This window comes from Bacillus sp. V3B, from assembly GCF_024494465.1.
Lineage (GTDB): Bacteria > Bacillota > Bacilli > Bacillales > Cytobacillaceae > Bacillus_BD.
On the sequence record NZ_JAETXM010000010.1, the window covers coordinates 1 to 54,857 of the forward strand.

At 36.7% G+C, this 54,857-nt stretch carries 76 protein-coding genes, 1 tRNA gene, 6 pseudogenes and 1 riboswitch (1 of these 84 running past the window's edge); of the genes and pseudogenes, 26 read left to right on the forward strand and 57 right to left on the reverse strand.

The features are described from left to right. Positions 1–379 precede the first annotated feature (379 nt). The 3 genes from JMM81_RS12305 to JMM81_RS12315 all read left to right on the forward strand — a co-directional run bounded on the left by JMM81_RS12305 (position 380) and on the right by JMM81_RS12315 (position 3,423). The gene (locus JMM81_RS12305) at positions 380–1,489 is read left to right on the forward strand and encodes a YibE/F family protein (protein ID WP_375162381.1); all 1,110 of its coding nucleotides are present in this window, start codon (positions 380–382) and stop codon (positions 1,487–1,489) included. Further along, positions 1,486–2,262 (forward strand): YibE/F family protein, encoded by a 777-nt coding sequence (locus tag JMM81_RS12310; RefSeq protein WP_256241881.1) that lies wholly within the window; start codon positions 1,486–1,488, stop codon positions 2,260–2,262. The genes JMM81_RS12305 and JMM81_RS12310 overlap by 4 nt, the downstream gene beginning before the upstream one ends. Positions 2,263–2,829: 567 nt before the next feature. Next, positions 2,830–3,423, forward strand: a complete 594-nt coding sequence (locus JMM81_RS12315) for a hypothetical protein (RefSeq protein ID WP_256241882.1) — start codon at positions 2,830–2,832, stop codon at positions 3,421–3,423. 233 nt (positions 3,424–3,656) lie between these two features. On the opposite strand, the gene JMM81_RS12320 is transcribed toward JMM81_RS12315, so the two are convergent. The 4 genes from JMM81_RS12320 to JMM81_RS12335 form a co-directional block, all read right to left on the reverse strand. Further along, positions 3,657–4,160: a VOC family protein gene (locus tag JMM81_RS12320; RefSeq protein WP_256241883.1), complete on the reverse strand. Its 504-nt coding sequence runs from the start codon at positions 4,158–4,160 to the stop codon at positions 3,657–3,659. A gap of 33 nt (positions 4,161–4,193) precedes the next feature. Continuing rightward, positions 4,194–4,346, reverse strand: a complete 153-nt coding sequence (locus tag JMM81_RS12325) for a P-loop NTPase family protein (protein ID WP_256241884.1) — start codon at positions 4,344–4,346, stop codon at positions 4,194–4,196. Positions 4,347–4,827: 481 nt separating this feature from the next. Then, on the reverse strand, positions 4,828–6,303 hold the full coding sequence (locus JMM81_RS12330) for a protein adenylyltransferase SelO (RefSeq protein ID WP_256242020.1): 1,476 nt from the start codon (positions 6,301–6,303) through the stop codon (positions 4,828–4,830). Positions 6,304–6,513: 210 nt separating this feature from the next. Next, positions 6,514–8,901 (reverse strand): polyprenyl synthetase family protein, encoded by a 2,388-nt coding sequence (locus JMM81_RS12335; RefSeq protein WP_256241885.1) that lies wholly within the window; start codon positions 8,899–8,901, stop codon positions 6,514–6,516. 346 nt (positions 8,902–9,247) lie between these two features. Between JMM81_RS12335 and JMM81_RS22920 the strand changes: the two genes are divergently transcribed. Next, positions 9,248–9,451 (forward strand): hypothetical protein, encoded by a 204-nt coding sequence (locus JMM81_RS22920; RefSeq protein ID WP_309143494.1) that lies wholly within the window; start codon positions 9,248–9,250, stop codon positions 9,449–9,451. A gap of 100 nt (positions 9,452–9,551) precedes the next feature. On the opposite strand, the gene selA is transcribed toward JMM81_RS22920, so the two are convergent. After that, positions 9,552–10,961, reverse strand: coding sequence for an L-seryl-tRNA(Sec) selenium transferase (selA, locus tag JMM81_RS12345; protein WP_256241886.1), 1,410 nt, complete (start codon positions 10,959–10,961; stop codon positions 9,552–9,554). Positions 10,962–11,067: 106 nt separating this feature from the next. On the opposite strand from selA, the gene JMM81_RS12350 reads away from it, so the two are divergent. Next, on the forward strand, positions 11,068–11,451 hold the full coding sequence (locus tag JMM81_RS12350; protein ID WP_256241887.1) for an Hsp20/alpha crystallin family protein: 384 nt from the start codon (positions 11,068–11,070) through the stop codon (positions 11,449–11,451). 89 nt (positions 11,452–11,540) lie between these two features. On the opposite strand, the pseudogene JMM81_RS12355 reads toward JMM81_RS12350, so the two are convergent. Continuing rightward, positions 11,541–11,750, reverse strand: a pseudogene (locus JMM81_RS12355) (Rdx family protein); the annotation flags it as partial. 181 nt (positions 11,751–11,931) lie between these two features. Here JMM81_RS12355 and selD point away from each other — a divergent pair. Together selD and JMM81_RS12365 are read left to right on the forward strand one after the other, a co-directional pair. Further along, complete coding sequence (gene selD / locus JMM81_RS12360) at positions 11,932–12,981, forward strand: selenide, water dikinase SelD (protein WP_256241888.1); 1,050 nt, start codon at positions 11,932–11,934, stop codon at positions 12,979–12,981. Between the two features lie 145 nt (positions 12,982–13,126). After that, positions 13,127–13,200: transfer RNA gene (locus JMM81_RS12365), tRNA-Arg, on the forward strand. A 100-nt stretch (positions 13,201–13,300) separates the two neighbouring features. On the opposite strand, the gene JMM81_RS12370 is transcribed toward JMM81_RS12365, so the two are convergent. Genes JMM81_RS12370 through JMM81_RS12385 form a run of 4 tightly spaced genes read right to left on the reverse strand, consistent with a single transcriptional unit; the run spans position 13,301 to position 15,787 of the window. Further along, positions 13,301–13,561, reverse strand: coding sequence for a hypothetical protein (locus JMM81_RS12370; protein WP_256241889.1), 261 nt, complete (start codon positions 13,559–13,561; stop codon positions 13,301–13,303). After that, positions 13,561–13,950: a hypothetical protein gene (locus JMM81_RS12375; protein ID WP_256241890.1), complete on the reverse strand. Its 390-nt coding sequence runs from the start codon at positions 13,948–13,950 to the stop codon at positions 13,561–13,563. The genes JMM81_RS12370 and JMM81_RS12375 overlap by 1 nt, the downstream gene beginning before the upstream one ends. A gap of 12 nt (positions 13,951–13,962) precedes the next feature. Then, positions 13,963–14,553 (reverse strand): replication-relaxation family protein, encoded by a 591-nt coding sequence (locus tag JMM81_RS12380; RefSeq protein WP_256241891.1) that lies wholly within the window; start codon positions 14,551–14,553, stop codon positions 13,963–13,965. Continuing rightward, entirely contained in the window at positions 14,480–15,787 is a 1,308-nt protein-coding gene (locus tag JMM81_RS12385; RefSeq protein ID WP_256241892.1) for an FtsK/SpoIIIE domain-containing protein, read from the reverse strand. The genes JMM81_RS12380 and JMM81_RS12385 overlap by 74 nt, the downstream gene beginning before the upstream one ends. A 265-nt stretch (positions 15,788–16,052) precedes the next feature. Here JMM81_RS12385 and JMM81_RS12390 point away from each other — a divergent pair, with 265 nt between their 5' ends. Both JMM81_RS12390 and JMM81_RS12395 read left to right on the forward strand, forming a co-directional pair. Continuing rightward, a complete protein-coding gene (locus tag JMM81_RS12390) occupies positions 16,053–16,268 on the forward strand; it encodes a helix-turn-helix transcriptional regulator (RefSeq protein WP_256241893.1) in 216 nt (71 codons plus the stop codon). After that, positions 16,265–16,729, forward strand: coding sequence for a hypothetical protein (locus tag JMM81_RS12395; protein ID WP_256241894.1), 465 nt, complete (start codon positions 16,265–16,267; stop codon positions 16,727–16,729). Before JMM81_RS12390 ends, JMM81_RS12395 begins: the two co-directional genes overlap by 4 nt. Positions 16,730–16,767: 38 nt before the next feature. Here the strand turns inward: JMM81_RS12395 and JMM81_RS12400 are convergent, their stop codons facing one another. From JMM81_RS12400 to JMM81_RS12415, 4 genes are all read right to left on the reverse strand, one after another. Further along, positions 16,768–17,115: a LysM peptidoglycan-binding domain-containing protein gene (locus JMM81_RS12400; RefSeq protein WP_256241895.1), complete on the reverse strand. Its 348-nt coding sequence runs from the start codon at positions 17,113–17,115 to the stop codon at positions 16,768–16,770. A 245-nt stretch (positions 17,116–17,360) separates the two neighbouring features. Continuing rightward, positions 17,361–17,708 (reverse strand): GH25 family lysozyme, encoded by a 348-nt coding sequence (locus tag JMM81_RS12405; protein ID WP_256241896.1) that lies wholly within the window; start codon positions 17,706–17,708, stop codon positions 17,361–17,363. 1 nt (position 17,709) lies between these two features. Further along, entirely contained in the window at positions 17,710–17,943 is a 234-nt protein-coding gene (locus JMM81_RS12410; protein WP_256241897.1) for a holin, read from the reverse strand. A 4-nt stretch (positions 17,944–17,947) separates the two neighbouring features. Beyond that, on the reverse strand, positions 17,948–18,235 hold the full coding sequence (locus JMM81_RS12415) for a hypothetical protein (protein WP_256241898.1): 288 nt from the start codon (positions 18,233–18,235) through the stop codon (positions 17,948–17,950). Positions 18,236–18,431: 196 nt separating this feature from the next. On the opposite strand from JMM81_RS12415, the gene JMM81_RS12420 reads away from it, so the two are divergent. Beyond that, positions 18,432–18,575 carry a hypothetical protein gene (locus JMM81_RS12420; protein WP_256241899.1) on the forward strand — a complete coding sequence of 48 codons (144 nt, stop codon included), beginning with the start codon at positions 18,432–18,434 and terminating at the stop codon, positions 18,573–18,575. 397 nt (positions 18,576–18,972) lie between these two features. Here the strand turns inward: JMM81_RS12420 and JMM81_RS12425 are convergent, their stop codons facing one another. The 17 genes and pseudogenes from JMM81_RS12425 to JMM81_RS12505 all read right to left on the reverse strand — a co-directional run bounded on the left by JMM81_RS12425 (position 18,973) and on the right by JMM81_RS12505 (position 30,242). Then, the gene (locus JMM81_RS12425) at positions 18,973–19,140 is read right to left on the reverse strand and encodes a hypothetical protein (protein ID WP_256241900.1); all 168 of its coding nucleotides are present in this window, start codon (positions 19,138–19,140) and stop codon (positions 18,973–18,975) included. A 111-nt stretch (positions 19,141–19,251) separates the two neighbouring features. Beyond that, a complete protein-coding gene (locus tag JMM81_RS12430; RefSeq protein ID WP_256241901.1) occupies positions 19,252–20,706 on the reverse strand; it encodes a hypothetical protein in 1,455 nt (484 codons plus the stop codon). 161 nt (positions 20,707–20,867) lie between these two features. Beyond that, positions 20,868–21,020, reverse strand: a complete 153-nt coding sequence (locus tag JMM81_RS12435) for a hypothetical protein (RefSeq protein WP_256241902.1) — start codon at positions 21,018–21,020, stop codon at positions 20,868–20,870. A 35-nt stretch (positions 21,021–21,055) separates the two neighbouring features. Continuing rightward, positions 21,056–21,184, reverse strand: coding sequence for an XkdX family protein (locus tag JMM81_RS22925; RefSeq protein WP_256241903.1), 129 nt, complete (start codon positions 21,182–21,184; stop codon positions 21,056–21,058). Next, positions 21,185–21,475: a hypothetical protein gene (locus JMM81_RS12445; RefSeq protein ID WP_256241904.1), complete on the reverse strand. Its 291-nt coding sequence runs from the start codon at positions 21,473–21,475 to the stop codon at positions 21,185–21,187. 11 nt (positions 21,476–21,486) lie between these two features. After that, complete coding sequence (locus JMM81_RS12450; protein WP_256241905.1) at positions 21,487–21,624, reverse strand: hypothetical protein; 138 nt, start codon at positions 21,622–21,624, stop codon at positions 21,487–21,489. 182 nt (positions 21,625–21,806) lie between these two features. Next, positions 21,807–23,324, reverse strand: a pseudogene (locus JMM81_RS12455) (phage tail protein); the annotation flags it as partial. A gap of 22 nt (positions 23,325–23,346) precedes the next feature. Beyond that, positions 23,347–23,667, reverse strand: a complete 321-nt coding sequence (locus JMM81_RS12460) for a hypothetical protein (RefSeq protein ID WP_256241906.1) — start codon at positions 23,665–23,667, stop codon at positions 23,347–23,349. An 18-nt stretch (positions 23,668–23,685) separates the two neighbouring features. Continuing rightward, entirely contained in the window at positions 23,686–24,120 is a 435-nt protein-coding gene (locus JMM81_RS12465) for a Gp49 family protein (protein ID WP_256241907.1), read from the reverse strand. A gap of 11 nt (positions 24,121–24,131) precedes the next feature. Then, entirely contained in the window at positions 24,132–24,560 is a 429-nt protein-coding gene (locus JMM81_RS12470; RefSeq protein WP_256241908.1) for a phage minor head protein, read from the reverse strand. Continuing rightward, the gene (locus JMM81_RS12475; protein WP_256241909.1) at positions 24,535–25,155 is read right to left on the reverse strand and encodes a phage head morphogenesis protein; all 621 of its coding nucleotides are present in this window, start codon (positions 25,153–25,155) and stop codon (positions 24,535–24,537) included. The genes JMM81_RS12470 and JMM81_RS12475 overlap by 26 nt, the downstream gene beginning before the upstream one ends. Positions 25,156–25,280: 125 nt before the next feature. Further along, a pseudogene (locus tag JMM81_RS12480) lies at positions 25,281–26,680 on the reverse strand (phage portal protein); the annotation flags it as partial. Positions 26,681–26,688: 8 nt separating this feature from the next. Further along, a complete protein-coding gene (locus tag JMM81_RS12485; protein WP_256241910.1) occupies positions 26,689–27,951 on the reverse strand; it encodes a PBSX family phage terminase large subunit in 1,263 nt (420 codons plus the stop codon). Continuing rightward, complete coding sequence (gene terS, locus JMM81_RS12490) at positions 27,948–28,688, reverse strand: phage terminase small subunit (protein WP_256241911.1); 741 nt, start codon at positions 28,686–28,688, stop codon at positions 27,948–27,950. Before terS ends, JMM81_RS12485 begins: the two co-directional genes overlap by 4 nt. A 73-nt stretch (positions 28,689–28,761) precedes the next feature. Next, positions 28,762–29,403, reverse strand: coding sequence for a hypothetical protein (locus tag JMM81_RS12495; RefSeq protein WP_256241912.1), 642 nt, complete (start codon positions 29,401–29,403; stop codon positions 28,762–28,764). A gap of 126 nt (positions 29,404–29,529) precedes the next feature. After that, entirely contained in the window at positions 29,530–29,988 is a 459-nt protein-coding gene (locus tag JMM81_RS12500) for a helix-turn-helix domain-containing protein (protein ID WP_256241913.1), read from the reverse strand. Further along, the gene (locus JMM81_RS12505; RefSeq protein ID WP_256241914.1) at positions 29,985–30,242 is read right to left on the reverse strand and encodes a hypothetical protein; all 258 of its coding nucleotides are present in this window, start codon (positions 30,240–30,242) and stop codon (positions 29,985–29,987) included. The genes JMM81_RS12500 and JMM81_RS12505 overlap by 4 nt, the downstream gene beginning before the upstream one ends. A 287-nt stretch (positions 30,243–30,529) precedes the next feature. Between JMM81_RS12505 and JMM81_RS12510 the strand changes: the two genes are divergently transcribed. After that, a complete protein-coding gene (locus JMM81_RS12510; protein WP_256241915.1) occupies positions 30,530–31,144 on the forward strand; it encodes a hypothetical protein in 615 nt (204 codons plus the stop codon). A 115-nt stretch (positions 31,145–31,259) separates the two neighbouring features. Here JMM81_RS12510 and JMM81_RS12515 read toward each other — a convergent pair whose 3' ends face one another. From JMM81_RS12515 to JMM81_RS12525, 3 genes are read right to left on the reverse strand one after another with little or no spacing between them, the layout of a single operon-like run. Then, positions 31,260–31,982, reverse strand: a complete 723-nt coding sequence (locus tag JMM81_RS12515; protein ID WP_256241916.1) for a 6TM ABC transporter family protein — start codon at positions 31,980–31,982, stop codon at positions 31,260–31,262. Positions 31,983–32,003: 21 nt separating this feature from the next. Next, positions 32,004–32,384, reverse strand: coding sequence for a hypothetical protein (locus tag JMM81_RS12520; protein WP_256241917.1), 381 nt, complete (start codon positions 32,382–32,384; stop codon positions 32,004–32,006). Then, a complete protein-coding gene (locus JMM81_RS12525; protein WP_256241918.1) occupies positions 32,381–32,581 on the reverse strand; it encodes an XtrA/YqaO family protein in 201 nt (66 codons plus the stop codon). Before JMM81_RS12525 ends, JMM81_RS12520 begins: the two co-directional genes overlap by 4 nt. Before the next feature lie 198 nt (positions 32,582–32,779). On the opposite strand from JMM81_RS12525, the gene JMM81_RS12530 reads away from it, so the two are divergent. Next, positions 32,780–33,907 carry a beta family protein gene (locus JMM81_RS12530; RefSeq protein ID WP_256241920.1) on the forward strand — a complete coding sequence of 376 codons (1,128 nt, stop codon included), beginning with the start codon at positions 32,780–32,782 and terminating at the stop codon, positions 33,905–33,907. Here the strand turns inward: JMM81_RS12530 and JMM81_RS12535 are convergent. The 3 genes from JMM81_RS12535 to JMM81_RS12545 form a co-directional block, all read right to left on the reverse strand. Next, positions 33,828–34,433 (reverse strand): sce7726 family protein, encoded by a 606-nt coding sequence (locus JMM81_RS12535; RefSeq protein ID WP_256241921.1) that lies wholly within the window; start codon positions 34,431–34,433, stop codon positions 33,828–33,830. The genes JMM81_RS12530 and JMM81_RS12535 overlap by 80 nt on opposite strands. Before the next feature lie 88 nt (positions 34,434–34,521). Continuing rightward, complete coding sequence (locus JMM81_RS12540) at positions 34,522–34,701, reverse strand: XtrA/YqaO family protein (RefSeq protein WP_256241922.1); 180 nt, start codon at positions 34,699–34,701, stop codon at positions 34,522–34,524. Between the two features lie 67 nt (positions 34,702–34,768). Further along, complete coding sequence (locus JMM81_RS12545; RefSeq protein WP_256241923.1) at positions 34,769–34,924, reverse strand: hypothetical protein; 156 nt, start codon at positions 34,922–34,924, stop codon at positions 34,769–34,771. Positions 34,925–35,158: 234 nt separating this feature from the next. On the opposite strand from JMM81_RS12545, the gene JMM81_RS12550 reads away from it, so the two are divergent. Beyond that, on the forward strand, positions 35,159–35,344 hold the full coding sequence (locus JMM81_RS12550; RefSeq protein ID WP_203556627.1) for an aspartyl-phosphate phosphatase Spo0E family protein: 186 nt from the start codon (positions 35,159–35,161) through the stop codon (positions 35,342–35,344). A 162-nt stretch (positions 35,345–35,506) separates the two neighbouring features. Next, positions 35,507–35,592: riboswitch (cyclic di-GMP riboswitch) on the forward strand. A gap of 268 nt (positions 35,593–35,860) precedes the next feature. Here JMM81_RS12550 and JMM81_RS12555 read toward each other — a convergent pair. Both JMM81_RS12555 and JMM81_RS12560 read right to left on the reverse strand, forming a co-directional pair. Beyond that, positions 35,861–36,127, reverse strand: coding sequence for a hypothetical protein (locus JMM81_RS12555; protein WP_256241924.1), 267 nt, complete (start codon positions 36,125–36,127; stop codon positions 35,861–35,863). Between the two features lie 82 nt (positions 36,128–36,209). Next, positions 36,210–36,383 (reverse strand): hypothetical protein, encoded by a 174-nt coding sequence (locus JMM81_RS12560; protein ID WP_256241925.1) that lies wholly within the window; start codon positions 36,381–36,383, stop codon positions 36,210–36,212. Between the two features lie 90 nt (positions 36,384–36,473). Between JMM81_RS12560 and JMM81_RS12565 the strand changes: the two genes are divergently transcribed. Then, on the forward strand, positions 36,474–37,250 hold the full coding sequence (locus tag JMM81_RS12565; RefSeq protein WP_256241926.1) for an HNH endonuclease: 777 nt from the start codon (positions 36,474–36,476) through the stop codon (positions 37,248–37,250). On the opposite strand, the gene JMM81_RS12570 is transcribed toward JMM81_RS12565, so the two are convergent. The 14 genes from JMM81_RS12570 to JMM81_RS12635 all read right to left on the reverse strand — a co-directional run bounded on the left by JMM81_RS12570 (position 37,220) and on the right by JMM81_RS12635 (position 44,635). Further along, positions 37,220–37,657, reverse strand: coding sequence for a RusA family crossover junction endodeoxyribonuclease (locus tag JMM81_RS12570; RefSeq protein ID WP_256241927.1), 438 nt, complete (start codon positions 37,655–37,657; stop codon positions 37,220–37,222). The two genes, JMM81_RS12565 and JMM81_RS12570, sit on opposite strands and share 31 nt — an antisense overlap. A gap of 153 nt (positions 37,658–37,810) precedes the next feature. Continuing rightward, positions 37,811–38,509, reverse strand: a complete 699-nt coding sequence (locus tag JMM81_RS12575) for a dUTP diphosphatase (RefSeq protein WP_256241928.1) — start codon at positions 38,507–38,509, stop codon at positions 37,811–37,813. 96 nt (positions 38,510–38,605) lie between these two features. Beyond that, entirely contained in the window at positions 38,606–38,971 is a 366-nt protein-coding gene (locus JMM81_RS12580; RefSeq protein ID WP_256241929.1) for a hypothetical protein, read from the reverse strand. Between the two features lie 4 nt (positions 38,972–38,975). Continuing rightward, positions 38,976–39,182 carry a hypothetical protein gene (locus tag JMM81_RS12585; RefSeq protein ID WP_256241930.1) on the reverse strand — a complete coding sequence of 69 codons (207 nt, stop codon included), beginning with the start codon at positions 39,180–39,182 and terminating at the stop codon, positions 38,976–38,978. Positions 39,183–39,184: 2 nt separating this feature from the next. Further along, the gene (locus JMM81_RS12590) at positions 39,185–39,361 is read right to left on the reverse strand and encodes a hypothetical protein (RefSeq protein ID WP_256241931.1); all 177 of its coding nucleotides are present in this window, start codon (positions 39,359–39,361) and stop codon (positions 39,185–39,187) included. A gap of 1 nt (position 39,362) precedes the next feature. Then, positions 39,363–40,253: an ATP-binding protein gene (locus tag JMM81_RS12595; protein WP_256242021.1), complete on the reverse strand. Its 891-nt coding sequence runs from the start codon at positions 40,251–40,253 to the stop codon at positions 39,363–39,365. Beyond that, positions 40,162–41,076 carry a helix-turn-helix domain-containing protein gene (locus tag JMM81_RS12600; protein ID WP_256241932.1) on the reverse strand — a complete coding sequence of 305 codons (915 nt, stop codon included), beginning with the start codon at positions 41,074–41,076 and terminating at the stop codon, positions 40,162–40,164. Before JMM81_RS12600 ends, JMM81_RS12595 begins: the two co-directional genes overlap by 92 nt. Positions 41,077–41,084: 8 nt before the next feature. Further along, positions 41,085–41,249, reverse strand: coding sequence for a hypothetical protein (locus tag JMM81_RS12605; RefSeq protein ID WP_256241933.1), 165 nt, complete (start codon positions 41,247–41,249; stop codon positions 41,085–41,087). Beyond that, complete coding sequence (locus JMM81_RS12610; protein WP_256241934.1) at positions 41,246–42,073, reverse strand: recombinase RecT; 828 nt, start codon at positions 42,071–42,073, stop codon at positions 41,246–41,248. The genes JMM81_RS12605 and JMM81_RS12610 overlap by 4 nt, the downstream gene beginning before the upstream one ends. Before the next feature lie 3 nt (positions 42,074–42,076). Next, positions 42,077–42,994: a YqaJ viral recombinase family nuclease gene (locus JMM81_RS12615; RefSeq protein WP_256241935.1), complete on the reverse strand. Its 918-nt coding sequence runs from the start codon at positions 42,992–42,994 to the stop codon at positions 42,077–42,079. A gap of 116 nt (positions 42,995–43,110) precedes the next feature. Next, a complete protein-coding gene (locus tag JMM81_RS12620) occupies positions 43,111–43,320 on the reverse strand; it encodes a YqaI family protein (RefSeq protein WP_256241936.1) in 210 nt (69 codons plus the stop codon). Between the two features lie 312 nt (positions 43,321–43,632). After that, on the reverse strand, positions 43,633–44,145 hold the full coding sequence (locus JMM81_RS12625; RefSeq protein WP_256241937.1) for a helix-turn-helix domain-containing protein: 513 nt from the start codon (positions 44,143–44,145) through the stop codon (positions 43,633–43,635). 73 nt (positions 44,146–44,218) lie between these two features. Beyond that, positions 44,219–44,407, reverse strand: a complete 189-nt coding sequence (locus JMM81_RS12630; protein WP_256241938.1) for a helix-turn-helix domain-containing protein — start codon at positions 44,405–44,407, stop codon at positions 44,219–44,221. 54 nt (positions 44,408–44,461) lie between these two features. Then, a complete protein-coding gene (locus JMM81_RS12635) occupies positions 44,462–44,635 on the reverse strand; it encodes a hypothetical protein (protein ID WP_256241939.1) in 174 nt (57 codons plus the stop codon). Between the two features lie 69 nt (positions 44,636–44,704). Between JMM81_RS12635 and JMM81_RS12640 the strand changes: the two genes are divergently transcribed. Further along, the gene (locus JMM81_RS12640) at positions 44,705–44,941 is read left to right on the forward strand and encodes a hypothetical protein (RefSeq protein ID WP_256241940.1); all 237 of its coding nucleotides are present in this window, start codon (positions 44,705–44,707) and stop codon (positions 44,939–44,941) included. Here JMM81_RS12640 and JMM81_RS12645 read toward each other — a convergent pair. Then, the gene (locus JMM81_RS12645; RefSeq protein ID WP_256241941.1) at positions 44,919–45,104 is read right to left on the reverse strand and encodes a hypothetical protein; all 186 of its coding nucleotides are present in this window, start codon (positions 45,102–45,104) and stop codon (positions 44,919–44,921) included. The two genes, JMM81_RS12640 and JMM81_RS12645, sit on opposite strands and share 23 nt — an antisense overlap. Positions 45,105–45,152: 48 nt before the next feature. Then, entirely contained in the window at positions 45,153–45,377 is a 225-nt protein-coding gene (locus JMM81_RS12650; protein WP_256241942.1) for a helix-turn-helix transcriptional regulator, read from the reverse strand. 88 nt (positions 45,378–45,465) lie between these two features. On the opposite strand from JMM81_RS12650, the gene JMM81_RS12655 reads away from it, so the two are divergent. From JMM81_RS12655 to trmL, 10 genes are all read left to right on the forward strand, one after another. Then, positions 45,466–45,897 carry a helix-turn-helix domain-containing protein gene (locus JMM81_RS12655; protein WP_256241943.1) on the forward strand — a complete coding sequence of 144 codons (432 nt, stop codon included), beginning with the start codon at positions 45,466–45,468 and terminating at the stop codon, positions 45,895–45,897. Positions 45,898–45,912: 15 nt separating this feature from the next. Further along, positions 45,913–46,341 (forward strand): ImmA/IrrE family metallo-endopeptidase, encoded by a 429-nt coding sequence (locus tag JMM81_RS12660; protein ID WP_256241944.1) that lies wholly within the window; start codon positions 45,913–45,915, stop codon positions 46,339–46,341. A 123-nt stretch (positions 46,342–46,464) separates the two neighbouring features. Then, positions 46,465–47,109, forward strand: a complete 645-nt coding sequence (locus JMM81_RS12665) for a DUF3862 domain-containing protein (RefSeq protein WP_256241945.1) — start codon at positions 46,465–46,467, stop codon at positions 47,107–47,109. 15 nt (positions 47,110–47,124) lie between these two features. Further along, complete coding sequence (locus tag JMM81_RS12670) at positions 47,125–47,505, forward strand: PH domain-containing protein (RefSeq protein WP_256241946.1); 381 nt, start codon at positions 47,125–47,127, stop codon at positions 47,503–47,505. Between the two features lie 69 nt (positions 47,506–47,574). Next, entirely contained in the window at positions 47,575–47,883 is a 309-nt protein-coding gene (locus tag JMM81_RS12675) for a hypothetical protein (RefSeq protein ID WP_256241947.1), read from the forward strand. Positions 47,884–47,960: 77 nt separating this feature from the next. Further along, positions 47,961–48,521: a hypothetical protein gene (locus tag JMM81_RS12680; protein WP_256241948.1), complete on the forward strand. Its 561-nt coding sequence runs from the start codon at positions 47,961–47,963 to the stop codon at positions 48,519–48,521. A gap of 263 nt (positions 48,522–48,784) precedes the next feature. Beyond that, a complete protein-coding gene (locus tag JMM81_RS12685; RefSeq protein ID WP_256241949.1) occupies positions 48,785–49,957 on the forward strand; it encodes a tyrosine-type recombinase/integrase in 1,173 nt (390 codons plus the stop codon). Between the two features lie 362 nt (positions 49,958–50,319). Next, the gene (locus JMM81_RS12690) at positions 50,320–50,817 is read left to right on the forward strand and encodes a phage integrase SAM-like domain-containing protein (RefSeq protein ID WP_256241950.1); all 498 of its coding nucleotides are present in this window, start codon (positions 50,320–50,322) and stop codon (positions 50,815–50,817) included. Positions 50,818–51,015: 198 nt separating this feature from the next. Continuing rightward, a complete protein-coding gene (locus JMM81_RS12695; RefSeq protein WP_256241951.1) occupies positions 51,016–51,198 on the forward strand; it encodes a hypothetical protein in 183 nt (60 codons plus the stop codon). A 601-nt stretch (positions 51,199–51,799) separates the two neighbouring features. Beyond that, on the forward strand, positions 51,800–52,270 hold the full coding sequence (gene trmL / locus JMM81_RS12700) for a tRNA (uridine(34)/cytosine(34)/5-carboxymethylaminomethyluridine(34)-2'-O)-methyltransferase TrmL (protein WP_256241952.1): 471 nt from the start codon (positions 51,800–51,802) through the stop codon (positions 52,268–52,270). Between the two features lie 520 nt (positions 52,271–52,790). On the opposite strand, the pseudogene JMM81_RS12705 reads toward trmL, so the two are convergent. After that, positions 52,791–53,510 (reverse strand): annotated as a pseudogene (locus tag JMM81_RS12705) (IS110 family RNA-guided transposase); the annotation flags it as partial. 654 nt (positions 53,511–54,164) lie between these two features. On the opposite strand from JMM81_RS12705, the pseudogene JMM81_RS12710 reads away from it, so the two are divergent. Further along, positions 54,165–54,480: pseudogene (locus JMM81_RS12710) on the forward strand (metallophosphoesterase); the annotation flags it as partial. Here JMM81_RS12710 and JMM81_RS23085 read toward each other — a convergent pair. Then, positions 54,476–54,857, reverse strand: a pseudogene (locus tag JMM81_RS23085) (YkoP family protein); it runs 166 nt beyond the window's last position. The pseudogenes JMM81_RS12710 and JMM81_RS23085 sit on opposite strands and share 5 nt — an antisense overlap.

Sequence of the window (54,857 nt, forward strand, 5' to 3'; positions counted from 1 at the left end):
TGCGTTACAGTCAAATTGATTAAAAATTAAAAAATCGAACCCTTAACGTATCATAAGACACGCCTGGTTCGACCTCACTTTCATCCCACATCTAAAGAAGCGGACTTTCTCGTTCGGGAAATCTGTAATAAGATGCGAATTGGGAGAGATTCTCTTGACGGTTTGAAAACATTCTTGTTATTCTATAGTACATTATGAACTGAATACCGCCATTAAGTGAGACTCCTGTGCTGGAGTCTGGAACCCTGCACTTTTTTGAAAGCGATTATGAACATTCCAATTGGTCCCTGAAACCAATAGATTCAAATTTTATACACTGAATTTCATGCCGATAGTTGGAGGTTTTTTTTTGAATGTTGTTGTAAATCAATTAAAGAAAATAGGTTACAGACCCATTTTTTTGTACATCCTACTAGCAATTTGCTTTGCCACCTCCGTTTTTTTTGTTCATCACAATTATTCATTCTATGAACGTCCAATAGCCAAAGTCATCAAAACGACTCTGGAAGATACAACTGAAATAATGGATATGCATCAAAATGAAGATCATCTATTCACCCAGCGTATAATAGCCGAATTAAAAAATGGAGAAGAAAAAGGACAGCTTATTCATTTAACGAATGAGTATTCATCTTCTAGAGCTTATGATCAAGAATATCATGTTGGAAATGAATTGTTTGTTTCGATTGATACGAACACAGGAGGAAATACAGATTTAACTGGAACCATAATGGATGTAAAACGTGATAAACACGTTTTGATTGTAGCATGGATTTTTATCTTTACTTTACTAATCGTTGGAAAAAAGCAAGGGCTGTTTTCTGTTATAAGCTTGGCAGTCAATGCCGTTTTGTTATCATATGCGTTAGATGTTTATATGAATACATCCGGCATAAATTTGTTATGGATATGCGGTATAAGTGTTATTTTATTTACTGTCATCTCTTTGTTGCTCGTTAACGGTTTTAATGAAAAAACCTATGCAGCTATTGTTGCGACCCTGCTAGGAACTTTTATTTCGCTGCTCATTACCTACCTTGTTATGTGGGTAACTTCCGAAAAGGGCCTTCAATATGAAGAAATGCAATTTGTCACTCGTCATTATAAAATGCTGTTTATGGCAGGGTTATTCATCGGATCTTTAGGAGCCGTAATGGATGTAGCCATTACAATGTCTGCTTCTATTTTTGGATTATATGAAAAGAATAACAACATACCAATAAAAGCACTTAAAACTTCAGGAATGGATATTGGAAAAGATATTATGGGAACCATGACAAATATTTTGTTTTTTGCCTATATAAGTGGTTCCATTCCGATGCTTATTTTGTATTTAAAAAATGCTTCTCCCTTGATGTTTACTCTTTCGATGAACCTATCATTGGAATTGGCTCGAGCTCTAGCTGGTGGTATTGGAATCGTGTTAACCATTCCGATAGGTCTATATATTTCTATTTTTTTCGTTGAACGAAAGAGGGCAAGATCATGAATACATTAGTGTGGCTCGCAACTATTTTATTGATATTGATGATACTGATTGGTGGAAAAAAAGGAGCACGGTCTTTTATTGCTTTATTCTTAAACTTTGGTGTGCTCTTTTTTACCATCCTTATTATGACAGATCCAAATGCTGATCCGATTATCTTAACATTGATTGCATGTATAGTGATTAGTTGCATTAATTTATTTTATATTAATGAAGTGAACACTAAAACGAAAACAGCATTCATTTCTTCTATTATCACAATTGTTGTTTTACTCTTTTTTATTGTCATTGTGACAAAAAATGCTATGATTCAGGGTTTTGGTGAAGAAGAAACAGAGGAGCTTAGCATATTTTCCCTTTATATTGGAGTAGATTTTGTTAAAATTGGAGCTTCTGTGATTATTATGAGTACAATAGGCGCCATTACGGATACTGCCATGGCCATTTCATCTCCCATGCGTGAAATGTTTAATCATAATCGATTAATCAGTAGGAAAGATTTATTTGCATTTGGGTTAAGTATTGGGAGGGATATCTTAGGAACAAGTACGAATACGTTATTTTTTGCCTTCTTTGGAGGCTACCTGGGATTGCTTCTTTGGTTTAAAGATTTATCTTATTCTTTTGGAGAAATCATAAATTCAAAAATATTTAGTGCTGAAATGATCACTATACTTTGTGCTGGAATTGGTGTAGCTCTGATTATTCCCATTACTTCGTGGATTACTGCCTATTTTTTAGTGAAAACAAGAGAAAATAACGAGACATTTAAATAGGCTTTATGACAAGAAAGCTAAAATAATTTGTAATGGCATTTTTGTTGATTAAGACTGAATAGTTACGCGTGTCTCAGTGTTACTTAAGCAACGCTTAAGTATGTAACCTTTCAATTTAGTCGCATTGTACGAGTATTGGCGTTCAAAGCATTGACTCTACCTATTCATCGTGCAAGTCGGAACGATAAAAAATCATCCCCTATTTCAACATAACTACGAAAATAGGGGATGATTTATATTTTACTCGTAATTACGCCTCGGTTTTCTACTTCTAGTAACAACCAATCCACCTCTGGATAAGCTTGTCTTCCAACTAGATAACTTCTTTTGATATTAAGGCAATCATCGTGGGACCAATACCACTTAAAAAAGCACCATAAAATGACCGTAGTGGTTGAGTGGTTGACACTGATTAATCATAAAAAGCATCATTAAATATGCGAATTTTCAGATAATGTGTTAAAATAGAGCATAATGATGTTCTCCAAGTCCTCGTCGTATAAAGATTCATGGTGGTTATGTTAGTGGTTAGTTGGTTAATGAACCTAGAAAGGTGCTGATACAAGGATGAATCAGTATTTAACGATGAAAGAACTCAAAGAGGCACTACCCGATATCCCCGAAAATAGTTTAAAACGGTACATACAAGAACATCAAGAATACCTAGACTTTAAAAAAGAGCATAATCGTTATATCGTTCATACTTCCGAGATAGAGACATTAAAACTTATCCGAAAACTTTATTCTGACGGTTTAAAAAAAGAGGAAGTGAATGCAAAGTTAGAAGAAAGTGGAATTCCTCTAACGATTACTTTTGACGCCACTGAAAATCAGTCACTCTTGTCTGTTAATCATGAACTTACCGATATGAAAAAATTAGTCAGCTTTCTCGTTCAACAAAATGAACAATCTCGGCTTCATCAAAATAAAATCAAAGAACAGAATCAAGATCTTATAAATGAAGTACAGGAATTAAGGAACACAATCGAAGAGATGAGAGAAGTTCAGAAACTCGAATATGAAAGAGAAACCGAAAAAGTTAGTTCAATACTTGAGAGTCTATTAGCTACTCAAAAGGCTATTGAAGAAGTAGCCATTAGCTCCCAGTCCAACAGAGATAACTGGTTATGGCAGAAGGTACATAGGTTATTGAAGAAATAATCATACATATTTATATATTCACGAAGTATGATTTAACTGGGGCCCCGAACCAAAAGGAAACGGAAGCTCCAGTGTGCAGAAACTTTATTCAGAGGGAGTCTAGCTCTTTCGAATATACTAACCAAAAGAAAATGGACCTTTTGGATTTAAAATTGGAAATGAACGATATGATTCAAGCACTTCCCATTCAGGTTCCAACAAGGCTAGTTTCTGTTCGGATTTCTCTATAATCCCTATCCCTCATATGCCTGCTTTAAAGTATCTATGTCAATTTTTTTCGGCATTTGGAGTAATGCCTTCATCACTCTCGCCGATTTTTCAGGATCTGGATCGCTTATCATTTCGCTTAGTTCTGCTGGAACAATTTGCCACGATACACCGTATTGATCTTTAAGCCAACCGCACGCTTGTGCCTTCTCGTCTCCACCTTCAGAGAGCTTTTCCCAATAATAATCCACTTCTTCTTGTGTTTCACAATTGACAATAAATGAGATGGCCTCAGTAAATTTGAATTGCGGACCGCCATTTAATGCTACGAATCCTTGTCCTTCCAGTTGAAATTCTACGGTCATGACTGTCCCCTCTGAAATCTCGTCGAATTCATGCCTTTCGTTTCCATAACGTGTGATCCTACCGATCCTGGAATTTTGAAAGATCGAAGTGTAAAACTTCACCGCCTCTTCGGCTTCTGTATTGAACCACAAGTTTGGTGTAATTTTCCTGATTTTATTTTCCACTATTTTCAACTCCTAAATATTTTTGTATTTTAGCTAGAATTTTGATTCATTTAAGGACTTTCCTCTGCCATTACGACCAATTAGACCAATTACTTCTTCACGTCCAACGGTTGCCTTCATATCGTTAAATAGAATACGGTCCATCATTTCTAAACTGATATGATGTAATTTTACGATTTCCTTCATCGTATCACCGTTATTCACACTTTCTTTTTCAAGGGAGAAAAAAATCCTCCCAAATGAATTTGGAAGGATTAGTTGCATTTTTCATAACGAAAATAAGCTATTTAATGAATAACTTTAAAAAATGATATGGAAAATGGGCAGACTAATCCTATTTGTTAATTTGAAAAAATTATTCTCAAATGTTTGAAATAAGATTAGTTAATCATCAGCCACCCATCATCCCTTCTAATATGATGTAATCTATTATACCTGCAAAATCAACTAGTGAAAATAAAAGTATAGTTAAACTAATAACTTTTTCAAATGATTAATCATCAAAGCAGATCTTATTTACATTGTTGAACTAATTTGCACCCGAAATTCCCCCTTTGACATTCCACATCATCTACAAGTAAAGGGGGAACATTCTCTTATACTAATAGTAAATCATGACAAGACGTCAACTTGATTGAGAAAAGCAGAAAGACCCTGCTCTTCTGTATTATGTACCGCAAAAGGTGCGGTAAGGACGATTTGATGGCGCAGGCAGTGTGCAGTAATCAGCCTGTTCGGGGGAGTGCGCGTAAGGTCTTGAAAGAACATCAAGAAGGCGCTCCATCACGCTGTTGTCTCCTTGTTCCACTGCAGCTTCTAGTGCCTCTTCTACCCGATGATTCCGAGGGATTACTGCAGGATTACTATTTCGCATCAACTGATGTGAGGACTCTTTGGGTTCCTCCTGCCTGCCTAATCTCGCCTGCCACAGCTCATACCACTGAGTAAATTCTGAGGTCTCAAACAAGACTGTATCCTTTAGATTATCAAATGTTAATGCGCGAAAAGTATTGGTATAGTCCGCACGATACTTCTGCATCATACTTAAAAGATCTTCAATAAGGGCTTCATCCTCTTGCTCTTCGTTAAACACTCCCAGTTTGGCTCTCATTCCCGCGAGCCAATTAGATTGATACAACTCTGTAAAACCTGAAAGCGCATCCTGGGCCAGTTTGACAGCCTGATCCTGATCGTCATGAAGCAAAGGCAATAGCGTTTCAGCAAACCGTGCTAGATTCCACACCGCAATATGAGGCTGATTACCATAGGCATAGCGGCCTTGAATGTCAATAGAACTAAATACCGTTGCCGGATCATAATCATCCATAAAAGCGCAAGGACCATAATCAATGGTTTCTCCGCTAATCGTCATGTTGTCGGTGTTCATCACTCCGTGGATAAAGCCAACCAGTTGCCATTTGGCAATCAGTACAGCTTGACGCTTGATCACTTCTTGAAGTAACGAAAGATACCGACTCTCATCAACTTCAACGTCTGGAAAATGGCGCTTTAGTGTATAGTCAGCCAAAACCTGTATTTCCTCTACTGTGCCCCATTTTGCAACGTATTGAAAGGTACCGACGCGCAGATGACTAGCAGCGACACGAGTCAGAATTGCACCAGGCAAATCCGTTTCGCGGATGACTGACTCACCGGTTGTTACCACGGCTAGACTACGAGTAGTCGGAATACCAAGCGCATGCATAGCTTCGCTGATAATGTATTCGCGCAACATCGGTCCAAGTGCCGCTCGACCATCGCCCCCGCGGGAGTATACCGTTCTACCTGATCCCTTAAGCTGAATATCGACCCGCTCACCTAAAGAATTGATCTGCTCTCCTAGTAGCACAGCCCGGCCGTCTCCTAACATCGTGAAATGCCCAAATTGATGCCCCGCATAAGCTTGAGCAAGCGGAAAGGCGCCTTCGGGAATCCGATTGCCACCAAGCACCGCTACACCCTCTTCACCTTGCAGAGCCTGAACGTTCAATCCCAGGGATGTTGCCAACGAATCATTGAAAATAATCAACTCCGGTGAGCGTACAGGAGTTGGGTTGAGGTGGGTAAAAAATGATTTCGGTAGACGAGCATAACTGTTGTCTAAATTCCATCCTGTTTCTAGCATTTCTTTTCTCTCTTTCATCATATCTCCTTTTATTCTTTTGTCTTTTTGTATCCTAATTTATTCTTTTACATAAAACAAAAAATCATAAACGTTCTATACTATCGTTCATTATCTACTTTCTATATCAATACACCCCAACTTCTTGTAGTGTCTACTTCTTCCAAGCCATTATACTCTTTGTATACAAAGATGACGCCCTTTATATATTTTTTCACATATAACAAATTCTTAATGATCCCGGTTCACAATATAATTCAATAAATGCTTCAGAAAAGTGGTATTGCGTGGCACCTCTTGCAACACTTCCATTGCAAGACAGTAATGTTCCCACATCGCTTTTCTAGCACCAACAGAACCTAGAATGGATACAAAAGTCGAATTGTTGTTTTCAGCATCTTTTCCAGTAGATTTTCCGAGCGTAATCAGATCTCCTTCAACATCAAGCAAATCATCCTTAATCTGAAAAGCTATTCCAGCATGATAGGCGAATCTTTTCAAAGCTTCAATTTCTTCCCCCTTTGCATGAGCGAGAATGGCCGGCATGATGAGAGAAGCTTCGAATGCTATACCGGTTTTATAAAAGCACATCCTATTCAATTGTTCCAGTGTCAATGGTTTCCCTTTGGAACCCAAGTCCATTGCCTGTCCCTTACACATATCCTCTGTTATTTGGGCCGAATATTGAATCAATTTAAGAACCGTTTTCGAATCGAACCCGTCAAGAGAGGCTTGTTCCCAGATAGCCTTCTGGGTTAGAAAGAGACCGGTTAATTCCGCTGTGGCCGTGTTATACACCTTATGTAGGGTTGGACGCCCCCTACGAATGGACGCATTATCCTGGGATGGCAGATCATCAAAGATTAAGGATGCCGTATGCATATATTCCAATGATCTCAAAAGTGGCATGATTGTCGACTGATCTAATCCATACTCGTTAACACCCATGACCCAAGTCATTATTGGTCTTAATCTCTTTCCATCGCCTTCCAGACTGTAATTTGCAGCATCAATGATTGGCTCTTTTATCAAAGAAACAGCATCAACTTTAGGGATAGGTAAGATGTTATTAATCTGGTCTCTTACGGTTTCGATCGTATCTAAAAAGTCTTCCCTCTCCTTCCGTTCATTTTTCAAAATGGCAATCATATGGTCCCGAAGCAGTTTATCGAAGAAATCTACATCATCTGCTTTATCTACCATATTTTGAATGACGCGATTAAATTTTGGGTTTCCAGAAGAAAATAGCTCCATCACTTCCTTGTATTTTTTGGTTCCCATTCGTTGTTTAAATCGTTTCAGACCATTTATCACACGATCCAGTATCACCTCACAGGTCTTGGGGTCTGAGTGATACACATGATGAATCAAATTGGAGATGACCGTCCAGTATAATTCAAAGGGGTTTATAAGATCGGGACGTTGATCATGATATTTCATATAATAAGTATAGGGTGTTACCGCACTGTCCTCCATGTCATCAAACATATCCGCAAAATCATCAGCCAGTTGGTTATAAATACCATAAAAAAATGTTCGGTTGTCAAAACCCTCATCCTCGGGAGCACTGATGACTGAACGGACAATCAATCGTGAAGAAGAGGATTTTAAAATAATCGGTATGTAAAGCTCTTCATTAGTGTAATTTGCATAGGATAAATCCTTTACACGGTCCACTTCCTGGGATTGAAAAAACACATAGGACTGCTCGAAAAAATTTTTTCTTGTTTCTGGTCGCTGATGGGTCTTAATATACTCAAAGGCCTCTCGGAGTTCCGCATGAATATAAATAATCAGATCCCTGTTATTTTCATTCCATTCGCCCAATTCCGGCACAAATCCTGTGATAAGGGCGGTGCGTATCAAATCGGAATATTGTTTTTCCTCTTTAGCGGATAAGATTTTGGCATCTAGAAGGTCGTCAATAAAGGGATAGGTCAAACCATAGGAATAGCCTAGCCTTATAGCTTTATCAAGCTTCTGAGTACGTTCTTCAGACGATAGCTCATCACCCATCTCCTCAACCTCGTGCATCACTACTCCAGCAATGATCTTAATAAGTTTTCGCTGGGCTTGCTCAGCATCCATCCCCTTTGGAATCTGGGAGGACACAGTCTTTAGTTTGTTTATCAACCAGATCATGGTGGATTCAATACCTTCCTTTTGGGCCATCCGGTATAATCCGGCCATACTAAACGTCTCCGTTTGCTCTCCTCGATCTGTTGTGGTGGAATGAGTCAGGTGATTTTTCAAACTATCAACGACACGCCGGATCCTTTTCTGTGTATCAGGTGAGTCCAGGGCTTTACCCAGATCTCGCATGAAAATATAGGAGATACTCCGATCTAAGTAATGATCTAGTTTGCCTGTGTAATCCAGCCATTTGATATAATGATGATACCCCTGAGGATCCTTTTTTCCCTTTCCCCGCGAAAAAAAGGACCAAAAGGAATGAATATGGCTCTGTTTCCAGGATTGTATATCTTTTGTTAAGATAGGAACATAAGTTTTTTTCTCAAACTGCGCAAAAAGTAATTGAAAATAATGAACAGCCTTCTGCTCAGCCAGCTGATAGCATCCATCAGCATTTTTTATTAACTCCTCATTCATACTATACATTACCTCTACTTAATCTTCTTTTATATATGTATGCAATAAAATGCAAACCAATATGAATAATTCAATCCATTTTCTTTAAAACTAATAAAATATCGTTAAATATAATACAAAAATAACATCTTTATCACCAGAAAGCTAAATATAACTTTTTAAAATATTTGCCATTCTCCATAACTTATCTTCAAAACAAATGGTCATTAGGAATATTTAACAATATGTCTTTTTATAAATCCAGTGTTTTCTATATTTATTAGGAATGATTGCGAAAGGAAATTAAAATGTTTTCATTTAAACTTTAACAAAAATAGATAAATCGATCGTTTTTTCCTTATGTAGAGCAATTAATGTGAATGTAGATGGTGGTACTTATGAGATCCTGCGGGCGAGTATCATCAAACTATCGCATACAATGATCGAGATCGAGGATTATGAAGATACAGCTTTAAAAAAACGATTAAAGAAGGAAGCATTATTAGAACTTGAGGAAAAATGGTTAAGACAACTTCAACCATATGGTGAACAAGGATATAACCTCAAAAAACACCTTTAAGAAATCCAAAAGGATTCTGGATCCTTGATAGCACAAAGATCCAGAATCCCCATATCATATAATTCCAAGTAGTACGAAGTGAAACCTAGCCAGCCCGGATCTACTTAATATCTACTAGTGCCTTTACAAGAATCTCCTCTTCTTCTGCGCTCACTGTCCTTAGATCAAGATGAACTTCATCCTTCTGAATCCGGACCACAATGGCTGGAGCATACTGAGTTCTTAAGAGTTTCGCTAATTTCATGGGAGATAATTGTTTATGCTTTAGAACCCCCACATATGTTGGAAGCTCTACCTCTGGCATCGTTCCTCCTCCAACTTGACTCACTCCTTCTATCATGGACATTTCATACAAACCCCTTGCTTTTCTAAGCTTTTCTAAGAATGCTTCCGTTCGCTGCTGTAACACTTCTTTGCTCGCTAATAAATCTCTGATAACAGGAATATTTATTAGCGCCTCTTTTCCTTTTACATAATGCATTAACGTTCCTTCCAAAGCAGCGAGAGTCATTTTATCCACTCGTAACACACGGGCAAGCTGATGTTTTTTCAATTGATCAATTAACCTCTTTTTACCAGCGATAATCCCTGCTTGTGGACCACCTAGAAGTTTGTCCCCGCTAAACGACACAAGGTCTGCACCCATTTTTAACACTTCTCCAACGACCGGTTCATCACCAATTCCATGTTGACGGAAATCATACAAAACCCCACTACCTAAATCTTCATAAAAAATAACTTGTTCATGCTGGTGTGCTAAGTCTATTAATTCCTTTGTTTCGACTGATTCCGTAAAGCCAACTACTTTAAAATTACTCGTATGTACCTTTAAGATCATTCTAGTTTCTTCATTTATTACTCGCTCATAGTCATATAAATGCGTTTTATTTGTCGTCCCTACTTCAACAAGCTTTGCTCCACTTTCTTCCATTATTGAAGAAATACGAAAAGATCCACCAATTTCAACAAGCTGTCCTCTTGATACAATCACTTCTTTCTCGGCGGCTAATGCACGCAACACAATATAGACCGCTGCTGCGTTATTGTTCACAACCATAGCGGCCTCAGCACCCGTAATTCTTTTGACTAATTCTTCCACATGGCTATGTCTTGAGCCCCTCTCTCCTTCTTCAAGTTTATATTCGAGATTTGAATATTGCCTTGCAATATCGGTTACATGCTGAACAGCTTGTTCACTCAAACGAGCCCTTCCTAAGTTCGTATGTAAAATAGTTCCTGTTGCATTAATGACATTTTTTAATGTGTAACTAAATTGCTGGTGAATCGTTTCTTCACACCTCATAAAAACCTCTTCTATAAACCTCTCACTTCCTGGCTCAGGTCCTGACCATTCATTATGTATAAGCAAATGTCTAACTCGATTTAATGTATCTGATAAAATAGTGGTCAAATTCACATGATCAATCCCAAATTGATTGATTAACACAATAAACCGCTCATTTTTTTGTAGTTCATGAACGGGAGGTAACGACCTTAATAAATGTTGCACAAAGAATCCCTCCAAAAATAAAAATAGCCTTTTTATTATAACATCTTTCACCTTTTGAAACCTTCTGCATACAGTGAAACATCGTAGTAAGGAGGATCAGAATATTATGGTATATAAAAAAGATGATAAGCCCATAGATATTGATGTAATTGATAAATGGCTTGAAACCTTCTTTTTAGATCCTTTCACTTCTTATTTAGATGAAACGATATTTCGAATTGATTTATTTGAAACAGCTGAGGAATTCATCCTTGAGGCTTTACTACTTGAATATAATAAAAATGAGGTGTCTGTATTTCTGACAGAGGACAAAATCCTAATTGAAGCAAATCATTATCAAGGGGATGAACACAAAACAAGAATGATTTCATTTCCCTTTTCCATCGTTCATCATAGAGTAAAAGCAACTTTTGAAAGCGGGGTCCTTGAGGTATTCATTTCAAAAAATATAGTATGTCATGGAAAAAAACGTGTAGTCCCTCTTCCCTAAAAAACCTTTTCAAATCGATTCACGTTACAAACATTAAAAAATAATCCTTTTTCCATCAGTTAATTGATGGAAAAAGGATTATTTTTTGTTTATTTTCCGTTTCTTTCTTTCTTTAGTTGAGATTCTATGATTTCAATGATGTCCTCTGAACTAGGAAATTCCCCTGTATCAAGCTTAGAGTATATTTTTCCTCCATTCAAGATCACTTCAAACGCTCCACCAGAAGTCGGAATCAACTCCATTTTCTTAATATCTCCACGGAAATGAGTGAATAGTTCTTCTGCGAAACTCGCAGCTTTTGGTGCATAGTTTCATTGCATGCAAAATTCAATAACAACCTGACACTGATTCATTTTATTCCCCCCTTTGTAGTTTATATTTCAAGTATAGTACAAACTGTATTTCTCACACAAATAGTCCGCCCCATTCAGGTGCATTCATGAATAAAAACTTGTATACTGTAATTTGGAGGTGAGTCATGTGAGCGAGCAAGAAAAAATTCGCCTTACATCGTTGTCAACAAAGGCTGGTTGAGGCTGTAAAATTGGTCCTGAGGACTTAGCGCAAGTTTTGCGCTTATTACCTGAACAAGAAAACGCACCTGAATTACTTGTCGGTCGTGAAACATCTGATGACGCAGGCGTCTATCAACTGACGGATTCGATTGCGTTAATACAAACAATTGATTACTTTACCCCTGTTGTGGATGACCCTTATATGTTCGGTCAGATTGCCGCAGCGAATGCATTAAGTGATGTATATGCCATGGGCGGCACACCGAAAACAGCATTAAATATGGTGGGTTATCCCGTTAAAAAATTAGGCGGTGAAATGCTAGCTGACATATTACGAGGTGGCGCTGACAAAATAAAGGAAGCGGGAGCTGTCTTAGTTGGCGGACATTCGATCGATGATCAAGAGCCAAAATACGGATTATCCGTCACGGGAATTGTTCATCCTGATAAGTTCTGGAAAAATGTTGGTGCGAAACCTGGAGAAGTTCTTGTTTTAACGAAACCCATTGGGGTCGGCATTCTCACGACAGGTATTAAACGTGGGGCTGTTACGGCAGAACAAGAAAAAGTGGTTACTAGCACAATGGCCATGTTAAATAAACAAGCGGCCGAAGTATTAAGTGACTTTTCACCAAGTGCTGTGACAGATGTGACGGGCTTTGGACTTCTTGGGCATGGAAGTGAAATGGCGAGCGGAAGCAACGTTAGCTTTGTGATTCATTTTAGCCAAGTGCCTTTATTAGATGGAACGTTGCCATTAGCGAAAGATGGGGTTGTTCCTGGTGGATCAAAGTCAAATCATAAGTGGCTTGAAAAAGATGTGGACTATCAAGATATCCTACTAGAAGAACAGCTTATCCTTTGTGATGCAATTACATCTGGAGGCTTGTTGGTCGCATTAAACCCAACTGATGCAGAGAAATATGTTCAAGCTTTAAAAGAAGTAGGACATGATTCTTGGATTATTGGAGAAGTAACTGAAAGACATGAAAAACTAATTACGGTTAAAAGATAAAGAGGGTCCCTAGGATCTCTCTTTATCTTCTCTATTCGGTTTTAGCTAGTACATTCAAATCCTTACTATACAAAGTTCATTTTCATTCAAAAAAAAATTGACCAATCCCTACTAAATGTTTATAATTAGTAAATGTCATATATTTGTCTCAGTAGCTCAGTAGGATAGAGCAACAGTTTCCTAAACTGTAGGTCGGGGGTTCGAATCCCTTCTGGGACATAACAGAAACCCTTGTGTATCAAGGGTTTCTTTTTTTATTTTCTCGAAAACTCGTTCGTATCACTATCTTCTTGGGGTTGAGATGGGGCAGGATTATTTTTTATATAATCGCTAACCCTCCTAAAATAAAAACAAATGCTATTCCCCATGTGGCCAAACGAGGATGAAGCATATTAAGTAAACCCCAAACACCAATACTAGTACCTACCATGAGAGGTATCATCGTAATGAAATTTGTAGCCCAAACTTGTAATCCATCGGAAACAACCTTTTCAAATAGCCAATCCCAAGCAGATGGATATTCATTATTAGCAACATTCCCATTTTCGATCATAGTGTTGATAATTTCTTTTATACTCATTAGATGACCCCCTTCATGGCACCGATCAGAATCTCCAAAACCATAGGAGCGATGTTAACGAGGATAATTCCTAATCCAGCAGACATCATCATCCCATATCCTTTATCTCTTTGGCCAATCATGACCATAATAGCACCACCTAATGCAACAATCATGGCTACTGGATAGGCTAATGCTTGCACTAAGTCAATGAGCGGATCAAATGCACCCATTAATTTAGTTGTCATTTCACTACTCGCTACTTCAGCAGCAAAAGTATGTTTTCCTTGCAAAGAAAAGACTAAAGGGAGAGTAGAAATACCAGATATAACGCCTGAAACCTTTTTCTTATCGATCTCTTTACGGTTCATAAACTCTTTAATTGTCATCGTTTCTGTACGTCTAAACATGATGTTCACCCCTTAGTTAAATTCATTAGCCAAATAGACCCGGACCTGCATTCCTTTACATAAGGACAGTAGCTGTTTTTTTCGATATTCTGTCGTCGTGGCCCAAATGAATTTAGGCGGCTTCTCAAATACTCCTAACTCTATCAGTCTCCTGTATTTTTTAATCTTTTCACGATTTTCAATCATTTTTTGAGTGTGGTCTACTTCGATAATATGATAAGTTCCTGCCATCGTAAAAACTGCATCAGCAATAACAGACACTTCATCTTTAACGATTAATTTAACTTCATTTTTCCATGTGGCCGGGCACCCAAAAGCAAGATAGAGGGAATTTCTCATTAAGTGGTGAGTGATTTGATGAGTCCTTTTTAAAACTTTGGTTTCTCCTACACGTTGCCGCCCTTCTGCATTGAGGTAGTAGACATTTTCATGCAACCTCACTACGTTCAAAAAGTCCTGCATATCTTTTAAAATGCGGTTCGTATTCCGTGTGCCACCAAGTCTATGAAGCTTTTGAATTTGTGATCTGCTAAGAAAGCCCAATTTCTTCAGTGATAAGAGTATGTTTTCTTGCCGTTGTTCCTTTATGATCGTCGTCTTCATTCGTCTGATCATCCTTTCTTGTACGAATGTTAATGTTAGGACCAATGATTTCGTTCATCATTTCGCTTGAAATATAAGGTGTTTGTACTTCGTTTAATCCCAAATCCTTATATAAGGCTCTCCCTTGAATGGGAGGGAGTTTTTCAGCACCGCCTTGGTCTAACACAACAGTACTCGCTGTTACGGTATCTAAGACAAAGCAAAGCCTTCCTATACAATTTCTTTTCACCTGGGAGCTGATCGTTTCGGCTGTTGGATATTGCGTTGTATAGACTAGGCGTAAACCACTGGCTCTCCCCTTTCGCGCTATATCTTTCAACAACTCCTGACATTCTTTGTTGTCTGCCATGTCCGCCGCTTCATCAATCACGATAAAATGGCGCTCTTTAAATCCGGCTTCTTTTACGTTGGAATATCCTTTTTCAAGTAAATGACTTGTGATTTTATCCATTTGATCAACAGATGCTTGCAAAGCTTCTTTCGCTTCCTCTACATTTGTTGCATAACTTTTTACTTGTTTGATCTGTCGATAACGATTAAATTCTAAGCCTCCCTTTAAATCGATCAGTGTGAACGTGGCATCTTCCGGCTTATTTAATAGCAAAGTGTTGATCGTACTGTTTACCCAATTGGATTTACCGAAATCCGTTGTACCTGCCACAATGATATGAGCCTTCTTTTCGAAATCATGAACAATTAGACCCTTTCTATTTTTCCCCACTGGAACTATCCATCCGCTTGTTAATCCTTTTTCATAGTCGTATTTTTTGGTAAGTGGTTCATCATATACTCTTATCTTTAATACACCGTCATAAGAAAGCTCTATTTCCTTTCTTACGGTTTTTTTTTGGTTGAGTAGACTTTTTATGTTCTTTAATAATTTACGGTCTAATTTGAGCTTTTTTAAGTCTTCAAACGATATCGGAATAGACGTTTGTTTATTGTTAATACCGTCCTGGATATACTCTCTCTTATCCTCAAAATCTTTAAAACTAAGCCCTAACGGAATTCGATAAGCGTACTCTTTACCAATAACACATTCGTCATCTTTTATTTTAGTTTTTCTCAATAACTGGATGTTTTTAATTTTCCCATCCTCTTTTACGGTAAGACTATTATTTTGACAGATACGCTGTATTTTCTTTGCATCATCACTCCCGTTTCCTTTTTGCTGATAATAAGAAAAACCCATCAAACCTCCAGCGATTACCGATGTTGCCAGCTCCACGATCACGACGCGTCACCACCTTTTATATTCTTAGAATAGTTCCATAGAAAAGGAATAGATCGGACAACGATAAAACAATTGATATGATTGGATTCTCCCCATTCCTTTTGTACTGCCAGGGTAGAATTTTAAAAGGAATATTGATTTGGAATATCAGTTGGAATAGTAAAGAATATGAGGGCGTGATTTCGTCCTATTACACAAAAAATAAAGAGGACAAAATAAATTTTTATCGAATGTTTAAACATCGAATAATGAAGCAGGTGGTATCATGGAAACGAGGCTAAAGAAAGTGATAGCGGAAAAAGGATTTAAACATGGATATGTTGCAGATAAAGCAGAGATATCGAAAAGCGCGTTGAGTTTGATTGTAAATGGGAAATCGATGCCTACTTTACCAGTAGCAATAAGGATAGCTAGGGTGTTAAATGAAACAGTGGAAAGTTTGTGGGGCAATTTAGTGGAAGTTAAGGAGGAAGAAGAATGAAAAAAATATTAATTTTATTATTAGCAGCATTATTTTTAACCGCTTGTGGAAGTAATGAAGAATCTTCCGCGCCTATTGATGAGCCCAAACAAGTAGAAGAATCCATTGAAAAATCTAAATATGCAATAGAGAACGAAGGATTATCACAAGCGGAACTAAACGAGAAAATAAAAACTGAAGCTGTTCAAGCTAATTTTGTAGAGTTAAGTAAAGGAAATACAGAAGTAGGTAAAAGATTATTTGTCGTAGGTAAGGTTGTTTCGTTTTGGCAGGATACTGCTTTTAAAAAGATCTTTATTGAAACAGAAGAAGCAGAAGGTTTTGGTGCTTATTATATAAGCGACATTTTTGAAGATGCGGATTATATAGAAGGTGATATTATTAAGGCTTATGGTGCTTATGAGGGAATAGATGAATCTGGATTCATTGAAATTGGTGCTCCAGTAATTGAAAAACAATAAAAAAGCCCCCTACTCAAATGAGTACGGGGCTCTTTAAATTACTTCACTCTAATTTTTTGTCCTGCATAAATCACATTTTTATTTTTGATATTGTTCCACGAAACCAATTGATTAACGGTAGTTCCATATTTTTTAGCGATATTAGACAAGTTATCGCCTGACTTGATTGTGTAGTATTGCTTGATGTCTGCTACTTTCCCCTTTAATTTTAGTCGTTGCCCTACATAAATACGGTTAGGGTTATCGATGTTGTTGAGCCTAGTTAGATAATTTACAGTAACCCCGTGTTTGGCCGCGATCACGCTTAAAGTATCCCCACTTTTAACCATATGTAAATAATCATCGTTCGATACCCCTTTTACTTCCGTTTTAGGAGCTTCTTTCACATTGCCCGTGAAGTATTCAAGTTTTTTATCACTGATAATCTGGTTTAGATCAAGATTGCCACTATACCCGTTTAAGCGGCCTACATCGGTATATTGATGTAAATCACAAGAGAAATCAGGCTTGCTTGTTGTCTCTGCTGTTCTCTTTCCATAGTGGGGAATCCAAACGGCATTAGCTTCTGATAAATCAAGATTAAACGACTTGTATAAATGATGAGCAACGTAGATCCCGACTTTTTCAGCACCTAAAGTACGAAGCTTTTTAAGATAAGCAGAAACGCCACTCTCATATCATTCATGCTCTTTTCTTCCACATCCAAAAACCAAAATGTAGGGTTAAGATCCTTTGTGCGGTTATAGAAGTCAGTTGCTTCCACTTCCATATCTTTTACAGACGTACCACGAACCCACGCGTAGGCAGCAGTAGGAACACCGCGCTTTTGAAACTCGTTATGGTGAGTCTTGTAATGTCTATCAATCGTTTGGGAACCGTACTGCGTGCGAATGATAACTAAATCAACCTCTTTAGCCAATTTGTCATAATTAATTTTAGCTGGTGCTTGATGATGAGAAATGTCAATAATTTTAGTCATATTACTTTACCCCCTTTTTAGTAACAATCTTACTCTGATCGAAAAGACCGCTTGCAGACAAACCGACCATTAAGCCGTATAATATCCGCTCTTGTATAACGGCATCTATATAAAAATATCCTCCTATCAATCCCAAAACTAACGAGATTAAAGGAAGATACTTATTTGATACAAATGTCTTTGCTAGTTGCGTTAAAGCTACCACAACCCCAATAATTAAAGCTACATCAATCATACCCTCACCCCTTCTTTTCTACTTCGTCAATCCGTTTATGAGCTTGCTTAGATGATTCTTCCACCCTTGCGACACGCTCTGACAGCTCCACTCTTGCTTTCTGTTCCACTTTCATATCAATCCTTATACTTTCTACTCCGCTATTGATATTGTCTAATTTGGTACGGATTACAGCCGATTCAGACGCTTCGCTTTTAACATCTTTATCTCTATGTCGGTTGAAGCTCAAAATCGAAATGATTATTCCGAACACCGTACCAATTCCCCCAATGATTGCTAACTGAAATTCCAAGCTATCACCAACCTTTACTCATAATAAAAAGAGAGCCGGATCAGCTCTCTCTTACTTTTTTCTTATTCATTTCTTGCTTTTATTTACTGCGCAATTTCTTCCGACGATGTCTTAACTTATCTAACATAAGATATCCTTTTCCTGTATAGATATATTTTTTTTAATCGACACTATATTAAAGTGGAGGTGAATAAGATTGCCAAGAGAAAATAAAAGATCGCAAAATACAATTAAGTTTAGTATATGGGAAACTCGAACAGATAAAAGTCATGCTGCTATAGAAAAGTCTCCTGAAATAACTGAAAAACTTAATCCTAAATCAAACAAAAAAGACAGTTAAAATTACTAATCAGAAAAAAGCAACTCATTCATAGGTTGCCTTTTTTCGTTTCTAATATATTGAGAATCGACATTCGTTAGTGCAACATCGTTATGTCGGAATTTCTTCCTTCTAAGTCAGTACATATCCATAAACCCTTATATATCAACACTTATAAGGACTTATAAAGAGTTATAAATACAAATGCGACATAAATAAAGTATATAAAGTTTGGTTACATCGCATATTAAAAAGAAAAAGTGGTGATATAAATGTTTAACTACCAAATCTGTCGTTTACTCGTAAGGAGTACTATTTTATCGGCCTTATTTAGTGTGTGCATTATTGTATTTTCAATTTACCATCATGTTCAAATTACAGAAATGTTAAATTCTCTAAAAGAAAAGAAGCACTCTAATTAAGAGCGCTTCTTCCTCATTTCTTCTAGCATCTTTTCTTCTCCGATGAAATTTTTCATTTGTAAGTTAACCCAGGTGGAAATCTTGATGCCTTTCTTTCCAGCGTACTTACAAAATTCCTCGTAGACCTCTGGATCAATTGTCATATTTACTCTTTTTGTAGCCAATATTACCACCTCCACAGGTATGGTAATATTATCCAACAATCATAAATATTTATCAATACATACTAATGTTTATTTATACACACTACTACGCAATTTTAGTCCAAATACGTCTTAAATAGTTGCTCCTGTTGCATCTATCCATGCAGTACCATTCCACCAAATTGCTTTATTTATTGTGGTATCGATAAATGGTTCACCTAACAACGGCGAGGAAGGGCGAGTTGATCCAATTTCAGTTAATTGATCGAATTTCTGTGTCCTTAGTGATTCTACTAAGTTTTCTACATATTGGTTTTTTTCTCGTTTTCCTCCAACAAAGAAATGTAAATTTTTAAATGTTAGACCTGATAGACTGCCACCAAAGGTTAATGTAGCTGTAGCGGTTTTAGCGGTTTTAGCTGTTTTACTTATTAAACCAAATTCCCCCTGTGCAACATTGGCTGAATAATAAAATTTCTTCTCAGTCGGTTCGTATGAATACCCTGCGGTACTTACACCATTAGGATCATCTAGTAAAGTCCCTTGATCATCGTATAGATGAATGTTAAATCTAAAAATGGATGAATCTGCTTTGAATCCAATACGCCTAACATAGTCTAAATCAATATCCACCGTAAATAATTCTTTCCAAGCAGAAGGGGTATAAATATCATCTGTTTTAGTAAACGCCGTCTTATTTTTTATGTTCCACTCACAAACTCCATTTCTAAACTTCGTTTTTTCGTCTAACGAAGCGAGTGTATATCTTTTATAGAACGGTTCAATGCTACTTACAACAAAGTTTTCAAATCCTTGATCATACTCTAAGTAACCGCCACCATCAATAAAACTATATCCAGCTATATAATTATCAAAAATTATATTTCTGTGGGAATCAGCTTCAAAATAATACTTTGTTCCTGCTTCACTTCTAACGTCTCTAAAAATATTACGAACCCCTCGTTTAATATGAATTATTCCACCTTCAACACATGGCTTATAAAACACATTATTATTATGAGGATAAGTTCCGTTTTCAGTTCCAATAAGAATTTTTTGGTATCGTCCACCATAAAAATTACAATCCGTTATCCAACTAAGACCAGGCTCACCAAATAATTCGAGGGTATCTATTTTTCCAAACCAAAATTCAGAATAGGATATACTTGTTCTTCCTACGGTATTTTCATCTGTCCATAGCTGAGTATAATAATCTAACATGACCGTAATCTTCCCATTTTTAACCCCTACGACACGAACACCAATATCATCAGTGTTTAGTGTATTTCCTTTTAGTACCCAATTTATGTGAGCATTTGTAGGGATAGAGTTACGACTATCCCCGCCTATAATAATAGCAGGAGCATGATCCACATACGATTTAATTACTCCTTGAATGTCGAGGTCTACCCCTGTCATATCTACGGTAGAGTCAACTCGGACAGTTACCCATCTAGGAACATGAAGTTTTTTCTTATTTGCTTTAGAAGTTGCTACTGCATCACGTAACTGTTGAGCATTATCCGTAGTACCAGTAGTATCTGTGAGATATTCTGTTACACTCACAACACCGTCTGTTTTCTTCATATTTTGAGCCAATTGCGCATCAGTTGAATCCAAACGATTATATAAAAGAGGGAATCCACCTCTCGCCTGAAGTGTCTCCGCATCACTTGTTCCTGACTCTAAAATGATCGTGTCTAATTGCGTTTGAGTGGTATCGGATTTATCGTTTGCTTCATTTGCTGTTAATTTTCGGCAGCTTCAACTTTTGCAGGCAAACCACTTAACGTTGTAAAGTTTCCGTTTATTTTTGCGTAATTTGCATTATTGTTATTGCGTAATTTCCGTAATTCTAATGTATCGGGATGTAAGTCTAATTGTTTTATTTTGTCTGCCATGTAATCCCTCCTGTTTCAAACAAAATAAAAAGAACCTAGTACGGCTCTTTTGTAATGGTTTCATATTGTTGATCTGTAATCTTCCCAAGCTGCACGAAAACACGAATCCTTTCTGTGTCGTGATATACTTCCCAATCACTTAATGCAAAAGGGTAAAAGTCCACTTACAACGCCCCCTTTGTCATCAGTTCAAACACAAGGTCTGCTTGTTGCTTCTTTAATTTTTTCTGTTCGGTTTCCGTATCTATTTTCACGAATTGACTTTTCTTGTCTAAATCAATAATGTCGTCTGTTAATTCTGTTACATCAACATCGTCATCAATTAAAATGTATTGATTTTTAATCCCTTTCAACCTTCCACTCTCCCATGTAAAAACGCCACTTTCTACAATTGGGGAATAGATGTTTTCAATAACGTTAGTTACGGTGTTATCTTTATAAAATATGAGTTTCATACACAACCTCCTTACGAATATACGACTTCGATCTTACAAGATCCATCCATAACGGCATAGTTAGTTCCAGCATCGCTCGCAATATAAACACCCAACCCTTTTGCTTCTCCACTTTCGAAGTTGTCGTGAAAGCTTGTTGGCAATGTCACCCATGCGCTTTCACCCCACGCTAATGATTTCTGGACATATTCACTTGAATGGTTAGTATCAGGTTGACCTGATGGATGATCTGCGTATGTGTGCCCTCTGATCTGGACTGGGACCGCACTACTATATCCACCTTGCGAAGCACGTTTTACATAAGCTCGAATCGACTTAATTGTTTTTCCACTTAATGTAGACGAGATGTCGTTCGGGAAAAACCAAAAACCAGTTTGCCTACCATAACCCCAGTTACCCTGTTTAGGACGTTTATCATCCGATACCCAATAACCGTTGCTGCTCCATGTGCTGCTCCATAATCGACTGTTGCTGTCCCTAAAATTTCACCGCTGACTTCTTGCATATCTACATTTTGCCTACCTGGTATAGACCCAGTAATATAAATCACTCCACCATAAAAGGCATGGACACCGATATTATTTGACATCCCTTTGCAGTTTCGGACCGTTACTTGTGCGGATGACCCAGACGAAATCGCTGAATTAACCACATCGTACATCTCACTATTTTCGATATAAACAGCCGACCCTGAATGTGAGTAAATACCACTTTGCGCAACATCGTTTCCGTAGAGTTTCAAAGTCTCTAGACGAACATAAGTGCATCTATCAACACGGATGATATAGTCAGGGTGTTTAGAATTAATGGTCCCACCGTAAATGTTGATATACTGTGGAGAGTTTCCTACTATAAAAATAGATCCATCTAACTTGTAGCCGTTTAGATCGATTATTATATTTCCATTCCCTAAGAAATTGGAGATTTCAACATCTTCTGTGATATTGGCAGAAAGCGTGAGTTTGACAGTCGCGTTGTTAAGCCACGGTACATTATTTAGAACCTCGCTGATTCCACCATTTTTACTGACCGTGTAATATAAATTATCTCGATTGACATTATAGACAGACGGACTACTGAGATCACCCACGTATAATCGATTAAACCCTCCGTTTACTGCATCTAAATCCGCAACTACTTCTCCGTCCTCATTTAGAACGATCATTCTACCGTTTCCATTGTCTGTGCCACCAAGCGTAAGAATGCCGCCTTTGATCCGATTTGCTAACATGGTCCCGACTGTAATAATGTCAGCGACAATCCCATCACCCGTCATAGCGGTTTTAAATGTTTGACCGCCATCATCCGAAATCCCAATCCCAGCTGAATTAAAAAGAACCAACTTATTTGGGTTGGTTTTGTCGATTGCGAGTATTCCTCCATTGTCGGGAAACTCTAATTCAGTTTGGGCATTCTGTAAAGCTATAGTTGCTTGCTGTACAGCGATTGCTAGAGCTTCAAACGGTAACGGGCGTTTACCCTCTATTGCATCAGCTATGGTTTTTGTGGCATTGTGAATGCGCCTTTGTTGCTCAAAGATGTTGCTGAAATTAGAAAGCGTAACATCACAATCAAGCACATTCCCGTCTTTGTCTAGCAGTTCCACAATTTCAACGATCCTTGTATCTACCTTCATGTCAAAGCGATCTTCAACGAGAATAATAACGTCACCTTCGTCTGGATGGTTTTTGTTATATCCGCTCGCCTGAAGGTCCGACAACTTAACAGTTATAGCAATTTTTAAACTGCTGTCCACCGCTTTTTCTACTCGATCAATCATGCTTTGCTCAACCGTAAACCGATCATCTCTTATCGCTTTGATTGGGCGTATGCCGTAAAGTTCAGCTAATGGAGATGTATATTACATGTAATTATGCTTTACCTGTTGGAAAAGCTCTGCGGTAAGGGCTGTTAATCTTGACTGTTTTCTTTTCTCCTTTCGGTTCCCCTAGATCAACCACCAAGTATTGAGAAGAATGTATAAAATCAAAGTAATAACTCTCTTTTTCTGAAGCTAACATAATATCCTCTCTGTAGTTTCCGTTACTAGGTTCGATGATCACTTCATTTCCTTCGAGTCTTGGAGAACTTTTGAAAAGCTCTTTTTCAATTTCATCGCACGTGCTGTCGATTCGCTCAAGGCAAGGTGATTCCCTATTGATGTATTCAAGCGTATTTAAATAATCAATCATTTTAGTTACTCGTTTTTCTTAATCCATCGTGCATCCCCCTATCTTTTGCACCTCCAAGATTTCATTTACTTGATCCATAAATTCTTCACGTACACCAACTGGAGTTCGTGGGTCATCGGCAAATTTTCGCATTACCTTCGCAAGGTCTTGAATTGCATCTATGCCCTTAACGTCTACAGCAACTCTCAGGTTAGATTTTTCACCTAATTCACTTTGAAGTTTGTATCCTTCAAGCTCCCAAACTTTATTTGAAAATCTCTCTGTGATAATTCCTTTACCGATTTCCTCGGAAAAATTTGCAGGATCTACACATGAAGCATCTTCAACTAAAATAAATCCATTTGGTAAAGTGCATACACCAACTAGGGTTTTGTTTCCGAATTTTTGATACTCCACTTCTGACTTATTAAGAATCTCATTAACCTTCTCTTGTGTTACTGTGTTTTTACTCAATTTCATTCCTCCTAAGCTGTTAATGTATTCACCCAATCCTCGTAGCTTTGATATGGGACTACAAGGCTCGGCGGTTTAATTTCTCTCTTAGCTTTTTTCTCAGCTTGCTTGGCTGTTAAGCCGTCAAACATGTATTTCTCTATGCGATCAGCAAGCTTTTTCTGATATTTTGGAGATTCTTCATTTCTTGCTCGTTTAACTTCAGGTTTCTTGCCGTTCACCAGGTATAATACAGAGCATCTGCAATTAATATCATCAGCTGCATTAAACATGAAGCCTGGTGCAACACCTTTACCGCCAGCAATTGAAACGAATACACCGTCAAACCCTACAACAGTACCATCTAGCTTTCTATGGGCCTTTCTTGTTACAGAATCGAGTGTACCGTCCCACATCTTATCTAGTTTTGCGTGCTTAGAGGCTACTTTTGCACTGTCCAATCTTCCTTGTACTTGTGCCCTGTGCCCTGTGCCCTTCAGTTCTTGCTACTCTTCGTGCTTTTTTAGCGCTGAAACCAACGCTCTTTTCGATACGGTAGGATATATCTGAATAACTTTCACCAGCAAGTAACCCCTGAGATATGTCGGTAGATATTCTTCTGATCAATTCATTTCGATTTGACTCTAATAATTTAGGTAGTGTAAGTAATTCGATTGGGTTTTCAATTGCCTTTCGGATGGTATCTAAGGACGGCATGCCAAAACCCATTGTTGCTTGTGCTTCAAACTCATACACATATGCTGAACGGAGATAATTCTCAACATATTGAGTTTCCATTAGCTTCTGGATACCTTTCAAAAGATGCACGTAATCATCTGCGATGGCCACTGACATTAAAGCTAACTCTTTCTTCAGACGGTTGTATTTGTTTAGATCGGTATAGCTTGGATCCTTACCTTCAACGGAAAACTTACGGAACATCCTTGAAAGCTGAGAAAGTTGCTCCTTTAAACGCCTAGCAAACATTTTATCTATTTCTCTTTCAGCTTCAGTGATCATATCGTCTAGGTATTTATCGATGTCATTCTGGTTCATCCTTTAATCACGCCATCTCCACCACATTTATCACATTTAATCTGGTTTCCGGTTGCCTGGCTAGTTACCTCTCCGGATCCACCATACTTATCACAAGTTTTCCCTTTATCTGATGATGGTTTACTTTCTGAACCCTTAGGTTGCTGTTGATTTTGTTTAGGTGGTTCGCCGTTTATAGGTGGTAAATTGTTAAAATACTCATCCTCTTCCTTCTTCATTTCCTCTAATTCGTACTCAACATCATCCACAATACTTAAAGCTGATAATCTTGTTTTCTCGCTTACCTGGCCTCTTAGGGCTTGTGTAGCTTGTGCTTCTTCCAGTAGATTAATTGGGTTGTTACGTTTGAATGCAAACCATACTTTTAGGTAATCATCCTTGCCTACTGAGAAACGTTTAGACCATGCGGAAAAAATAACCTTGTATTGGTACCGCAGCATGGCTGTGAATTTACGTTCCATTGTGATGCATTTGTTCTCGAGAGCACGTAATTTTTGCTTAAGTGCTACTCCAGTAGAATCTCCATTAAAGTTTTCATCAGTAAAATCGATTGATTTAGCAAACCTGAGAATGTTCTTTTCAAGTCGATCAAGGTGATGTTCAATCAATGCATCGTTAATGTCTTTTGTGAGATAAGAAACATCGTCATGTTCACCCAACAATTCAATAACCTTTTTATGCCTCATATCAACGTCATCATCGGCTGTCAGCCCTTTAAGGACTAAATACGCCAGTCTGTATTGTTCGATCTCATTGAAGCATCAGACAACGTACGATCATACGCATCGATAAGGGTTAAGACCTTTTCAGCATCTGCTTGTTGCTCCTTATTGTTTTCTAATCCGTAAAGAGGATTAAAATCAAACAAGTGCGGCTGGCTTCCTGTCTCTTTATATTCACCGTTTTCAGATTCAAAGTAGAAAATGTTCGTATCGTTATAGAACTCTGCTTGCGTTTCATTTTCTGGACCGCTATAGTACCGCATTGAGTACTCAGGTGTGTGGATATCATCGCCCAGGAAGATAACCTGCCAAGGATCGATGTTTTTAATCCTCTCATGTCCTGTGTCCTTCTCAATGTATGCAAGTCGGGCCCCTTTACCGCAAATGGAAGCCATCTTACCAAGCTCTGAATCTTCGTCCTCAACGTGATTACGGATATTGAAGGTGTCAATATCATCTTTAACCTTTGATGTAGTGCCGGCTTCTCTTCCATCATCATACTCATAGGTGATCGGATGCCCTAGAAAATAACCAATCTTGGTATCAACTATGTCGGCATCGAATGCGTTGTTAAGCATATTGTTTACTTTGTTATCGATCCTTTTCATTGCTTTGGTGCCGAAATCCTCATAATCGATTAGAGATCGAGATAGAATTGGAACTCCTTCTGAACTAGCTTTATACCTCTCATAAAGCTTAAGCATCTTGTCTCGATCCTTCTTATGTGCAGCAATGATATCTTTTAGTAGCTCCGGTGTTATTTGTCCTTTTAATTCCTTAATCTTCTGTAAGTACTTCTGCATGCTATCACCTACTTTCTGTGTTCGTCTTTTAGATTCCTGACCTCTACATCATCTAACCCGTACCAAATAGCCGAGAATGTATGAGGGTCAATGTTGAATTCATCCTCTATGATGTTTCCATCTTTATCAATTGTAAAGGTGAGACCCTTAAGTTCTCTGATCACATCGCGGCATTGATCTGAACAGATGATCTTTTTAAACCTTTTCACTTTTTTGGTGTACTGGATACGTGAACCGGCAAACTTTCTAGTGGCCATCATACGAAATCCGTTTTGTCTGAAGAACTGAATCGTTTTTGGCTCTGCACTATCAGCTTTTATTAGGACGTTTTTTAGATCCATTAACTCTAATGCTGTCCTGTCGTCCGTTATGTTGTTTTTGTAATATTGCCAATAGATATAAAGGATCCTCTCCTTTTGATCTACCGCCATTCTTACTACTGCGTTATATGAGTCTGCGAAACCAAAATCCATGCCGTTCTTTAGCAAAGGTTTCTGAATACGGCTCATAGCAGTTTCAACTTTCTCATGTGGCCACACTTCAAACTGAGGCAACACTAACTTTCCGTTCACACCAAAACGACCTTTACGGGCTATTCTGTGAAGGTCTGGATCATGTGTTTTCAAATCTTCTAACTGTTCGATATAACTTTCAGGTAAAAATAAATTATCATCGGCAGTTGAATGATGATAATACGTTTTGTTTCTTATAATTGTTTTAACTTTGTATAACTCTTCATCATCTAGGACAAAGAAGTTCGTTCTCTCATCCTTAAAGAAATGCTTGTATGTCCAGTTTCCTTTGCTTACGGGATTCGTAGAGAGGATCATATGAAGTTCTAATGTCGGGTGACGTAAGCGCCCCAATAACTCTTTAAAACCCTCATACTTAACCTCTGAACACTCTTCAATCCAAACAATCGACACATTGTTAATGGACTTCAGCTTTTGGGGTTTATCCATTCCTTTAAAAATAATCTTGGATCCATTAGGAAACCGTATTTGCATTGGAGAACTAACACATCGTACTTTGCCATCCAATTCTAGATCAATTATGATTTCTTCCAGCAAAGAAAAGGTTGAATCTCTATGAGTGTCGTAAACTTCACGAACAACTAAAGCTGTGCGTTTCTCTTCTAATAGCTTTAGAAGGAGTTTTAAAGCTACGTGATAGCTCTTGCTTGATCCGTAGCCACCAACAAGGAAATAAAACTTTTGTGTCCAGTCAAAGAGAAAATCTTCAAAATGAGGATTGACCTCTTTCTCGATCATGGCCGTTCACCTTTTCTCTTTATCAGAATTTCTATTGGTTTATCATCGTCACCATGGCTTATCTTATCTATTTCAGCTTTTGTGTTAGTGATACTTAACTGCATCTGTTCAAGTTTCAATCTTCTTTCATCTTCATCATGAGCCAATCCATTGAATTGCTTAATTAACCCTCTTAATTCGCTCATTGCCCTGGACTGAGCATTCAGAAAAGTAGCATGCCGATCCCAAGCGAACTGAAATTCATGTTCTTCTTCTGTAGTCATTTGCTTCATGCCATCTTTAGTAGGAACAATTTCGAACTTTTCTTTCTTAAGTTCTTTGATCATTTCATCCTGATCTCGAACAAACATAATCTGTTGAGCACGGATAATAGCAGCGTATTGAATCTGTATTTGATCCCAAATAAGATCTGCTGGGGAACGATCGTTCATTTGGTCCATGATCTCTAATATTTCAGGTGGAAGGAACTTAGAAAAGAAACCATGTGTGACTGCGTTTTGGTTACCTTTAGGAGCTGATCCACCTTTATTGCCTTTAGCGTTTATATTCCCCTTTGGTGCACCTCGTTTATTTGTGTGCACACTTTTTTCAGTTGGTGCACCCCTTGAACGATTCCAGCCATAACGCTTTTTCCATGACTTCACGGTGTTTAAAGATACACCATATTTTTCAGCAATATCCTTATACTTCATTCCTTTAACATAATCTTTCTCAGCTAACACATATTTTTCGACCATGCTACATCACCTGCCACCTCCGATATTTTATGTTTGTTTTGGACAAAAGAAAAAGCACCTTTTTATGGGTACTTTATAATCCTTTTTTTATTTTTTTATATTCATTAGTTATTTTTTCATTAACATCGCAAATGACATGGACATTTTTTAATAATTCAGCAAGGTAGTAATTTAACCTTTCTTCTAGATCATTATCAGTAAATTGAGCAGTTCCTAACATATATGAAAAATCTTTTACATTTACCAAAAAATTAGACCTGATTTCTTCATAAACTTCATCACTAACTTTAGATGATTTTTCTAATAGAGAATCCATTATTGCGAGAATATCATTCAAATATTTTTTCAATTTATTATAATCTCTGTCTTTATTAATACATCGGTTTGTATTTCTCCACGTATCAGTCACAATTTTACTGACATCATCACCCAATTTGCGTTTTATTGGATATGCTTTTATTATATCTTGTCGTTCTTGCTTTAAAAGAGTATATCTAACACCTATTAAGGTTAATATACCCGAAATTACTCCACCAATAATCGCACCATAAAAAGTAGCAAAAAAACTAATCCATGATGCAATATCTCCGTTTGTCCCTTTGGCTCTCCAATCAAATAACCAATAATTCAACATAACCGGAAATAAAATTATTAAAAAACAAATTATTACTAGAATGATAACTAATTTCTTATGCTTTTTAATATATTTTTTCATCAATAGCCCCCCTCTTTTGTCAGTATAACAAAATAAAGAGATAAAAAAACGCCACCGAAAGGTGACGCGCCGACCAAATATGGGGGAAACAGCTTGCTTAACTGCCTCCCCTTCCTGCCTTCCATTTTACACTGCCATTTTAATTGATTTCAACTTTTGCATAAATTGGTCTTTTTGGACTTTTTTGACGATGTTGCCGAGTATGCCTTCTTTGACTTTTCTAATGGTATCCCTCGAAAACCCCAAATGATTAGCAATGGAAGTGTAACTCATGCCTTCAATCATACAATCATATACAACCTTTTCTTTTTCATCTTCCAATGAATCTGTAGCTATTTCTAAAAATTCAATAATCATTTCATATTTGATAAGCCTTCGTTCACGAATATCCATTTGGCGCAACTCAGCCTGGCTAATACCACCACTACCTTTGGGCATTCCGGCTTCATCTCCATATGTGGCTGTGAGCTTTTGTCCGAAATGCGGCATATTCAATAACCTGTTTAACCTAGCAATTTCTCTTAACATAAAATTATAATCACGGATCCACTCTTCAATTTGCCATTTCATCATTTGCTCTGTCATCGAATCACCTTCCTAACTAAAAGTTTAGGTTTGTTATCAACAACCTGATGTTTTCTCCTGGTATCCTGCTTAACGTACCAAGATGATCTCGTATTCCGCATAGCAACTTGTTTTTTGAAATATTCCATTCGAATTTGAGGGAGATAATCCTTAATAAAGTCCCAAAAGTTTTTAAAGATTTTTCTTACAAAATCACAAAGAGCTTCACCGAACTTTATAAGAGTTTCCTTCAAATTTTCTATTTCGATATTCATCTTCCATTCCTCCAAGCTCCACCTTTTCCTCTATGCATGGCACCTTTATTAATTCCCATGAGACTCTTAATATCTGATTCTGTTAATCATTCTGATTTACGCTTCTGTGGCTTCTTACGACGTTTCTTTTTCTTAGGTGCTAGTTCTGGATGCTGTTTTGTTAAATCCTTTAATTGCTCTTTCATCGTTGGATTCATCTAATCAGCTCCTTTAGTTTCAAAATTCATTACCAAGTTCGTATCACTTTTGATAAAGTGTAATTATATTTTTAATAAGGATGTGTTCATGTGATTAAGCTTTTACTAGATTTTAAGACAATTACTTTGTTAATTTCCTGCTTATCATTAACCATTTCATTTTTGACTTTATTGATGAATAGGAAAAGATTAGATATCACAATTGAATACAGTGGGCTAGTAGACAGAATTGAAACGTTTGATAAAGAATCCGTTTTCCCTAATCAAACTACATCAGCCTTTATAATCATTAAAGCGCTAAATATGTCTCCGAAAGATATTGGTTTTTTCGACATTCAATTCTTAGATGCAAAGACACTCCGGTTGCTTCCTGGGTTTTATAAGTTTGCTATTCGGCCTGAATTTGAAGATAAAAAATTACTTGTAATCAATGACCATCAAGGTACAGTCGGCCACTTTAATCCAATAAACTCAAACTACGGTCTAGTGCCGGCCAACAGTATGAAACGTTTCGAAACAGTTGTCTATCCGTGCAGCCAAACTTTTATAGTAGACATTAAAGTGGCAATTAAAACTTTTAAAAGAAATCCTTACGCAACAACAAGAAAATACTATAAGCATTATTCAAAGGTTATTACCCTTAGTGATAGTGATTGGAAAGCAATACAAAAATCGCTACAACAAGTGCAACAAGAGATAAAATAAAAACTATTGCATCAAGCGTTGTTAACACCTTCTTTACGATTAATCCAAACAAAAAAGGACACTGAACAACGCTACATGCGTCATTCAGTGTCCTCCAGATGGCTGGTAGAACTAATTAATCCTTTTTAATTTTGTTTAACTCTTCCAGAAATCCTTTTGCCTCTTCAAATTCAGATATAATTTCACCTGATAGAGGTTCATATTCCATTTCATTATCCAACACGAAGTCCTCAATCATATAAGTCTTCTTTTGCATCGTTAAAAATTTATTTTTAGCTTCTGTGTAATATTTTTTGCTGGATTCAAATTGTGATTCAGGTGGTCCCTCGAATTCATCAACATAAAAATTTTCAATATCTGATTTAGTAATCGTCTTCAGTTTTCTTTCTACTTCATCAATTAATATTAAAAATTTTTGGCCGTTATCTAAAATATTAATTTTTTCTTCCAAAAACATTATCCACTTTTCTAGATTTTCATGATCTTCGATAATTTCTTCTATTTTACCTTTTTTTGACTTAACAAATTCATGCATTTCATTTATTCTCTCATATTTTTGATTTACATCATCTTTTATCTGCTGCAACTCAAGTAAGTTATTTGTTGCATTTTGTTCAGCAACCTCTACTTGAATTAACTTTTTATTAAATAAGCGATTTAACCACCAAGAGGCAACCACTATTAATACAGCAAATAAAATAGCACCTAACGCTAAGACCATCGAGAAAAAACTAATGGTATCAGAAAGTGTATTCTCTAAGTTAGAAACTTGTTGTTCTAACAATAAAGTTTCTACTTTATTTAGGATTTTTTGCTCATGATTTGAAAGTACACTCAAAACTCTTCCTCCTTATCAAATTTAACCCCTACATATTTTTTTACGTATCATTAAAGATAGTCCTAAACTAAAGATTGCGATATAGGATGCTAATCTAGATATTACTTCATCTGCATTCACAAAAAGCTCAATAATTACAAGTGGTATTATAAATGACAAAGGGACAGCAATCGCAATAATTGATGACTGAACAAAACGAAAAAAACTAACTCCCTTTGAATTTTGTGGGGATAATTCTTTCTCTTCCTTTACTTCAATTCCTAAAAAATCAGAAACGGTAATACAAAATGCAAAAATAGATAATCCTAAAATTATTCCGCTATGTATGTTAAAAACAAATGCAACAATAGCAGAAAACATAAACCCTACTCCTAATAACCACACAAATTGGTGACTTTTCAAAAATCTTCCCCCTCATCAAACTTAACCCGCTTAATCTTTCCTTGATGAGTGACGATTTTCGTTTCCCCATGTTCCGGCAGCCGAGTAAGTTTTGCCTTCCCATCGCATACCACAATAGCAAAGCTTCCTTTTTGTTTCATTATATCAACTTCTAGTCTCATAGTACTAGGGTCTATATCAATATTTTGCAATCTCATAATAAATTTGCTCCTTTAATATAGAATTCGAAATAAAAAAGGACACCAAATAAGCGTTAGCTTATTCAGTGCCCTCGGTTTTTCCGTTAAGCATTAAAACAATTTATAATTTTTTGAAACTTATTGGGTTATTTAGTCGTATATCTATTAGATCATTCACCTTAGACTTTTCTCCAAAAAAATTGGAGGTAATTATTTATGTTTAAAAACGATCATTATGTTCCCATTCTTAAATGGAAAATGGGAGAAAGAAATGGATTAAAACACGTTACAAAATCATCCAAGATGCATGTTACTCCATTGCTAGAAATTCAACCCTTCACTAATGCTAACAAGACACTCGAACAAAATATTAAAGACATAGGGAAGAACGTAAGAGAATCCTGGGATATAGATAACCCTATATTTGTAGACATCGATACTCTTTATAACGACTCAGATGTAGACCCCTCTATTCTGACATCTAATGGTCTTCACCCAGTAGAAGCAATTATTGATACAATTGAAAGTGAAGGGGTATCAGTTGTTCCCGTTTATAGTTTTTTTCGATATAATTTCGGAATAGACTATGAACAGGCGATAAAACAATCTGTTAAAAAACATGGAAATGGTTTATGTTTAAGACTTACTGATGAAGACTTTGAAGAAATGAATGATCTAGTAAAAAACCTAAAGCAGGTCCTAATTGACTTCTCGCTTAGTCATAATGAAATTGACATTATTTTAGATTTCGGTGACATTTCTTCTCAAAAGTATTCCAATGTCTTATCAAACTATCTTAACGTAATTTTAAATGTACCTGATTTAAATAAATGGAGAACATTCACAATCTGTAGTACATCTTTTCCTAGTCAACTAAGTAAGAAGGTCGCTACTAAGACTAATGGTATACTTCCTAGGGTAGAATGGATTGTTTATCAAGATCTTCTGCAAAAAAACATTTCCCGATTCCCTACTTTTGGAGACTATACAGTTGTGAACTCTGCAGTTCCAGCCAATTTTGACCCAACTTATATGGATATGGCACCTACAATTAAATATACAGTAGATGATAAATTCCTAATCTTTAGAGGGTCTGGTGTAAAAGCAAGTGGACAGGGGTTTAGCCAAGTATGCGCAATTTCAAAAAATGTAGTTTCACACCCTAACTATCTAGGGTCAAATTTCTCATATGGTGATCAATTTATTGATAATTGTGCAAATAAGCCCAATAGCCCTACTGGCAATGCTACTACCTGGGTATCAATTAATGTGAATCACCATTTAGAACTAACTGCTTCTCATTTCTCCAATCTTGGCGTTGTTTCAACTGTCGATTCACTATAAGTTTTAATTCTTCTATACTTAAAGAATCACAGACTTTTTTATAAATAGTTATTCTTGGCTTGCTTAAATATCCTTTTTGCAAGCCTCTCTCTTTTAAAATCTTTAGAGCTTCATCTCTCCACAATAAATGACTTAATGCAAGGGGATCAACGTTAGTATTTAACTTCCCCTTCCTTATTTCACGTAAATTGATAACACCTTTATTTTGCGTGACTAATACTATACCCCACCATTTTGGAATAATTGACCTTACACTATCTATATAATTCCTTTGAACCACGATAGTCATTCGATCAAACACCTGATTGTAACCTTCAACTTGACGTGGTAACCTAAGTAAATTATCACTTTCACTTTTTATTTCATATCCATGTAATATTCCGTTTATTACTGCTACATCTACTCTAGATTGACCGTGTAATACTCCCATTTCATTAACAATTTTAGTATCATTTTCATTGGAGTAGTGACTATATAATTCATTTAATAACGCTTCCCTTATGTCATTATCCCTTAACTTTTTCATTTGTTTCACCCTTCTTTTTCATCAAAAAAATACTATCATAAATGTTTTAGTATGGTAAGGTTTCTCCTTAAATTGTAATATTCCTTCCTCACACCTTCCGTTTCACCGTAGTTTCGATCCGATCCACCTTGCCCCCGAGTGTTACAATCGCGGTTTCGCCATAGTCAGGGAGATCATGCTCGATTATTTTTCCGTCTTTTATCACATAAAGTTTATTATTTTTCATCAGATCTATTTCAGCTGTCATTTTTGCTGCATCTATAGCCATTTCTGTTCCTCCCATGCTAAAATAAGTGTATCGAGTATTTACTTAGAGCCGGGAGGAATCTCGGCTTTTATAATGCTTTTTTCATAGCTTCATAAGCTTGTTCTACGATCCGCAAACGTCCAATTTCTTCAATAAGCCATTCAATGTCTTCTGCACTAAGGTAATAACCTTCAAACCACTCTATTGGATTGAATTTATTTTCAATCTCTTCTAATCTATCCATTAATTTCACCATCCCCTTTTGTTTCGCTATATGTTCGTACTGTACAGTAACTTTCTCCCTATATTGAATACACCTCTTCACTTATCTCTATTTTTAAATCATACTTTTACTTGTATTTTTGTCGAATTAATAGATTAATTGTCGAAACTCTTATTATTTTATAAATACTCATTTACAATAGAGCCTATTGCCTGTGTTTTTGAATTGTTATTACAACTTAATAGGAGTTAAATTATGAAAACGAAAGTTTTATCCCTCAAAGAACTGGAAGATAAAATTGATGTATTAAGAACTTGTATGATTGATCTAGCAACATCAAACGGATTTACCCATCCAGATACGATTAAATGTAGTCAAGAGTTAGATGTTTTATTGAATGAACATCAAAAAATCAAATCGAAATTACCTATTATTCTATGAAACCTCTTTTTTGGCACTCCTTCACAGTTTGATTCATATACGCGCTATCTCTCTTCGAACTGTTCATTAAATTAAATCCTGATTTTCGTAAATATTTCTAAATTCTTTGTAAAGTTTGTAAATATCCGACAAAATATCACATTATACAACAATCTATGTTAACCTTTATAAGGGCAAAATTTACGAAAGTAAAAGACGCAAAGCCACGGGCCTAAAACAGTAATTGTCATGGTAGCCGGGTTGCCAGGTTAAAATCTGTAACTTAATTACACTTACCTTTCTAATTTGCCTAATTCAACGTAAAGAAGGGCTAAAATGTTTCTACCTACTATTTATAGCACCAAAGAGAATGTAGTACATGTCGTTAAAGACAAACAAATTTGCGAATGTAGATTCACATACCATCATTTTTACTCAATGAACAAAAATGACTTTCGAAAAATTAAATTTAAACCTATTTGGGAAATAACTTGTCCTGAGTGTAGAGCAAAAATCAAATCGTTATTCATCCACAATTTAGTTGCCGAACAAGTCTAAAAACAATTTCCGTATCTTCCAAGCTGTTTTCTCACCGATACCGTCAATTTCTTCGAGATTCTCCAACAGTTGGACCACATTTTCTATATCTGATTTTCGTTGCTCAGATGCTCCTTGGCTATAGCCTGAATGCCACGCCTGCATGATGTGCGGATCTAAGGGAGAAGGAGCGACAACCTTCTGCTCCCTTTTTCTAAGCGCTTTTCCCATTAAAGTAGCCCCTTCCCCCCAAGAAGGTTTTTCCACGCTTGATTAAGTCGCTCTTTTTTCATCTGTCTAATTGACTTTTTCAACCGCCTTTTCTGCTTATCTTTATTAATCATTTCGTTCACCCCAATTCCTTTAATCGTGTTTCTATTTCAGACAGCCATTCTGGTTGTTTTAAATCAATTGTTAGTGCGGCCAACGATAGTAATTGTTCTTTATCCAATACAATATCTACATTCATTCGATCATTTCCGAAAAGACTATCATAGTAACGATCCGTGTAGTTCTTTTCCATCGCCAGCCCCTCCATTTATAGATTAATAGAACATCTAATATAACTTTTTGAAAATTATCTAATATGGTATAATAGATATGAGGTGATACTATGAAAAAACAAGTTATGATTGTTTGTTCGATGTGCGAAAAATCAACACCAAGAACTTCTAACGGAAACCAAAAATATTGCCCGGAATGTCGCGTTATAGCTAGTAATGAAAGAAAACGCAAGCATTACATAAAAACTTATCCAAACCCATATCCAACTCCAAAATTCACTAAATGCTCTGTATGCGATAGCCATTTTTCATCTACTTTTAACGATGTTCCTTATTGCAACAAACATTATTTGAGAATGTACGCCAACGGCACATTAGAACCTACCGAACGAAAAAGAAACAGATTTACAATCAACGATGGTATTGTCACCATGCACACGAATAAAGGAGAGCCATTTATTATTGACGAAATTGATCTTGATAAAATTTCTGGTAGTACATGGTGCTTTAATCGTAGTGGTCGGTACTTAGTTGCAAACAGAAACAAGAAAATCGTAAGGCTTCATAGAATGATATTGGATGTTGACGATCCCAAACTTATCGTTGACCATATCAACGGTGATACAAGCGATAACAGAAGATGTAACTTACGAATCACTTCTAACAAAAACAACGTAAGAAACTCACGTCCTAGCAAAAATAACTCTACTAACTATCCTGGCGTTGATAAAAGACCTTCCGGTAAATATCGCGCTAGAATAACCGTTAATCGAAAAGAAATCCTTTTAGGTACTTTTGATACTTTGGAAGAAGCTATTCAAGTTAGAAAAAATGCTGAAAATAAGTATTTTGGAGATTACGCTCCATCTAAAGGTGTCTTAAAATGACACCTTTTTATTTTCACTTCTGTTCTAGGATCTTCAGAATATCGCTTTGATAGCTTTAATTCGCACACCAATTTGTCATCTTTATAAATTATTCCAGTCATTCCATCCATTACTGATTTTGCATAGTTATCAATATCACTTTTTACAGCTGGCAAAACATCTCCCGCAATCGCCTGTTGTTTTTTCTTTTTATTCCAACTGCCTGGTATTTCTCTATGAAATTCCAATTCGAGAGATATTGGCTCATCAATCAAATCAGGAAGCACTAATTTCCTACACACCAATTTCACGTATTCCTTGTAATTTCGTGATTTTTCAGGATCGTGCATGTGTATTTTTCCTTTTTTTATTGAAGCTCTTGGTCTGCCTTGCGCAACAGGATCACCAGGAATAGTAAACTTAATCATTTCCCTTACCTTCTTTCAGGTAATCATCTATTTTGATTTGTCCTTCAGGAGGCTCATTTTCAGCTTCTGACAGCTTTCTCGCACAAACGGGACCTTATTCCTTTCTCAATGCTTTTTTACTCTTTAACGGGCGATTGCACACTGGACAGTTCATCAATAACCACTATCCTGTCTTGCATGATTCACAGCATTTTTAGAAAAGTACGCTTCTTCGACCTGCTCCTCAGTAAAGTTAAAACCAACAAGACCAATTGCTATGAACAGGAACCATGCAGTTTTGAAGAGATATTCTTGTCGTGAAAGTCCTATTGCTCTAGCAATCTTCTCGAACGGTTCATTCTTATCGCTTGAACTTTTTTCAAAAATAGATTTAGATAACCAATAATTCATTTCTAGGAAAATACCTGTTAAACCACCGTCAAAACCTTCTTCTCTCGTTTCCTCGATGTCTTCTTCGTAAATATAAAGAGTGTCTTGCCATCCCTTTTGATTAGCAATAGACAAGAAGAAGTGAAGTGAATCGACGTATTCTTCAAGTAGTGGATTATGGAAATGGACACCGCACCCATCACATTCATCGCAAAATGTTCTACCTCTTAATGGGGCTTTCATGTTCAACATCCCCTGTCCATCACACTTTTTGCATACATCATCTGGGTTGGGAACAAAAGTCCTCGGCTCCTGATCATTACTCCAATGCTTAAACCATCTACCTTCATTCGCAAATTCAGCTAATTCAACTTGCAAGGCTAATACAGTATTCGGAAAAAGATCTTGTCCTTCCAAATTTTTTTCAGCGGTAATCCGATCATCAAGCACCTTTTGCATTTCTAACATTTTTTCGATATTCACTGTGCATCCTCCGTTCCAATTCCAACAGGGCAACTACTCTATGCTCTGTATATCTAGCTAAATACTGAAGCTGATTTAAATTTTCTTTTCTGAAATTCACGCTTCCATCTCCTGCGCTTTTTGCAAACCATACAACTCTAAATTTTCAAGTAATTCACGATAATCATCTTTTCTTTTGATTTCCAATGCGTGCTTAATATCTTTTTTCGTGACTCCACGCTCAATTAACACGATTACATCCGATCTTTTCATATCAGGCCCTTTATCTAAGATGTGCTTAAATCTTTCAGCTGGCGGTCGATCAACGTACGACCTGAGTTGAGTAAGCTCTTTGTAGATATCACATCCACCACACATTCTTTTTGTTTCAGTAACACTTCTAAAGTTTGATGTGTTATTTGGACAACCTTTGCAAGAGTCTAATAGTTTACAGATTCTTAATCTGATTGATTTTTTATTCATGTATTTACCGCCCTTCTGCCAATTGGGCAACAGATAGTTCTGCTTTTATAGTTGCGTAATCAAGAGACTCTAAATCCTCTCCTGACCTTGATTTTGTGACGTTCAACTTATGCAGTTCATCGATGAAGATTAAGCGTTTATAGTCTGATAAGGAATGACCAGGATACATATTTTTGAGAATATTTTTTCGCTTTTTGTTTCCAGCTCCCATCTTCAGGCTCCTTTCATCATCTTTTTAGCATTTATTTCTGCAACTTCTTTATAAATCGCTAATAATTTAGCTCGATGTTCTTCTGGTGGTGTTGGCTCACAATTCGGGCATGCATCATATCGAACCGAATAACTATCTCGTCTAAGAACAACATGTCTACCTTCGCAAATCTCACACATTTTAAGCACCTACCAATCTATGATTTAATACTTTTCGATCACCTTTGATGACGACTGTAAAGTCTTGGCACATTTGATAAATACGAGTACCCAGTGCCTCGTCCACATCTACCAGTTCGTCCACAGTAAGTTCGGATGAGATGAGAATAGGTTTATGATTCAAGTATCTGTAATTGATGACTGCATATGTTTGTTCGATTTGCCAATCGGTTGCTCTTGGCTTTCTTTCGCGTCCTGTTGGTTTAAAAAGATCATCCATGAAAAGAACATCTACCTGCTTCATTCGTTCTAATTTGGCTTCCAGTTTGTCAAAATCGTCTTTCAAATCGTTGAATCCTTCGACGTAAGGGAAATATAGGACTGGCACATTCAGACGGTTGATTAAATTATTTGCAATGGCCGTCAACAAATGAGTCTTCCCTGCACCTGGTTGCCCTAGCAATGCGGTGCTGTTCGCTCGTTCATCATGAATGGTTTCGAACGCCTTTAGATAAGCCATAGCACAATCTCTAATATCACTTATGATTTGTGGTTTTCCATCGGTCAAAAAGTTTTTAAAACCTAGATTTCGAAACTCTTCGGTGATCTCGCTAGCTTTCATCAGCTTTTTGGTTTTTATTTGCGCACTGCATTCGCATTTTTTAGAGTAAGTATCTCTCCATTCCCAAGAGCTTTCAGGAGAACATACCTTGCCAGCTAAAAAATCATCTTCCGAGACCACACTTTCGGGTACTAAACGAGTTTCTAAAGAACCGTTAACCATTCTTGAATCCACTTGCCAAACGGTGTCTTTGTGAACCCTATAAATAATCACCATTCTGTCCTGGCACTTCAGGCACTGATACCTTTTTTCTTCCAAGCCATCCAACTTGTCCACCTGTGATTGAGTCATCTTTTGCTGGCTCTTTTTTCTGAGGCCTTCCAGTATTTCGCTGATTGACTTTGCCATGATCAGGTATCCTCCTTTTTGCTAACTTTTTAGCTTCTTCTCTTGCTTCAATGGCTTCGTAATGATCAAGAATATATTTTTCGCAGTATCCAAAAGCCTTGATGCTTCCCTTTGGATTTCGCTTTTTGTATTCTTCAAAGCACTGTTCTAGCAATTTGATTATTTGTACGGGCGGCACCGCACGGGCGATAATCTGGGCGATTGCTTCATAGTCCTTTGTGGTAGGGTAAACAACTTTACCCTCTTGCATGGTTCGTAAATCAATATACTTTTCGGCAATGAGATCAACTGGGTCGATTTCTTTAGTATTAGTAGTAGTATTATTTATCTTTGTAATATCTTTATTAGAGTGGACATTTTTGTCCACCTGACTGGACGTTTTTGTCCACTCTGGACTGGACAATTCTGTCTCATCTGTTTCAGACTGGACATTTTTGTCCACTCTCTTTTTATTGAACTTTTTAGAGTTTTTTACGGTAATAATGTGTCCATAGGGAGCTCTAGTCACTTTGATATATTCATATTTTTCTAGGTCGTCCAACCATCTTTGTACCGTTCTTTCGCTAACCCCGAATGGTTCAGCTAGCTCTTTCCGTTTTAATGGCTTATTTCCTAGTACGATGCCCCAGGTTACCCCCTCACGCTCAATTTCTTTTGTGGTGGAGCTTATACACCAAAGGAAAAGCCACAATGCTGATCCAATCTTTTTATAATGTTCAGGCTCTAATATTCCTGAGTATGTTGGAAATGGATAACTGTCGGGCACCGTATCACCTACTCTCTAGTACAAATTGTAAATCCATCTTTTACAGTTTTCACGACATAACCCGGATACCGACGCATATAATCTAGTACAAGTCTTTTTAAGTGTTCCTTGTCATTCGCCTGATCGAATATCCAATCAGGCAGAACAACATTTGTTTTATATTCGCCAATCATTCAAAATCAATCTCAGCTTGATCTAATGCAGATGGTTTTTCTTCTTCGCTTGTTGAATAATCTGTGACATCGATAACGTCGCTCATATCATCGCTAATTTCATTTTTAATAGTAGAGTCTGCTTCAACTGATTTTTGCACCTCAATCGATTTTGGAGCATATTTCAGTACTTCCTTTAAAACCGTTTTCTTCGCCATTGCGTCATAATTTGTTTTCCAAGGACTTGTCCATCCTTTTTGTACCGCCTGACTAAATTTCTTAGCATGATGATCGATTCGTTCTCGTGTCCAGTAAACAAAGTCATAACCGCCATTTTTAAGGTGATAGACTGCATAATATCCAATCGGTTCACCTGTTGGGATTGGCGCTGGCTTATGAATTGAATCCTTTGTCAGACCATAATGAAATTCGAATTCGTCATTCTCATAAACTTCATGAGCGTAAATTGCTTTATATTGACCACTTCGAACCGCTAGATCGATGAGTCCTTTATAAGAAAGCTGAAACTGTACTTGCTTCCCATACGGAATTAAGTACGCTTGCCCTAGTCCTGTATTTGGTTCTACTCCCAGTTGAGCTGATTGCATAATGGCTGCTAAGAAAGACATTTGATCACATTCAAGCAATTTTGGTGTTGTTCTAACTGCTGTTAAAGCAATACGAGCCATCCGATCAGCGTCCATATGTTTAGGTAACGCTCTTTGGATTTCAGGTCCCATTCTTTTTAATAGAGAATTGAGAGATTGTTCAGGTGAAACAGTCTTTTTCACACCGCCAGAAGTTTTATTTGCTAGTTGATTTTTTACATCAGAATTTGTAGCCATTATTTATTTATTTCCCCCTTGTTTAACCGCGAATTTACGGTAACTAGATTGTTTCGTGAATCTTTTATGAAGGTCAGGATATTCCTCAGAAAAACGTTTACTGTCAAAACGATTTGATGTGATGGATTTCCAAGTGATTAACCGATCCCCAACAACCGCTTTTTCGTTTTCCTCCATGAGTGCTTTGATTTTGTTCTCATATTCCTTTTTCTGTGTTTCCAATTGCTTCAGATCCTTGTTTATTTGCTCTAAAGCATCCAACATAGTGCTGGTATCAGGAGGTAGTGATATTTCAGTATCCGGGATAGCTACTGGATACAAAGCCTTTAACAAATCACCTGAAGCTTCTGAACCATCAAATGCCGGTGGGATTTGTTTTAAAACGTGTTCTTCCCAGAAGTTCTTTTCAATATCAATTAGGTATTGAATCAACTCTTCATCGCGTTCCACTTTCTTATAAACGAACTTGTTACCCCCGATAAGAACAGCAATCCACCAAACTTTATACCCCGTAACCGCCATATAGTGCTGACATTGAAGCAGATAAGAAGCTGGAATATCTTCTCCTTCCCATTGGTCTTTCAGGTACTCAGAAGCTGTCTTGCATTCTAGTCCTTCCTTTGTACCAACAATTAACCGATCTACATTTGCTAACATGAATGGATATTCAGGATGTTTAAGCATGGCGTTTCTTTTTCTAACCTTTAACCCAGTACGTTTAGAAAATTCTTGAGCCACAATATCTTCCATCACAGTTCCCCAATATGCCGCTTCCCCTGCAATATCTTCATCCGGTGCCTGTCCTGTTTTATCTAAATAAACACCAATTGGTGATTTCCATTTATTTAAGCCTGCAATTGCGGCTGCATCTGATCCTCCTAAACCAACCTTTCGAGCCTGCAACCAATCTTCCCGACTCATATCACTTGTTGAGATTAATACCTCAACCTCCCTTTACCGTCACTGCAAAATGTAGTACAATGACGGTAATCTAATATTTTTCAAACCTATGACTTGTGCGCCTAACACAGGTCATTTTATTTTGCTGTAACAAACTGAAATCCAAGTTCCTCAATCAAGTAATCTTCCAAATCATCTTCCAAGATCATTTCGCCATTCGGTAAAAGAACGATGCTATCACCTTCTAAAACTTCATTGCCGTTAATGTCACTTCCACAACACTCAGGCTGATTAAACATATTTGTATAACCAATACGTTCAATCTGGTTAATCATCGGATGTTCCATGTATTTCACCTCTTTTCTAGCGCTTTGTTCGCACTGTGAGGATCCAGAACTACCTTAATGGCATAAGGGAGAGGGAGCAGTTCTGAAACCTCACAGCAGGAACAAAAGTTCTTGCTGCTCTATCGAAAAAATGATAGAATGAAGTTGGTTATTTCGGTATTCGTTGGAATTGTTGATTCCTGTTAGCTGTGATCTGTGCGAGGATCACGGCTTTTTATTTTGTTTTCTATTCATGATCTAACCACCATCCCAAAAGAGCCCTTAATATTAACGCTGTTGGAATAACTCCTGCTGCAAAAACGATATATCCCATTACTTCGCCATCCTCCTTGCTTTCAACGTCAATCGCCACTCCTTGAATATCTTCCTCATTGAAAACTTATGTTCTCGACAAATGATAGCGACTAAAGTCATCATGCTTGTGGCTGCATCGAGAGTTTCAAAGAGTGCCCTTTTCAAATCTTCCTTTTCTTGATTGCTCCTTGCATGTACTGGCTTAACCCAGCAGACTGATTTCAATTGTTCAATCGCTTCATCCGTTTCTTTATGAACCATATACATCATTGATGTTGGATGCTGATCGACATATTCACCATTTAAGAATGGGAGCGAAACATCTCCTGTTGCTTTTCCCCATGTTGCAAAATAAAGTTCTACATCATCTAGTGATTCTGTGATTTTTGGAAGCATATGCATCGGAATGTTTCTGTCTCCGCTCTCCCACTTATCCCACGTGGATCTTGAATAATTTACGGTTTCAGCGAGATTATCTTTGGTGACTTCTTTTCTGCTTCTCGCCTCGGCCACTATTTGTCCGAAGCTCATGTCATCCTCTCCCCTTTTTGTGTTTGTTTCTCTCTATTTTTCACACCATATTTAGTGATATTTTTAAATAAAGCTACATCGCTTCAAAACTTTTCAATTCTTGTTCATGTAACCAGGTGTCGATCGTTTCCTGTGAAAAGAAAATTCTACGACGTATGCGAATATGTGGAATTTCTTTTTTTCGGACCATCACATAAACGGTTTCTTTATGAATGCCGATGTAATCGGCTACTTCTTGAGCTGTGAGGGTTTTTCTTTGCATTTGTTACTCGCCGCCTCTCTATCTCGATTACGAACAAATTCATACAGCTTTTTATTAAGGAGTTTCACTGGCAACACCTCCATTCGGTTGTGTATTGTCCAGTAGCTCAATGACTTCCAATAACTTGGCGATTACTTCATCCTGTGAATAACCGTCTTGTAGCATCATCGCTGATTCTAGAACCTTCAGCTTCAACTCAGTCCAAATCACTTTGTCCGTGATGCACATGGTGTCAACTCCTTAGAGGTTTTTCCTCTCTTCCTGTCGAAATATGGCTTTGGAAGGAGGTGTAAAATCATGAAAAAAGTTTACGCAAACCTACTTGGTGAATGGGTTAATCTCTCAGACGATGATACTTGTGTAATGGGACCTCATATGACTTCCCCTTTTATCTGGTGGAAAGAAAATGCAGAAATATGGAGTCCGACTAAAAAGGAAGAACATACAATGTATCAACTTGATTATGTTCAAATTCATTACAAAGGTAGGGATTATCGAATCAACCCTATCTTCATCCAAATCGTCGAAGATTAAATTCAACTTCAAGATTTCTTTTTAGTTCAGACAAGTCGTCAAGCTCCACCTTGGCGGCTTTAGAACTAAAAATCATATCTACTTGTTGTTTAATCCTTGACCATTCATATTGTTTTAGACCCATTAGTTGCTCAACAAGAATTGCTATTTGTTCTTCTGTCACCTAGATCACCTCCCTAAATATGGTGATGTACATGCTGTAGCCTCCGTATTAGGCTATTGTTGCTTTTAGACACAATTTGTGTCCTTTTTTGCTAAAAAAAATCTCATCAACTGACGTTCCGTAGTAATCAGCAATACGTTTTGCTAATGGAAGTGACGGTGTTCTATCGCCCCTTTCAATAGCGCCTAGCATTTGAGGTGTTATATTCAACTCTTTAGCAACACTAGGACGAGATTTCTCTCCACGTAATTTAATTAATGTTTTTCGTTCCAATTATGTCACCGCCTTTCAGAAACTTTTTGTGTCTTTTGTTTGAAACAGATAGTTTCTAAATTATAATAGACACAACGAGGTGAAAGATATGTTAGGGGAAAGGATCGCTAATCTTAGAAAAAAGCGCAATCTTAGTCAATATGATTTGGCGGAACGGTTAGGCTTTTCTAGGGGTAAATTAGCAAATTACGAACAAGGTTCAAGGCAACCTGATTACGATACCTTAAAGAAAATCGCTGATTTCTTTGACGAATCAGTGGAATATTTGCTATACGGTGAAAAGAAACAAGAAAACGCTCATAATCTGACCGACAAAGATGAAAAAGACATAGCCAAACGTATGGAAGAAATCAGAAATGATCTATCCAGTGAAGACGGGTTAATGTTTTCTGGTGAGCCTATGAGTGAGGAAGCTATTGAATCATTATTAGAAGCAATGGAATACGCCGTTCGCCAAACACAAAGAATCAACAAAAAGTACATTCCTAAAAAACATAGAAAAGATGAAGATCATCAGTGATGTGGGGCGATTTCGTTGGCTTGGATCAAAAAAATTGTACAAGACCTTACTAATAAACATAAAACAAATAATCCTTTTGAATTGGCGGCTTTAAAAAATGTTAACGTCATACCTTGGAATCTCCATGAAGAAATTAAAGGCTTCTATAAGTATGACAAACGGAATAAGTATATTTTTATTAACAATAACCTAGATGAAACCTCACAGAAATTCGTGTGCGCCCATGAATTGGGCCACTCACAACTACATCCTAGAGTTAACACTCCTTTTTTAAGAGGAAATACATTCCTCTCTATTGATCGAATTGAAGTTGAAGCGAATCGCTTCGCTGTAGAATTGCTTATCCCGGATGAATCATTAAATAAAAACTATCATTCTACTATTTATGAAGCAGCTGCAACTTATGGAGTTCCGGAAGAAGTTATTCATCTCAAACAATTTTAGACTTCATCTAGTAAAAATCAGCTAAGACTATCACATCACGAACATTAATTCGTGTTTTTATTTAAGGTATCACTGGGTTTTATGCCCATAAATACATAATTTTATTAAAAGAGGAGAATGGAAATGAAGAAGTTTTTTAAGTTTGGCTGTTTGGGATTTATTGCTCTTATTGTTCTAATTATCATTATTGCTGTAGCGACCAGTGGTGGAGATGATACGTCTGATACTCCTAACACCGAATCCACTTCATCTGGTGAAACAAGAGATACAGCCAAAGAAGAAAAGCCAGCTGCTAAAGAAGGTGTATTAACAGAAGAAAAGTTCAATCAAATTAATAACGGAATGGCTTATGAAGAAGTTAAAGCGATTATTGGTTCTGATGGAACTGTTATATCCGAATCTGGAGAATCTGGTTCTGAATATCATACAGCTATTTACGAGTGGGAAACGGATGGATTATTCGCCTCAGCTAACTTTACTTTCCAAGGTGGTAAATTAATTAGCAAAGCACAAATGGGTGTAACTGAATCTTCGGACGTTACGGTCACTCTTGACAAGTTTGATCAGATTCAAAATGGAATGACTTATGAAGAAGTGATTCAAATTGTTGGAGGAGAAGGAAACTTGCTCTCTGAATCAGGAGAAAAAGGAACTGAATTTTATACTGTAATGTATGAATACAAAGGCGAAGGAGATCTTGGAGCAAATGCAAACTTTATGTTCCAAGGAAACAAACTTCAAAGTAAATCTCAATTTGGTCTTAAATAAAAAGGAGGAATTAGCATGGGATTTTTAGATGGCTTAATGGGGAATGCTTCAACGATAAGTAAAGAAGAAGCAACTAACGAACTAGAACAAATTTTAGCAGTTGGCGAAGAAGTTGATGTTGCATTTAAATTGGTAAGAGATTTGATTGTATTTACAGACAAGCGCCTATTACTTGCAGATAAACAAGGGATTACTGGTAAAAAAATAGAATATCATTCCGTTCCATATAAAGCTATTTCTCACTTTAGCATTGAAACAGCTGGCCACTTTGATTTAGATGCAGAATTAAAAATATGGATTTCAGGAGCTGCGGCCCCAACTATTTCAAAACAATTCAGAAAAGATAATAGCATTTACGATGTTCAAAAGGTTTTAGCCACTGTATGTGCTAGATAATTTAATAAAGCCCTCTTCTGGGCTTTTCCTTTCAATGCAAAAAACATCCTTTAAAAGGAGCTGGACTAGTTGAAAACATCAACAATTTTAAAATGGGTTTCAGGAGGATTGGAAGCTTTATGGGGAATACCTATTTTAGGTGGCGCTATTATACTCTCATTAGCATGGACTCCACTTTTGGTAATGGCTGCATTGCATATTGTTACCCTTGTATTTTGTGCAAAAGAAGATACAAATAAAGCAGGAAATATTCTAGGCCTCATCACTTCTCTTGTAGGCTGGATTCCTGTTGTCGGTATGGTCATGCACATAATATCAGCAGTCATCATCATGTTAGATGCTTATAAATCTAATCAAAAGACACTAAACGCACAATGAATAAACTAAGCCCCCTTTAGGGCTTTTCTTTTCAGCATTAAATAGAACATATATTTCCATAGAAAGGATCTACACTTTTGGATATCACAACAACTTTAGCTTATTTAGGAGCAGTTACAGGAATTATCGGAACATTAACCGGCTGTTACTCGTTATACATTCTCAGACAAAGATACAAACGTGAAAAACCTAAATTAAAAATTACTAAAAATGAAGAAAAAAGAAATGGATACCTATTTAGATATCCTGAAACAAATGAATATACTGACTGGGGAGACCTTATCATAGATAAAGAAAACCCGGTTGATGTTGCTTTTATGAGTTTGAAATTAATAAATGAATCCTCTTTTACAATAAGCATACATTCGGTTGAAATAAAAAATAGCAAGGAAAAGGGATTGATCCATTCCAGATTTCCAACGATTCAAATAGATGATAAATATTCAATGAACTTTTCTCATGAATCTTATATAAAGCTGCCATTAAACATCAAAGCCTTTGAAATAGAAGAACATTACATTTGTTTTGATTTTACCCCTTTAAATACATCATCAAACGAACAAGCCTTAATCATTTTACATACATCGAGAGGTGTTTTTAAGCAAAAAATTCATTTTCAGAAATATATTGATGGTTAAACCTTCTCTTCCCCATGCTTCATTAGGTTTCGGATTCTAGTAAGGTTAATAATTTCTGATTCTAATATTTTATCTAGTTTGCATAGAATTTCAAAAGCGATGAAGCAAATAAAGCAACTAACTATACAAGCGACTATTAAAAGTATGATCAACAAGGATTCAAACACTTTAACCACCACCTTTTGTACTTTATTTCATTATATCAGAAGGTGTTTCTTTTATTCACAAAAAGAACAGACATTCTCAAAAAGGAGTTGATTGGGTTGGCAAACATCGAAAAAAGAGGAAAAGATAGCTATCGTCTTACTGTTGTGATTGGTTATGATGCTCAAGGGAATATGATACGAGAACGAAAAACAGTTAAAGCGAAAAGTCCAACAGAAGCAAAGAAGAAGCTAACTTTATTCGAGGCGGAAATCTTAAACGGGCATTATTTAAAAACAGAAAACATGACGTTGAACGCTTTTTATAAGGAATGGCTTGAAAAGTATGCGAATGACGCCTTAACACCAGACACCAGGCAGAACTATATAAATATCTTACAAAAGAGAATCATACCAAAATACGGACATATGAAGCTAGCAGATATTAAGACCATTCACATTGTTAATTTTATGAATGATCTAACAAAGGATGATAGACGGCTTGATGGCAAAGAAGGTAAGCTCTCCCCCTCTTCTATTGCTAACTGCTACAGGGCATTCAACAATGTTTTGTCTCGTGCTGCAGAATGGAAAATGATTAAAGAGAATCCTGCATCATCAGTGAAACCGCCGAAGATAAAAGTAAAGAAATCAGACGTTTACTCAAAAGAAGAACTAAATGAGCTTTTTACCAAACTAGAAAGCTACCCATTTCATTGGAGAGTTCTTGTATTATTAGCAACCTCTACTGGAGCCAGGGAAGGTGAAATAGCCGCCTTGGAGTGGAAACATATAGACGATAAGAAAGGTACCGTATTAATTGAACAGTCGCTTACTGAAGTAATCGGTGAGGGCGTAAAATTGAAATCAACCAAAAACGAAAGAAACCGGGTCGTGTCTTTGCCGGCTCCCCTACTTGATATGCTGAAAACACTAAAAGCAAAGCGTAACGCTGAAAAATTAGCGATTGCGGATATTTGGGAATGGAAGGATCATTATTTTATTTTCTCGAATGAATTGGGCAAACCGATCCGTCCAGATAGTATCAGTCAATGGTGGGCTCGTTTTATCAAAAAGAACAATCTCAAAAAGATTCGTTTTCACGACTTACGACATACTTCTGCTACTCTTCTGATTAATGAAGGCGTACATGCAAAAGTAATCAGCGAACGATTAGGCCACGCGGATATTTCAACCACAATGAATATATATGGTCATGTGTTAGCTGAAGCAGATCAAACAGCAGCCGCTCATTTCGATACCTTCTTCAAAAAGTCAGCTGAAAATAAATAAACCCCAATAAATGTAAAATTGGGGCAGGCATGGGGTTGAATTGGGGCATTTTTAATTTTTGAACACTTGTGATTACTATTTTCAACCCGTTTCATACCTTGATATAACAACCTTTATCATTTTCAACTTTTGAGCAACTTTGTGAAATCATCCGTTTCCTAAACTGTAGGTCGGGGGTTCGAATCCCTTCTGGGACATAAATTCAAAGGAAACGTTGATTTAATGCTATTTAACCGTTGTTTTATGTTGGTTGAGATTAGCTTTAAATTAACGTTTTTTTGCTATTTTTTAACCACACTGTAGGACATGAAAAAATGTGTATATAGGACATATAGCCGCCATTTGAGGAGGCAGAATTACATATGGGACGTACATTCGTTGCACAAAGAGGACAGAAAGTTTCACGTAATGACCGACAGATTAATCATGACCGACATACCAATGATGTCCGATATACTATTCATGATGCAGTTGAAATCTTTATTAAAGCAAAGGAAACAGAAGGAATACGTAAGAGTACGATCAAAGGTTATTATGATACGGTTAGATATTCCCAGGAATGGTTAGGGGTCGATATAGAATATATTGACCAAATCAATAGTAATACGATACGAGATTATATTAACTACCTAAGAAATGAACGATTACCCTATCAAGGTGATGATCAACGTGAAAGAACTAAAAAAGGGTTATCAGTGAGTACGATTAATATTAGATTGAGAAATTTAAAGACCCTTTTTCGTTTTTTAATCAATGATGAGATCATTAACAAGAATCCAACAAGCAATATCCCACTTGTTAAAGATGATGTTCATGAAGAAGTACAAGGATTGTCTGATGACGAAAATGAATGTTTTTGATAAGTTTTTATTTATAAAAGGATCGACAAAATCTTGTTTAACAACTGCTCCGTTAGTGAAATAAGAATTGTAACTAAATTTTAAAGTCACCGGGTTTCAAATAACTTATAAAAGGAACAGTAAGGTAAGTGGGGAATATGAGTTTGAATAAATAATCATATAGTACATATCCTATTGCTGTTTAGGAGGTGAAACTTGATGGCTAATAACAATAATAAAAAGTTACAAAGTGGGAAAAGTGTATTAGAGAGTATTCAGCACGCAGATCAACCTGCTTTTGAACTTGTGCAACATAATGCAGAGAGACCTGAGAATGTTGAAATGAATCCTGCTGATGCAAATGTAACAGGAGTTACAAACCCGAATCGTGCCAATCGGTAAAAACGTTCTCAATAGATTAATAAAAGCCTACTAACCTAGGCTTTTATTTTTTTGATGTAAACATCGTCTATAGTAATAAACAATTTCACCAAGGAAGAAAACAACCTTTTTTTAGATCACCTTCGTTGAAAAAGCCACCCCCATCAAGCTTCTGCCCACTAGCATCTTTATAATGAATGGCTATCCTTCATACAAGGTTCGGGGTGGTATTTTTACTCAAAAATCCCACCCTTTCCATCTTGCATGAAGTTGGCAGGTGTAGAGCTGCTACCAGGTCGAATATACCCAAAGTAAAGGGATAAACATCATAATTTTAAAATACTTCTAAATTTTAGGATGGTATAGAAGATAAAAAAGCTAACTTATGTATAAACAAGCTTACTATCAAACCTATATAAACCTAATAATCAGGTTATTGTAGCTGCAATCATCGATATTTTTGAAAAAATTATTAAATTAACCTTCCCTATTTATTGAAGAGGAAAAAGAGGTGCCACAGCAACCTCCACTCTTAAACTCAAGCACCCTTTAGTGTAAGTGCTTATCTTCACAATCTGTATGCTATAATTTGGAAATAAAATAAAGATAGAGGTGACCATTCTTGACAATACATGTTGTACTATATCAACCAGATATTCCAGCTAATACTGGAAATATTGCACGTACTTGTGTCGCAACGGATACAGCCTTGCATTTAATTCGACCACTTGGCTTTTCAACAGATGAAGAAATGTTGAAACGAGCAGGTATAGATTTCTGGCAGTCTGTAAACATAACGTATTATGACTCATTGGATGACTTTTTTTCAAAAAATCAAGGTGAGTTTTACTATATTGAGACGTTTGGTAAAAAAACACATTCATCCTTTGATTTTAGTGATGTATCAAAGGAACATTATTTTATGTTTGGAAAAGAAACAACAGGTTTACCAAAAGATTTACTAGAAAAAAATAAAGATTACTTTTTGAGAATACCAATGAATGATCATGTTCGTTCACTGAACCTTTCGAGTAAAGCTGCTATATTGGTGTATGAGGCTTTACGCCAGCAAGGATTTCCCAATTTAAAATAAAAAAGTCTTCCGTCTCGGAAGATTTTTTGTTTGATTTTCCATATAGAAATATTGTGCTTATTAAAGTAAACTGCCATTATATGTAGTATGGTTTTTGACCGTATTCATCGTAAATAACGAAACAAAAACAGCCTATTTTCTAACTTTGTTTACTTATTATATTCAGTAAGTAATTATAGTTTTCAACGTAAACAACAATAGGACTTTACTTGGAGGGGTGGGTATGATAGGCTTGCAAGCCAGATGAAACAACGGCTTCAGCCTTTCAAGACCAATCATGCCTACAAAGGCTCCAAGTCAAGTCCTTAAACGATTTTCTATGGTTACATGTAAACAATGATAAAGGGTACACCATATCAATGATTTGAAACAGATACTACATATAAACCAGCTAATAGTTTGTCAATACTTTTCACTAAAAACTTGGAATATCTCATGCTATACTAAATTTATGTATACCAAATAATCTTCCAAGGTTCAATGTTTGGAAAGTTTTGGTCTGTTTGGTTGTATTTTTAAATTAGGCTAGATCTTGGAAAGCCGATTTGCTTTTTAAAAATGCATAAATCCAATGTAAGAGTTTATTAGCACATGCTATCACAGCTACTTTAAAGGGTTTTCCTTCTTCACGTTTCTTATCATAAAACTCTCGTAATCGCTTGTTACGCGGAATGATTTCATCCGTCGTCTTTTGCTTGCGACAATCTCGAATGGCGCATTTAACGGCCATATACAAGGCCTGTCTTAGTCTACTAGAGCCTTGTTTGGTAATTCGATTTAAAGTGCCTTTGAATGTACCAGATTCGAAGATACTGGGATCGATTCCGGCAAATGCTACTAGTTTCTTAGGATGATTAAACCGATCAATTTCCCCAATCTCAGAAATAATCATGGCGGCGATTTTTTCACCGATGCCGGGGATTGACCGGATAATCTTACACTCTTCAATATCCTTTTCTAAAGCATCTATCTCACCTTCAAGCGTGGATAGATGTTTTTTGTATTCAAGAAGCATATTAATATACATGTTCAAACTTAAAGAAAGGCTATGATATAAGGCTTTCTGAAATGGGTTTTGAGCTGCGGCGGCCATTAGTTTTTCTGCCTGACTGTTTGCCCATTGTTGTGAACGACTTTTACAGAACGCTTTTATTTTGTTAGCGATGGTTTCTTCGCCTGCTTTCAAGATTTCTTCTGAAGTAGGAAATGCTTGTAAAGTCAGTAAAGAAACATCCGAATGCTTGAACCTGACTTCCACCTTTTGCCACATCCAGACCTATGACTGGATTCATCATTTATCCCCTCCTGAAAATCTATTAACCGGTAACCCCTATTCCTCCATGTAGTATCATAGCTTCGCTTGTTATACGAGATCATTGTCCCAACCAGCCTCAATCATGTTTCTACAAGTAGGGGGCGAACTGTTTAATAGACGGGATCGAGTCCCAAGGGCGCTTACGTTCTACCCCGGCTACCGTTAGCATATATCGATATAAAAAATGGTCAACCAGAAATATGGTCTTATCCCCGTCAAGTAGACAATTAATAAAAGGTTTGGTATGTCAACACTAAACTAGACAACTTTTTTAAGGTGTTCAAGTTTAGTGTTGACATACCATACTTTATCACACCTTATTTGTGGATGAATTTGCAGAATTTCATCTATTAATGCATTTGCGACCTGATGGTGACCAGATGGGATTTACAGAAAAGGCAAGAATAAGATCGATTTTGTCAATTTTTTCATTAAGTACCTCTTCTTCTATCTAACGTATTTTTCATTCTTCCGATCAAGATTATTTGGAAATATTCCCATGGGATTCATTCCATCTATTACTTGTAAAAATAACATCCTCGTTCATGTATAATCTGTAACGAAGAGGTGTGATTCGATTTGAAGGTATTATTCTTTGCTACATTAGCCATTTTTCTTTTTTATTTCATTAAAAGAGCCTACAAAAACACGAAGGATATCGTGATCAATAAAGTGAAAATCAATACACCCGTATCCAGTGGACATAATCCAAAATTAAATATTCTTCATCTTTCCGATTTGCATCTCGAAAATATATCGATTCCCCCCTATTGAACTATATGAAAAGTTAAAAGATGAACCCATTGATTTAATTGCACTTACTGGAGATTTCCTCGACCGTAGACGTACGATTCCGAAACTTGTCCCCTATTTAAAAATATTAAACCAATTTAATGTCTGTACATCTTTGATAATTTCTTTGTAGACATGAATAAATATTTTGGCTGCTGATGCTTTAAAATATGAAGAACAGAAGAATTTTTGCTGGATAGAATTCCAATGAGCAAAAAAGAGAACTGTTTAAACCATTTGTAAATGGGATGAGAAATATCAACAATCTCAAAGCCAAGCCGTTCACAGCCTTTGTTTAACAGCGTAATACCTATCATTCCTTTTATTTTGTCCGAACAGCAATGGTTTCGAAGCCGGGCAAAGACTTTTGAACATAGCGGTAAATCATTTTTGCTTTTTTTATTTCACTCTTTACGTCTTTTAGTTCTTTCGATAGTCTGACGTTGTGTAGATGAATTTTTACTAATGTATCATTTTTAT

Excerpts from the sequence above, each read along its gene's own strand:
- JMM81_RS12310 (WP_256241881.1), top strand. The coding sequence starts at position 1,486 with ATGAATACATTAGTGTGGCTCGCAACTATTTTATTGATATTGATGATA.
- JMM81_RS12315 (WP_256241882.1), top strand. The coding sequence starts at position 2,830 with ATGAATCAGTATTTAACGATGAAAGAACTCAAAGAGGCACTACCCGAT.
- JMM81_RS12325 (WP_256241884.1), bottom strand. The coding sequence starts at position 4,346 with ATGAAGGAAATCGTAAAATTACATCATATCAGTTTAGAAATGATGGAC.
- JMM81_RS12330 (WP_256242020.1), bottom strand. The coding sequence starts at position 6,303 with ATGAAAGAGAGAAAAGAAATGCTAGAAACAGGATGGAATTTAGACAAC.
- JMM81_RS12335 (WP_256241885.1), bottom strand. The coding sequence starts at position 8,901 with ATGTATAGTATGAATGAGGAGTTAATAAAAAATGCTGATGGATGCTAT.
- JMM81_RS12350 (WP_256241887.1), top strand. The coding sequence starts at position 11,068 with ATGGTATATAAAAAAGATGATAAGCCCATAGATATTGATGTAATTGAT.
- JMM81_RS12370 (WP_256241889.1), bottom strand. The coding sequence starts at position 13,561 with ATGAGTATAAAAGAAATTATCAACACTATGATCGAAAATGGGAATGTT.
- JMM81_RS12375 (WP_256241890.1), bottom strand. The coding sequence starts at position 13,950 with ATGTTTAGACGTACAGAAACGATGACAATTAAAGAGTTTATGAACCGT.
- JMM81_RS12380 (WP_256241891.1), bottom strand. The coding sequence starts at position 14,553 with ATGAAGACGACGATCATAAAGGAACAACGGCAAGAAAACATACTCTTA.
- JMM81_RS12390 (WP_256241893.1), top strand. The coding sequence starts at position 16,053 with ATGGAAACGAGGCTAAAGAAAGTGATAGCGGAAAAAGGATTTAAACAT.
- JMM81_RS12395 (WP_256241894.1), top strand. The coding sequence starts at position 16,265 with ATGAAAAAAATATTAATTTTATTATTAGCAGCATTATTTTTAACCGCT.
- JMM81_RS12405 (WP_256241896.1), bottom strand. The coding sequence starts at position 17,708 with ATGACTAAAATTATTGACATTTCTCATCATCAAGCACCAGCTAAAATT.
- JMM81_RS12410 (WP_256241897.1), bottom strand. The coding sequence starts at position 17,943 with ATGATTGATGTAGCTTTAATTATTGGGGTTGTGGTAGCTTTAACGCAA.
- JMM81_RS12430 (WP_256241901.1), bottom strand. The coding sequence starts at position 20,706 with ATGAAGAAAACAGACGGTGTTGTGAGTGTAACAGAATATCTCACAGAT.
- JMM81_RS12435 (WP_256241902.1), bottom strand. The coding sequence starts at position 21,020 with ATGGCAGACAAAATAAAACAATTAGACTTACATCCCGATACATTAGAA.
- JMM81_RS12445 (WP_256241904.1), bottom strand. The coding sequence starts at position 21,475 with ATGAAACTCATATTTTATAAAGATAACACCGTAACTAACGTTATTGAA.
- JMM81_RS12460 (WP_256241906.1), bottom strand. The coding sequence starts at position 23,667 with ATGATTGATTATTTAAATACGCTTGAATACATCAATAGGGAATCACCT.
- JMM81_RS12475 (WP_256241909.1), bottom strand. The coding sequence starts at position 25,155 with ATGAACCAGAATGACATCGATAAATACCTAGACGATATGATCACTGAA.
- JMM81_RS12485 (WP_256241910.1), bottom strand. The coding sequence starts at position 27,951 with ATGATCGAGAAAGAGGTCAATCCTCATTTTGAAGATTTTCTCTTTGAC.
- terS (WP_256241911.1), bottom strand. The coding sequence starts at position 28,688 with ATGGTCGAAAAATATGTGTTAGCTGAGAAAGATTATGTTAAAGGAATG.
- JMM81_RS12495 (WP_256241912.1), bottom strand. The coding sequence starts at position 29,403 with ATGAAAAAATATATTAAAAAGCATAAGAAATTAGTTATCATTCTAGTA.
- JMM81_RS12500 (WP_256241913.1), bottom strand. The coding sequence starts at position 29,988 with ATGACAGAGCAAATGATGAAATGGCAAATTGAAGAGTGGATCCGTGAT.
- JMM81_RS12505 (WP_256241914.1), bottom strand. The coding sequence starts at position 30,242 with ATGAATATCGAAATAGAAAATTTGAAGGAAACTCTTATAAAGTTCGGT.
- JMM81_RS12525 (WP_256241918.1), bottom strand. The coding sequence starts at position 32,581 with ATGAGATTGCAAAATATTGATATAGACCCTAGTACTATGAGACTAGAA.
- JMM81_RS12530 (WP_256241920.1), top strand. The coding sequence starts at position 32,780 with ATGTTTAAAAACGATCATTATGTTCCCATTCTTAAATGGAAAATGGGA.
- JMM81_RS12535 (WP_256241921.1), bottom strand. The coding sequence starts at position 34,433 with ATGAAAAAGTTAAGGGATAATGACATAAGGGAAGCGTTATTAAATGAA.
- JMM81_RS12540 (WP_256241922.1), bottom strand. The coding sequence starts at position 34,701 with ATGGCTATAGATGCAGCAAAAATGACAGCTGAAATAGATCTGATGAAA.
- JMM81_RS12545 (WP_256241923.1), bottom strand. The coding sequence starts at position 34,924 with ATGGATAGATTAGAAGAGATTGAAAATAAATTCAATCCAATAGAGTGG.
- JMM81_RS12550 (WP_203556627.1), top strand. The coding sequence starts at position 35,159 with ATGAAAACGAAAGTTTTATCCCTCAAAGAACTGGAAGATAAAATTGAT.
- JMM81_RS12560 (WP_256241925.1), bottom strand. The coding sequence starts at position 36,383 with ATGGAAAAGAACTACACGGATCGTTACTATGATAGTCTTTTCGGAAAT.
- JMM81_RS12565 (WP_256241926.1), top strand. The coding sequence starts at position 36,474 with ATGAAAAAACAAGTTATGATTGTTTGTTCGATGTGCGAAAAATCAACA.
- JMM81_RS12570 (WP_256241927.1), bottom strand. The coding sequence starts at position 37,657 with ATGATTAAGTTTACTATTCCTGGTGATCCTGTTGCGCAAGGCAGACCA.
- JMM81_RS12580 (WP_256241929.1), bottom strand. The coding sequence starts at position 38,971 with ATGAATAAAAAATCAATCAGATTAAGAATCTGTAAACTATTAGACTCT.
- JMM81_RS12585 (WP_256241930.1), bottom strand. The coding sequence starts at position 39,182 with ATGGGAGCTGGAAACAAAAAGCGAAAAAATATTCTCAAAAATATGTAT.
- JMM81_RS12590 (WP_256241931.1), bottom strand. The coding sequence starts at position 39,361 with ATGTGTGAGATTTGCGAAGGTAGACATGTTGTTCTTAGACGAGATAGT.
- JMM81_RS12595 (WP_256242021.1), bottom strand. The coding sequence starts at position 40,253 with ATGACTCAATCACAGGTGGACAAGTTGGATGGCTTGGAAGAAAAAAGG.
- JMM81_RS12605 (WP_256241933.1), bottom strand. The coding sequence starts at position 41,249 with ATGATTGGCGAATATAAAACAAATGTTGTTCTGCCTGATTGGATATTC.
- JMM81_RS12610 (WP_256241934.1), bottom strand. The coding sequence starts at position 42,073 with ATGGCTACAAATTCTGATGTAAAAAATCAACTAGCAAATAAAACTTCT.
- JMM81_RS12615 (WP_256241935.1), bottom strand. The coding sequence starts at position 42,994 with ATGAGTCGGGAAGATTGGTTGCAGGCTCGAAAGGTTGGTTTAGGAGGA.
- JMM81_RS12620 (WP_256241936.1), bottom strand. The coding sequence starts at position 43,320 with ATGGAACATCCGATGATTAACCAGATTGAACGTATTGGTTATACAAAT.
- JMM81_RS12625 (WP_256241937.1), bottom strand. The coding sequence starts at position 44,145 with ATGAGCTTCGGACAAATAGTGGCCGAGGCGAGAAGCAGAAAAGAAGTC.
- JMM81_RS12630 (WP_256241938.1), bottom strand. The coding sequence starts at position 44,407 with ATGCAAAGAAAAACCCTCACAGCTCAAGAAGTAGCCGATTACATCGGC.
- JMM81_RS12635 (WP_256241939.1), bottom strand. The coding sequence starts at position 44,635 with ATGTGCATCACGGACAAAGTGATTTGGACTGAGTTGAAGCTGAAGGTT.
- JMM81_RS12640 (WP_256241940.1), top strand. The coding sequence starts at position 44,705 with ATGAAAAAAGTTTACGCAAACCTACTTGGTGAATGGGTTAATCTCTCA.
- JMM81_RS12655 (WP_256241943.1), top strand. The coding sequence starts at position 45,466 with ATGTTAGGGGAAAGGATCGCTAATCTTAGAAAAAAGCGCAATCTTAGT.
- JMM81_RS12665 (WP_256241945.1), top strand. The coding sequence starts at position 46,465 with ATGAAGAAGTTTTTTAAGTTTGGCTGTTTGGGATTTATTGCTCTTATT.
- JMM81_RS12670 (WP_256241946.1), top strand. The coding sequence starts at position 47,125 with ATGGGATTTTTAGATGGCTTAATGGGGAATGCTTCAACGATAAGTAAA.
- JMM81_RS12690 (WP_256241950.1), top strand. The coding sequence starts at position 50,320 with ATGGGACGTACATTCGTTGCACAAAGAGGACAGAAAGTTTCACGTAAT.
- JMM81_RS12695 (WP_256241951.1), top strand. The coding sequence starts at position 51,016 with ATGGCTAATAACAATAATAAAAAGTTACAAAGTGGGAAAAGTGTATTA.